Source organism: Paenibacillus protaetiae (assembly GCF_004135365.1).
Taxonomy (GTDB): Bacteria; Bacillota; Bacilli; order Paenibacillales; family Paenibacillaceae; genus Paenibacillus_AP; species Paenibacillus_AP protaetiae.
Genome location: NZ_CP035492.1, coordinates 3,122,501 through 3,180,171 on the forward strand (window position 1 = coordinate 3,122,501; position 57,671 = coordinate 3,180,171).

55 protein-coding genes and 1 pseudogene (2 of these 56 running past the window's edge) are annotated in these 57,671 nt (G+C 54.2%); 2 read left to right on the forward strand and 54 right to left on the reverse strand.

Going from position 1 to position 57,671, the window contains the following annotated elements:
* From ET464_RS14440 to yabN, 39 genes and pseudogenes are all read right to left on the reverse strand, one after another.
* Positions 1–721: the 5' portion of a glycosyltransferase family 2 protein gene (locus ET464_RS14440; protein ID WP_129444425.1), read on the reverse strand. It extends 269 nt beyond the left edge of the window; 721 of the gene's 990 nt are visible here — the first part of the coding sequence; it begins with the start codon at positions 719–721; its stop codon lies beyond the left edge, outside the window.
* 54 nt (positions 722–775) lie between these two features.
* Positions 776–1,291 (reverse strand): dolichyl-phosphate-mannose--protein mannosyltransferase, encoded by a 516-nt coding sequence (locus ET464_RS14445; RefSeq protein ID WP_129442024.1) that lies wholly within the window; start codon positions 1,289–1,291, stop codon positions 776–778.
* Between the two features lie 14 nt (positions 1,292–1,305).
* Positions 1,306–4,167 (reverse strand): phospholipid carrier-dependent glycosyltransferase, encoded by a 2,862-nt coding sequence (locus ET464_RS14450; RefSeq protein ID WP_129442026.1) that lies wholly within the window; start codon positions 4,165–4,167, stop codon positions 1,306–1,308.
* Positions 4,168–4,478: 311 nt separating this feature from the next.
* Positions 4,479–6,011, reverse strand: a complete 1,533-nt coding sequence (lysS, locus tag ET464_RS14455) for a lysine--tRNA ligase (RefSeq protein ID WP_129442028.1) — start codon at positions 6,009–6,011, stop codon at positions 4,479–4,481.
* Between the two features lie 189 nt (positions 6,012–6,200).
* On the reverse strand, positions 6,201–6,677 hold the full coding sequence (greA, locus tag ET464_RS14460; protein WP_129442030.1) for a transcription elongation factor GreA: 477 nt from the start codon (positions 6,675–6,677) through the stop codon (positions 6,201–6,203).
* A gap of 239 nt (positions 6,678–6,916) precedes the next feature.
* The gene (gene dusB, locus ET464_RS14465; protein WP_129442032.1) at positions 6,917–7,930 is read right to left on the reverse strand and encodes a tRNA dihydrouridine synthase DusB; all 1,014 of its coding nucleotides are present in this window, start codon (positions 7,928–7,930) and stop codon (positions 6,917–6,919) included.
* Positions 7,931–8,025: 95 nt separating this feature from the next.
* Positions 8,026–8,241 carry a helix-turn-helix domain-containing protein gene (locus ET464_RS14470; protein ID WP_129442034.1) on the reverse strand — a complete coding sequence of 72 codons (216 nt, stop codon included), beginning with the start codon at positions 8,239–8,241 and terminating at the stop codon, positions 8,026–8,028.
* Complete coding sequence (gene folK / locus ET464_RS14475) at positions 8,193–8,747, reverse strand: 2-amino-4-hydroxy-6-hydroxymethyldihydropteridine diphosphokinase (protein ID WP_129442036.1); 555 nt, start codon at positions 8,745–8,747, stop codon at positions 8,193–8,195. The genes ET464_RS14470 and folK overlap by 49 nt, the downstream gene beginning before the upstream one ends.
* A complete protein-coding gene (folB, locus tag ET464_RS14480; protein WP_129442038.1) occupies positions 8,725–9,111 on the reverse strand; it encodes a dihydroneopterin aldolase in 387 nt (128 codons plus the stop codon). The genes folK and folB overlap by 23 nt, the downstream gene beginning before the upstream one ends.
* Positions 9,104–9,979 carry a dihydropteroate synthase gene (folP, locus tag ET464_RS14485; protein ID WP_129442040.1) on the reverse strand — a complete coding sequence of 292 codons (876 nt, stop codon included), beginning with the start codon at positions 9,977–9,979 and terminating at the stop codon, positions 9,104–9,106. Before folP ends, folB begins: the two co-directional genes overlap by 8 nt.
* A 45-nt stretch (positions 9,980–10,024) precedes the next feature.
* A complete protein-coding gene (gene pabC / locus ET464_RS14490) occupies positions 10,025–10,906 on the reverse strand; it encodes an aminodeoxychorismate lyase (protein WP_129442042.1) in 882 nt (293 codons plus the stop codon).
* A complete protein-coding gene (gene pabA / locus ET464_RS14495) occupies positions 10,903–11,484 on the reverse strand; it encodes an aminodeoxychorismate/anthranilate synthase component II (protein ID WP_129442044.1) in 582 nt (193 codons plus the stop codon). Before pabA ends, pabC begins: the two co-directional genes overlap by 4 nt.
* Positions 11,485–11,568: 84 nt before the next feature.
* Complete coding sequence (locus tag ET464_RS14500; RefSeq protein ID WP_129444426.1) at positions 11,569–13,224, reverse strand: anthranilate synthase component I family protein; 1,656 nt, start codon at positions 13,222–13,224, stop codon at positions 11,569–11,571.
* 125 nt (positions 13,225–13,349) lie between these two features.
* Entirely contained in the window at positions 13,350–14,288 is a 939-nt protein-coding gene (gene cysK, locus ET464_RS14505; protein WP_129442046.1) for a cysteine synthase A, read from the reverse strand.
* A gap of 119 nt (positions 14,289–14,407) precedes the next feature.
* On the reverse strand, positions 14,408–15,352 hold the full coding sequence (locus tag ET464_RS14510) for a peptidylprolyl isomerase (RefSeq protein WP_129442049.1): 945 nt from the start codon (positions 15,350–15,352) through the stop codon (positions 14,408–14,410).
* Between the two features lie 16 nt (positions 15,353–15,368).
* Positions 15,369–16,268, reverse strand: coding sequence for an Hsp33 family molecular chaperone HslO (hslO, locus tag ET464_RS14515; RefSeq protein ID WP_129442051.1), 900 nt, complete (start codon positions 16,266–16,268; stop codon positions 15,369–15,371).
* A gap of 2 nt (positions 16,269–16,270) precedes the next feature.
* Positions 16,271–17,040 (reverse strand): annotated as a pseudogene (locus tag ET464_RS14520) (type III pantothenate kinase).
* Positions 17,037–17,924 carry a carboxylating nicotinate-nucleotide diphosphorylase gene (nadC, locus tag ET464_RS14525; protein WP_129442053.1) on the reverse strand — a complete coding sequence of 296 codons (888 nt, stop codon included), beginning with the start codon at positions 17,922–17,924 and terminating at the stop codon, positions 17,037–17,039. The pseudogene ET464_RS14520 and the gene nadC overlap by 4 nt, the downstream one beginning before the upstream one ends.
* A complete protein-coding gene (gene nadB, locus ET464_RS14530) occupies positions 17,917–19,533 on the reverse strand; it encodes an L-aspartate oxidase (protein WP_129442055.1) in 1,617 nt (538 codons plus the stop codon). The genes nadC and nadB overlap by 8 nt, the downstream gene beginning before the upstream one ends.
* Before the next feature lie 33 nt (positions 19,534–19,566).
* Positions 19,567–20,505: a quinolinate synthase NadA gene (gene nadA / locus ET464_RS14535; protein ID WP_129442057.1), complete on the reverse strand. Its 939-nt coding sequence runs from the start codon at positions 20,503–20,505 to the stop codon at positions 19,567–19,569.
* A 289-nt stretch (positions 20,506–20,794) separates the two neighbouring features.
* Positions 20,795–21,757, reverse strand: a complete 963-nt coding sequence (locus tag ET464_RS14540; protein WP_129442059.1) for an ABC transporter permease — start codon at positions 21,755–21,757, stop codon at positions 20,795–20,797.
* Position 21,758: 1 nt separating this feature from the next.
* The gene (locus ET464_RS14545; protein WP_129442061.1) at positions 21,759–22,862 is read right to left on the reverse strand and encodes an ABC transporter permease; all 1,104 of its coding nucleotides are present in this window, start codon (positions 22,860–22,862) and stop codon (positions 21,759–21,761) included.
* A 3-nt stretch (positions 22,863–22,865) separates the two neighbouring features.
* Positions 22,866–24,410, reverse strand: coding sequence for an ABC transporter ATP-binding protein (locus tag ET464_RS14550; RefSeq protein ID WP_129442064.1), 1,545 nt, complete (start codon positions 24,408–24,410; stop codon positions 22,866–22,868).
* A gap of 161 nt (positions 24,411–24,571) precedes the next feature.
* On the reverse strand, positions 24,572–25,651 hold the full coding sequence (locus ET464_RS14555) for a BMP family lipoprotein (protein WP_129442066.1): 1,080 nt from the start codon (positions 25,649–25,651) through the stop codon (positions 24,572–24,574).
* A gap of 358 nt (positions 25,652–26,009) precedes the next feature.
* Positions 26,010–28,007 carry an ATP-dependent zinc metalloprotease FtsH gene (ftsH, locus tag ET464_RS14560; RefSeq protein WP_129442068.1) on the reverse strand — a complete coding sequence of 666 codons (1,998 nt, stop codon included), beginning with the start codon at positions 28,005–28,007 and terminating at the stop codon, positions 26,010–26,012.
* A 150-nt stretch (positions 28,008–28,157) separates the two neighbouring features.
* Entirely contained in the window at positions 28,158–28,697 is a 540-nt protein-coding gene (hpt, locus tag ET464_RS14565; protein ID WP_129442070.1) for a hypoxanthine phosphoribosyltransferase, read from the reverse strand.
* Between the two features lie 49 nt (positions 28,698–28,746).
* Positions 28,747–30,171 (reverse strand): tRNA lysidine(34) synthetase TilS, encoded by a 1,425-nt coding sequence (tilS, locus tag ET464_RS14570; RefSeq protein ID WP_129442072.1) that lies wholly within the window; start codon positions 30,169–30,171, stop codon positions 28,747–28,749.
* An 82-nt stretch (positions 30,172–30,253) separates the two neighbouring features.
* A complete protein-coding gene (locus tag ET464_RS14575) occupies positions 30,254–31,177 on the reverse strand; it encodes a protein kinase domain-containing protein (RefSeq protein WP_129442074.1) in 924 nt (307 codons plus the stop codon).
* Positions 31,161–31,886: a vWA domain-containing protein gene (locus tag ET464_RS14580; RefSeq protein ID WP_129442076.1), complete on the reverse strand. Its 726-nt coding sequence runs from the start codon at positions 31,884–31,886 to the stop codon at positions 31,161–31,163. Before ET464_RS14580 ends, ET464_RS14575 begins: the two co-directional genes overlap by 17 nt.
* A 200-nt stretch (positions 31,887–32,086) precedes the next feature.
* Positions 32,087–32,419, reverse strand: coding sequence for a hypothetical protein (locus tag ET464_RS14585; protein WP_129442078.1), 333 nt, complete (start codon positions 32,417–32,419; stop codon positions 32,087–32,089).
* A gap of 145 nt (positions 32,420–32,564) precedes the next feature.
* The gene (gene spoIIE, locus ET464_RS14590) at positions 32,565–35,069 is read right to left on the reverse strand and encodes a stage II sporulation protein E (RefSeq protein ID WP_129442080.1); all 2,505 of its coding nucleotides are present in this window, start codon (positions 35,067–35,069) and stop codon (positions 32,565–32,567) included.
* A gap of 507 nt (positions 35,070–35,576) precedes the next feature.
* Positions 35,577–36,086, reverse strand: coding sequence for a S1 domain-containing RNA-binding protein (locus tag ET464_RS14595; protein WP_129442082.1), 510 nt, complete (start codon positions 36,084–36,086; stop codon positions 35,577–35,579).
* A gap of 106 nt (positions 36,087–36,192) precedes the next feature.
* Positions 36,193–36,513 carry an FtsB family cell division protein gene (locus ET464_RS14600; RefSeq protein WP_129442084.1) on the reverse strand — a complete coding sequence of 107 codons (321 nt, stop codon included), beginning with the start codon at positions 36,511–36,513 and terminating at the stop codon, positions 36,193–36,195.
* Between the two features lie 37 nt (positions 36,514–36,550).
* A complete protein-coding gene (gene yabQ / locus ET464_RS14605; protein WP_244226546.1) occupies positions 36,551–37,174 on the reverse strand; it encodes a spore cortex biosynthesis protein YabQ in 624 nt (207 codons plus the stop codon).
* Positions 37,171–37,455, reverse strand: a complete 285-nt coding sequence (gene yabP, locus ET464_RS14610; protein WP_129442086.1) for a sporulation protein YabP — start codon at positions 37,453–37,455, stop codon at positions 37,171–37,173. The genes yabQ and yabP overlap by 4 nt, the downstream gene beginning before the upstream one ends.
* Before the next feature lie 99 nt (positions 37,456–37,554).
* On the reverse strand, positions 37,555–38,331 hold the full coding sequence (locus ET464_RS14615) for a DUF817 domain-containing protein (RefSeq protein ID WP_129442088.1): 777 nt from the start codon (positions 38,329–38,331) through the stop codon (positions 37,555–37,557).
* A gap of 125 nt (positions 38,332–38,456) precedes the next feature.
* Entirely contained in the window at positions 38,457–38,732 is a 276-nt protein-coding gene (locus ET464_RS14620) for an RNA-binding S4 domain-containing protein (protein WP_129442091.1), read from the reverse strand.
* A gap of 3 nt (positions 38,733–38,735) precedes the next feature.
* Positions 38,736–39,008, reverse strand: a complete 273-nt coding sequence (locus ET464_RS14625) for an HU family DNA-binding protein (RefSeq protein ID WP_129442093.1) — start codon at positions 39,006–39,008, stop codon at positions 38,736–38,738.
* A 175-nt stretch (positions 39,009–39,183) separates the two neighbouring features.
* On the reverse strand, positions 39,184–40,662 hold the full coding sequence (gene yabN, locus ET464_RS14630; protein WP_129442095.1) for a bifunctional methyltransferase/pyrophosphohydrolase YabN: 1,479 nt from the start codon (positions 40,660–40,662) through the stop codon (positions 39,184–39,186).
* 261 nt (positions 40,663–40,923) lie between these two features.
* Between yabN and ET464_RS14635 the strand changes: the two genes are divergently transcribed.
* Entirely contained in the window at positions 40,924–42,060 is a 1,137-nt protein-coding gene (locus tag ET464_RS14635; RefSeq protein WP_129442097.1) for a glycerate kinase, read from the forward strand.
* Positions 42,061–42,191: 131 nt separating this feature from the next.
* Here the strand turns inward: ET464_RS14635 and ET464_RS14640 are convergent, their stop codons facing one another.
* The 3 genes from ET464_RS14640 to spoVT are packed head-to-tail and all read right to left on the reverse strand — an operon-like array spanning position 42,192 to position 44,116.
* Positions 42,192–43,343, reverse strand: coding sequence for a PdaC/SigV domain-containing protein (locus ET464_RS14640; protein WP_129442099.1), 1,152 nt, complete (start codon positions 43,341–43,343; stop codon positions 42,192–42,194).
* Between the two features lie 16 nt (positions 43,344–43,359).
* Positions 43,360–43,569, reverse strand: coding sequence for a hypothetical protein (locus ET464_RS14645; protein WP_165280012.1), 210 nt, complete (start codon positions 43,567–43,569; stop codon positions 43,360–43,362).
* Between the two features lie 4 nt (positions 43,570–43,573).
* On the reverse strand, positions 43,574–44,116 hold the full coding sequence (spoVT, locus tag ET464_RS14650; RefSeq protein WP_129442103.1) for a stage V sporulation protein T: 543 nt from the start codon (positions 44,114–44,116) through the stop codon (positions 43,574–43,576).
* Positions 44,117–44,603: 487 nt separating this feature from the next.
* Here spoVT and ET464_RS14655 point away from each other — a divergent pair, with 487 nt between their 5' ends.
* The gene (locus tag ET464_RS14655; protein WP_129442105.1) at positions 44,604–45,566 is read left to right on the forward strand and encodes a LysR family transcriptional regulator; all 963 of its coding nucleotides are present in this window, start codon (positions 44,604–44,606) and stop codon (positions 45,564–45,566) included.
* Between the two features lie 48 nt (positions 45,567–45,614).
* Here ET464_RS14655 and ET464_RS14660 read toward each other — a convergent pair whose 3' ends face one another.
* From ET464_RS14660 to ET464_RS14715, 12 genes are all read right to left on the reverse strand, one after another.
* Positions 45,615–46,391: an ABC transporter ATP-binding protein gene (locus tag ET464_RS14660; RefSeq protein WP_244226547.1), complete on the reverse strand. Its 777-nt coding sequence runs from the start codon at positions 46,389–46,391 to the stop codon at positions 45,615–45,617.
* Positions 46,388–48,253: an ATP-binding cassette domain-containing protein gene (locus ET464_RS20390; protein WP_244226548.1), complete on the reverse strand. Its 1,866-nt coding sequence runs from the start codon at positions 48,251–48,253 to the stop codon at positions 46,388–46,390. Before ET464_RS20390 ends, ET464_RS14660 begins: the two co-directional genes overlap by 4 nt.
* A complete protein-coding gene (locus tag ET464_RS14675; RefSeq protein WP_129442107.1) occupies positions 48,250–49,245 on the reverse strand; it encodes an ABC transporter permease in 996 nt (331 codons plus the stop codon). Before ET464_RS14675 ends, ET464_RS20390 begins: the two co-directional genes overlap by 4 nt.
* Positions 49,232–50,872, reverse strand: a complete 1,641-nt coding sequence (locus ET464_RS14680) for an ABC transporter substrate-binding protein (protein ID WP_129442109.1) — start codon at positions 50,870–50,872, stop codon at positions 49,232–49,234. The genes ET464_RS14675 and ET464_RS14680 overlap by 14 nt, the downstream gene beginning before the upstream one ends.
* A gap of 34 nt (positions 50,873–50,906) precedes the next feature.
* Positions 50,907–51,515, reverse strand: a complete 609-nt coding sequence (locus ET464_RS14685) for a hypothetical protein (protein WP_129442111.1) — start codon at positions 51,513–51,515, stop codon at positions 50,907–50,909.
* On the reverse strand, positions 51,512–52,159 hold the full coding sequence (locus ET464_RS14690) for a phosphate starvation-inducible protein PhoH (protein ID WP_129442113.1): 648 nt from the start codon (positions 52,157–52,159) through the stop codon (positions 51,512–51,514). The genes ET464_RS14685 and ET464_RS14690 overlap by 4 nt, the downstream gene beginning before the upstream one ends.
* The gene (locus ET464_RS14695) at positions 52,156–52,680 is read right to left on the reverse strand and encodes a hypothetical protein (RefSeq protein WP_129442115.1); all 525 of its coding nucleotides are present in this window, start codon (positions 52,678–52,680) and stop codon (positions 52,156–52,158) included. Before ET464_RS14695 ends, ET464_RS14690 begins: the two co-directional genes overlap by 4 nt.
* 320 nt (positions 52,681–53,000) lie before the next feature.
* Positions 53,001–54,176 (reverse strand): MFS transporter, encoded by a 1,176-nt coding sequence (locus tag ET464_RS14700; protein ID WP_129444430.1) that lies wholly within the window; start codon positions 54,174–54,176, stop codon positions 53,001–53,003.
* A gap of 125 nt (positions 54,177–54,301) precedes the next feature.
* Entirely contained in the window at positions 54,302–54,478 is a 177-nt protein-coding gene (locus tag ET464_RS19875) for a type II toxin-antitoxin system antitoxin (RefSeq protein WP_165280013.1), read from the reverse strand.
* 11 nt (positions 54,479–54,489) lie between these two features.
* Positions 54,490–55,377 (reverse strand): SPFH domain-containing protein, encoded by an 888-nt coding sequence (locus tag ET464_RS14705; protein ID WP_129442117.1) that lies wholly within the window; start codon positions 55,375–55,377, stop codon positions 54,490–54,492.
* Positions 55,378–55,479: 102 nt separating this feature from the next.
* On the reverse strand, positions 55,480–56,496 hold the full coding sequence (gene mglC / locus ET464_RS14710; protein WP_129442119.1) for a galactose/methyl galactoside ABC transporter permease MglC: 1,017 nt from the start codon (positions 56,494–56,496) through the stop codon (positions 55,480–55,482).
* A 33-nt stretch (positions 56,497–56,529) separates the two neighbouring features.
* Positions 56,530–57,671, reverse strand: the 3' portion of a protein-coding gene (locus ET464_RS14715; RefSeq protein WP_129444431.1) for a sugar ABC transporter ATP-binding protein. It continues 373 nt past the right edge of the window; only the last 1,142 of its 1,515 coding nucleotides appear in the window; its start codon lies beyond the right edge, outside the window; it ends in the stop codon at positions 56,530–56,532.

A 57,671-nucleotide genomic window follows, 5' to 3' on the forward strand; every position in this document is an offset into this window, starting at 1 on the left:
CAGACAGAATAAATCCTAAATAAGAAGCCAGCTTCAATGGCTTATAGGAGAAAGACGTGATGCCGTCGAGCGCAAAGCTGATCATTTTACGGAGCGGATATTTCGTTTCCCCGGCAAAACGCTCCTCGCGCACGTATTCAACCGACGTTTGGCGGAAGCCGACCCAGCTGACCAAGCCGCGGACAAAACGGTTTTTCTCCTTCAGCCGGCTGAGCACGTCGTTGACCTTGCGGTCGATCAACCGGAAATCGCCGGTATCCACCGGGATTTCCACATTGGTCATGCTGCGCAGCAGCCGGTAAAACATACTTGCCGTCGTTTTCTTGAACCATGTCTCGCCTTTGCGCTGCAGACGCTTCCCGTATACGACATCGTAGCCTTCCTTCCACTTGGCGATCATGGCCAGCATGACCTCCGGCGGGTCCTGCAGATCGGCGTCGATAATGATGATGGCATCGCCCCCGGCGTAGTCCATTCCCGCAGTAATGGCCAGCTGATGCCCGAAGTTGCGGGAGAAGTCGATCAGCTTTACCCGGCTGTCCTGCAGGCAAATGCCGCGGATTAGATCAGCAGACTGATCCCGGCTCCCATCATTAATGAAAATCAGCTCGTACGGCTCCTTCAAGCTGTCCATTACCTCGATCAGTTTAGCGCAGGTGTGGGTAATGACCGCCTCCTCATTAAACATCGGAACGATAATGCTGTATTTGACTCTCGTCATCACAACTCGTAATCTCCTTCAAAGCGCAATGCGCAGCTTTTTTGCTATTTATGATCAAAACACCCATGTATCAAACCAGCGCAGCACATAGGTCACATAGTTCTGGCTCACCGTCATGCCGGATAATACCGGATAAAACAGGATAAACATAACGACGGCGGCCGCGATATAAAGGTTGCGTACCGGCTTCCACTGCGGCCATTTTTCATCCAGCAGCTTCATCATATAGACGATGGAAATAATCATAAACGGCACCATCGCAAAATAGTGGTACAGGAACGTTACGCGCGGCACAAGCATCCAAGGCACATATTGCGATAAATAAGCGATCCAGACGATGTACATCCGGCTGTCTTTCCGTTTCAGGCTGAAATAAATCGCCCCGATGACGGCAAAAATTCCACCCCACCATAATACAGGATTGCCAAATGCGCTAATGGTCGAAACCTCTCCGGCCGGCATAATGCTCCGCCCGCTGAAGTACCATACCGGACGCTTCATAAACGGCCACTCCCACCACCAGGAGGCGTACGGATGCGTTGCTGTTAGTCCGCTGTGGTATTGGTACATATGAATCTGTTCGTCTACAAGACCTTTAAGCGTATAGCCGGCCGGCTTGGCGTCAAGCAGCGGGATAAACGACGCCGCATAGATCGCTGCCGGAATAACCAGGAAAAACAGGACGCAGCAAGCCAGCGTCCAAACGGTGCGACGGGGAATTCCCGGACAACGTGCCGCAGCAAGCCTTCTTCCCCCTCGATCCGTTCCACGAACATGCCGCCTGACGCGGCGAGCGTTTTTTTGGCGGCGGCATATTGCCTGTAACGGCTGTAGAGCGTCATAAACAGGACAACAGCAAGTCCTGCTCCGCCGTACAGCACGATCCACTTCGAAGCAGCCCCGATGCCAAAAAACAGCCCCGACCAAAAGAGCGGCCAAATCGCCGAGCGAAGCGGCAGCTTGTAAAAGTCGGTATCGCGGTAACGATGCATAAAATAAAACATGAGCATGATGAAAAATACGCCGTAAACGTCGATTGTTGCAATCCGGGTTTGCGTGAAGTGCATAAAATCAACAGCGAACAAGCCCGTTGCAATGGCTGCATACCCGGTCCTGCGGAACAGGCGCAGCGCAAAAACATACATGATCGGCAACATGCCGATGCCAAATACGGTGCCGACCACACGCCAGCCAAACGTATTCAGGCCAAATATTTTGATCCCGACCGCAATCAGCAGCTTGCCGAGCGGGGGATGGGTATTCTCATACGCATTCATGCCGTGCAAAAACTCGTAAGCAGTGCGCGCGTGGTAAATTTCGTCGAAATAAGCGCCGTTCATAAAGCTTGGCTTATTGGTCGCGAGGTTCTGCTCGTCAAATAACGCCTGCACACTTCCCCGTTCCGCTGATGCGGCATCGTCTGCGTTAATGGTTACAATAGGCAGCGGCGTGTCGCTCCCTGATGCGTAGAAAGCAAGCTCATGCAGCGTAAAGCCTGCGCTTTCGACGGTCAGCTTCGCATAACGCGCATCTACGTCGACAAGCTTCTGCTTGTTCCATTTGAAAACACTGCTTGAAGTGTGATCCACCTCGACCGGATGGCCCCACTGATCAGGGGAATCGCTGAACTCCAGCTTATACTTGCCGCTTCCGACGCCGCCGAAGGCAACAAACGAATCGAGCGGCTCCGATTCGCCAAAGTCGACATAAAAGCTTTGGCCGCTCATTTCCGGTTTCCAGTCGGTAACCGGTCCCTGATGCGAGCCCAGCTGAATGAAGGCAACAATGGCGTAGACGGCCGTAATGCCTCCCATCCAAAGCCAGTCGCGCCGCTTCAGGCGGTTCGTTTTTTTGACGGCGGCCGCTTCACCCGGCGAAGCGTATAGCTCGGCAAGGCGCATTTCCTCCGCACGGCTGGCGTCCTCGTTCGTATATGGTTTGACCGGCTGCGTACGGCGGCGGATGTACAGCTCGAAGCCGACATACAGCAAATAAGCGAGCAGGCACAGGTTAGTAATCGAGCACAATATCGCAATGCCGTCCGCCGTCGGATGGCTGTTGATATGGCTGAAGGCCAGCACGTAGTTGATGTTGACGAATTGTGTAATGCTGAAGCCAAACAGCAGATACAGCATCCGCCGGTCCTTCGACTGGATAAACGCCGCAGCGCATAACAATATGACCGGGAATAAGTAACGTTCGTGCATTTTCGTGACAAGCACAAATACGGCTGCAATGAGCACTATTGCGATATATAAGCTTGGCGCGAGACCGTCTTCGCCGCTTTTTTTACGGCGCAAAGAATACATAGCGGCGAAGGCAACCGCCAACACGATGCCGATTTTGCCCCATGCCTCGTACGGCATATACAGCCAGCTGTCCGCCAGTTGAGCCCAGTTGCCGCCGGTAAGCATATACAGGTTAAACGCATTGAGCGTGGCATACGGATAAGACGATAAAGTGGATGTATACAAGTCAATCAGCCCGCGAACGCCTCCGTTTGACCAGAAAAACGGCGCTGCCAGCAGCAGAAAGGCCGCAAAGCCGGACAATACGGCGGCGGCTGCCCGTTTCCCGCTCCGGCTATGCCAGTAGGTCAGCAGTAAAACCGGCGTAAAAATAAAAGCCTGAGGTTTGACCAGCGCAGCAATTGCAAACCAAACCGTGCCTGCCGTCAAGCGGCCTCTCGCTATGCCGAATAATGAAAGGACGAGTACGAAAGCAAATACGCTGTCCACTTGTCCCCAAGCGGCGGAGTCTGCGATGACCGCAGGATTCCATATATAAAGCATGGCTAGTCCAAATGCGGCCGTCCGCCCAATCCGTCTGGCACCGAGGCGGTACAGCAATAAGCCGGAAATGAGATCGGCAAGTATCGCGGGAAACTTGTACAGCACCCTCGCTCCGATGGATGTGTCGGCAAGACCCAGCCAATGCTGGATCGTACCCAGCACATACAGCACATAGATGTAGCCGGGAGGGTAATCGGCGAACATGCCTTTTTCATAAAAATGGCTTAAGCCGCCGTCCGACGCCCGCTGCGCCCAGAACATAAACGTCTTCAAGTCATTGACGTATCCCGGGTTGGATGCGCCGATCCATAAACGGACCGCAAAAGCCAGTATAAAGCCGGCTGCCAGCGCATAAAGGGTATTCCGCCCGCCCCGCGCCTGTTCCGGCTGCAAGGAAAGCGGCGTCTGCCGCCTGATCAAGCGGTTATAGAAGTATAGAAAGATAAGACCGTAAAAAGCGGAGAATGCAAGATCCGGAAGCGCGGACACTTTCTCCGGTATATGTCCCTCCTGCGCAGCTGTCGCCGCAGCCGTCGCAGCGGTTATAAAAGGGGGAAACACCGTGGCGGCATGTGCAGTTAAGGGGAGCGCAAGCACGATAACAGCTATAAATATAAAAGCTGCTGCGCCGAAACGAATACTTTGCTTCAACATTTCCGCTTTTCACCTCAAAGGATGGATATTCAAACCAATATTTCATTCATTTTCACTCTAGCGGAAAAAGAGATGAGGGTCAATGTTTGCAGCCGACGTACTTGCGGGCTTTACCGATGGAGGCGGCCGCACAGGCCCATTAGCGGCAGCGCGCAAGCTGCGCGCTGCCATAGTCAAGGCAACACGGAAAGCTAAAAAGACGCGCCGGCTAACGGAATGCAATCGGCGGCGTTCCGGGCAATCCGGCCCTCTGCACTGCACGATCAAAAAAAAAGCCGTCCGGGAATCCCGGACGGCTTTGGTCAGCAATGTTATGATTGATGGCTGTCCCGCATATGAGGGAAGAGCAGCACATCGCGGATGGACGGAGCATCGGTCAGCAGCATAATGAGGCGGTCGATGCCGATCCCGAGACCGCCTGTCGGCGGCATGCCGAATTCCAGAGCGCGGATGAAATCATCATCCATTTCATGCGCTTCGTCATTGCCTTGCTCCTTCTCCGCCACTTGCGCTTCAAAACGCTCGCGCTGGTCGATCGGATCGTTCAGCTCGGTAAAGGCGTTCGCATGCTCGCGGCCAACGATAAACAGCTCGAAACGGTCAGTAAAGCGCGGATCTTCGGCATTTTTCTTCGCAAGCGGAGAAATTGCCACCGGATGGCCCGTCACAAACGTCGGCTCGATCAGCGTATGCTCAACAAACGTTTCGAAGAAAGCATTCAAAATATGGCCAAACGACATATGTGGTTCAACCTGTACTTTATGCTCCTTCGCCAGCGCATGCGCTTCTTCGTCAGTCATCTCTGCCGAGAAGTCAACGCCGGTCGCTTCCTTGACGAGATCGACCATCGACTGGCGGCGCCAAGGCTTGCCGAGGTTCACTTCCTGCCCTTGGTAGGTGATGTTCGTTGTACCAAGCACGTCTTGCGCCACGTGGACGATGACATTTTCCGTCAGTTCCATGATGTCTTTATAGTCAGCGTAAGCTTCATACAGCTCAAGCAGCGTAAATTCCGGGTTGTGGCGGGTGGAAATGCCTTCGTTCCGGTATACGCGGCCGATCTCGTATACTTTCTCCATGCCGCCGACAATCAGCCGTTTCAAATGAAGCTCGATGGCGATACGCATGTAGAGCGCCATATCAAGCGCATTGTGATGCGTAATAAACGGGCGTGCCGCAGCTCCTCCCGGAATCGTATGCAGCGTTGGCGTCTCGACTTCGAGGAAGCCAAGCGAATCCAGGTAACGGCGCATCGACTGGATAATGCGGGAACGGGTAATAAACGTCTCGCGCACTTCCGGGTTGACGATCAGATCCACGTAACGCTGGCGGTAACGCAGCTCCACATCCTTCAAGCCGTGGTACTTGTCCGGCAGCGGAAGGAGCGACTTCGTCAGTACGTCAATTTCGCTTACTTTGACCGAAAGCTCACCGGTATTCGTTTTGAACACGGTGCCTTTAACGCCAACGATATCGCCGATATCCAGCATGTTGAATGCGGCGTATTTGCTTTCTTCAACCGAATCTTTGCGGACGTAGATTTGAATTTTGCCGCTCAAATCTTGAATATGCGCAAACGAAGCTTTGCCCATTACCCGCTTTTGCATAATACGGCCGGCAATGGTCACTTGGACAGCTTTCTCTTCCAGCTCTTCTTTCTCGAGCCCTTCATACGCTTCAAAAATTTGTTTCGCCTGATGCGAACGGACGAACTTGCCTCCAAACGGGTCTACGCCAAGCGAGCGCAGCTCGTCCAGCTTGTTTCTGCGTATTTGCAGCAGCTCGCTAAGCTCTTGCTCCTGCACTTGTCCTTGCTCTTGATTTTGATGTTCCACTTTATCCATCTCCTCGAACCTTCCTCGCGTACGATTCCGTTTACCGGCACCGCAGGGGCCGGTTCGCTCACACAGGCAAAATCATCATGAAGAAAGTGTAAGCCCCGGAGCTGCGAGCTCCGAAACTTACACCTTCTTGCGCGGCGCATATCTTTCTGTGACGTTTAAATGGTTATGCGCGTGAAGCACGGGTACACCTTATTTTTTAATATCAACGATTTTATATTGAATAATGCCAGCAGGAACACTTACATCTACGACAGTACCCTTTTTCTTGCCTAAAATCGCCTTGCCAACAGGGCTTTCATTGGAAATCTTGTTTTGCAGCGGATCAGACTCCGCAGTCCCTACAATGGTATATTCCATTGTATCACCGAACTCCAAATCTTCAACTGTTACAATCGAACCGATGCTGACGGTGTCGATATCAATTTCATCATTATTAATAATACGAGCGTTGCGGAGCATCTTCTCAAGCGTAATGATACGCCCTTCAATAAAGGCCTGCTCGTTCTTCGCATCCTCGTATTCCGAGTTTTCGCTAATATCGCCATAGCCGATAGCGACTTTAATCCGTTCGGCTACTTCGCGGCGTTTGACCGACTTCAGATTCTCAAGTTCTTCCTCCAGCTTCTTCAAACCGTCTTGAGTGAGAATAATCTCTTTATCGCTCATAATCCGATTCTCCTGTCATTTGACATATTTTCATACTTGGTATGAAGGGTCTTACGTCTATATTACGCGCGGTCGCCATGCCAACATGCCCCGGCGGTAACCAAAAAAAGCGCTGGCTCTGATGTATATTGCAAGATTATATTGCAAATTCACCCCGAATGTCAATCAAAGCCAAATCAATTTTGAAAACGCTTCACTCAAAAAACAAGCGCACAGCAGGAGACTATGCGCTTGAATCATTAATGAACTGCTTTGCCGGCCGCTGCTCCGGGAGCAGTCGATTCTTCAAGCGAGCTGATGTACTGCTCCAGAATGGCGGCCAGCTTGTCGCGGCTGGTTTCCTCCATAATGACGTCCTTGACGCGCGCTGCGCCAGGCAGCCCCTTCAAGTACCAAGCCAAATGCTTGCGCATTTCGCGTACGGCAACCGATTCGCCGCGAAGCGCCGAAAGACGGTCCAGGTGCAAAAGCGCCACTTCCATCTTCTCTTGCGGCGTCGGATCCGGCAGCAGCTCGCCGCTCGTCAAATATTGAACGGTGCGGTACAGCATCCACGGGTTGCCCAATGCGCCGCGGCCGATCATAACGCCGTCGCAGCCGGTATGTTCCAGCAGCCGTTTCGCATCCTCCGGCGAAAACACGTCGCCGTTGCCGATAACGGGAATGGATACAGACTGCTTCACGTCGCGGATAATGTCCCAGTTCGCTTTGCCCGTATACAGCTGCTCTCTGGTGCGGCCATGAACACTGACCGCCTTGCCGCCCGCCCGTTCGACCGCTTGCGCGTTCTCCACGGCGTAAACATGCTCGTCATCCCAGCCGATGCGCATTTTGACCGTAACCGGTTTGTCTACGGCATCCACAACGGCAGAAACCATCTCATAAATTTTATTCGGATCAAGAAGCCAGCGGGCGCCTGCGTCACATTTTGTGACTTTAGGCACTGGACAGCCCATATTAATGTCGATAATGTCAGCATTTGTCTGCTTATCGACAATTTTTGCAGCTTCGACAAGCGACTCGCGGTCACCCCCGAAAATTTGCAAGCTGAGCGGTTTCTCCCTCTCATCTACATACAGCATTTCAATCGTGCGTTTATTGCCATGAAGAATCGCTTTGTCGCTGACCATCTCCGCGCAGACGAGCCCTGTGCCGAATTCCTTGGCGATCAGGCGGAATGCCGGATTGCATACGCCGGCCATCGGTGCAAGCACGACGTTGTTTTTCATCTCGATATTTCCGATTTTCAACATTTGTTATACCCCTTCTAACCATATGCCCTTCTATGGTGATCGCTTTTCTGCCAAAAGCGAGTTTGTCCTACTTTCCATAAGCAGCCGCTAGCCCGCTATGCTTCTCCGTTCTCCGCTACAAGCTCCTCGTAACTGATGCCCAGCGTGGCTGAAATGCGCATCAGCAGTTTCTTATCGGGCTTGCGGGTTCCCCGCTCCAAAGAGCCAAGAACGGCAACCGATACTCCTAGAAGCTTTGCCAGCTCTTGCTGCGTATATCCCTTCAGCTTTCGGAATGCGCGGACGCGCTGTGCCAATTGAACGTATTCCATAACGTGATGCCTTCCTTTCCATCCTGAAGCGCTGCTGCTGCAAGTGATGCAACCCGTTCTGACAAGGGATGCCCGGCGTCCAGCACATCGTGAAGCGGAACAAGCACAAATGCCCGCTCCATCATGCGCGGATGCGGCAATACCAGTTCCTCTGTCTCCATCTCTACGCTGTCGTATAGAAGCAAATCCAGATCTATCGTTCTTGGCCCCCAGCGGATATCTCTTGTCCGGCCAAGCTCTTTCTCTTCATGCAGAAGCGTCTTCAGCAGCTCTACAGGAGGCAGCTCCGACTGCACCGCTATAACCATATTCAGAAAAGACGGCTGATCGGTGTAACCAACCGGCTCCGTTTCATAAACGGACGAAATGCGGCTCACCCGGACGCCATCCTGGCCGTCCAGCCGGTCGATCGCCTGCCGAAGCAGCGATTCCCGGTCTCCTATATTGGAGCCAAGCGCGACATATGCTTGCGAAGCTTCTCGCTCAAACGGGGATGATGCTGCCATCTGTACCCCGTCCTCTCCGCAGCTCAATGGTTACGCCGTCAAAATGCACATCAAACGGCGGGTTAGGTTTCGTGACCCGGACGGTCACTTCATGTACCCTAGTATAAGCTTCCAAAACCATCGTGGCAATATGGCCGGCAAGCGCCTCAATCAATTTAAAAGGGCTGCCTTCCACAATGGATTTAATCAAACCGTGCACTTCCGCATAATTGACCGTATATTCAAGTTCATCGGTTTGCGACGCTTTTCCAAGATCTAACACCATTTCGAGATCGACGCCAAACCGCTGCCCCAGCTTGTTCTCCTCCGGAAAAACGCCATGGTAACCGTAAAACGACATTCCTTGCATGACCATCTTATCCATTCATTCCGCCTCCGTTTCCCCGGTACACAATGGCATCGGCCATCATCGCAACCCGCTTCATCGCTTTCACATCATGCACGCGTATCATATGGCAGCCTTGCGCAATGCCAAGCGCCACCGTGGCGCCGGTTCCTTCGAGCAGGTCATGGACCGGCAGATCCAGCGTCTCGCGGATAAACCGTTTGCGCGAAGTGGCAAGCAGCGTCGGGAAGCCAAGGGACGTAAGCTCGGACAGCCGCGCCAGCAGCTCCAAATTATGGCCGGTATGCTTGGCAAAGCCGGGACCGGGGTCCAGCCACATATGGCGGGTGGAAATGCCCGCCGCCCTGGCAATCGCTACGCTCTCCTGCAAATCTTCTATAATATCGGTAATGAGGTCGCCGTAGTTCATATCGTGGCGGTTATGGCATAAAATGACCGGGCAATTGTATTGCTCCGCAACCGCGGCCATGTCCGGGTCCGCCTTCAGCGCCCAAATATCATTAATAATATGGGCGCCCGCTTCCAGCGCCTGTCTGGCGGTCTCCGCCTTATAGGTATCAATCGACAGCGGCATGCCAGGCAGCGCTTCCCGCACAGCCCGGATCACCGGAATGACGCGGCGCAGCTCCTCCTCGAGCGATACCGGGTCGCTGCCCGGCCGCGTCGATTCGCCGCCGATATCAATGAGGTCCGCGCCTTCGCCCGCCATGCGCAGCGCCTGCTGGACCGCCGCTTCCACGCTGTTGTATTGGCCCCCATCCGAAAAAGAGTCCGGCGTTGCGTTCAATATTCCCATAATAAGCGTCCGGCGCCCAAATTCCAGCTTGGCGCCGCCGCCAAAATCATATGTGCGCTGCACGTTGCTGCCGCTAATTAAAGTTCCCATCTTCGCCTGTTCCTTTCTATTGCCGCTAATTGTGTCCACAACGCATTAAGCCTTGACATTCCGCGCATCGTGCCGGTACGCCGCAAGCAGGGCGCTGGCTGCAGGGCCTGCCGTCCCCTGGCCCACTTGATAAGAAACGCCCTGCAGGTCCGTCAGCTTCGTAATCGGCATCAGCTCCTGCACAGAGCCCGTTGTCCATACTTCAGCCGCCTGCAGCAGATCATCCCAGCCGTACAGCCCTTCTTCCGTCTCATAGCCGGCTTCGCTCGCCAGTTCCAGCACCCGCTGCCTTGTAATGCCGGGCAGTATGCCCGTCTCCAGGCCTGGGGTGCACACTTTGCCGTCCCGCACAAAAAACAGATTGCTGACAATGCCTTCGGCAAGCCGGCCTTCACGGGTCAGCATCAGCCCTTCCGCACCTGCCGAAACTTTGGCCGCCAGCAGCTCCTGTTTTGCCAATATATTGTTCATATAATGGAGAGATTTTAGACGATAACCGCCTTCCGGCGTATTCCGCGCCGTCTTCAGCAGCCGCAGCTCCCGCCCCTGCCGGTAAACCTCCTCGCTTACATCCGGCAGCGGCTTAACGAGCAATACCACATTCGGCTGCTCATATTCGCCGGACGGCAGCCCAAGGCCGGCATCGCCCGCCGATACGGTCAGGCGCACATACGCTTCTCCCAGCCCGTTCGCCGCCAGCAGCCGGCTGAGCCATTCCCGCACCTCCGCACCGGTAATCGGGATGCGGATGCCCAGCTCGCGGCAGCCAGCCGCCAGCCGCTGCATATGGCGGTCCAGCAAATAAGGTTTACCCCCGTAAGTCCGGAACGTTTCAAACAACCCCATTCCGTACAAAAAGCCGTGATCAAATACTGAGATCACAGCTTCTTTGGCATCTACGACATCCCCGTTGTACCCGACCTTCATTGGATGGCTCCGGCACGCCGCTTCAAGAAATTGCGCAGCATCGTGAGGCCATGCTCCGTAATGATCGATTCCGGATGGAACTGAACGCCTTCAACCGGATATGCCTTATGGCGCAAGCCCATAATTTCGCCTTCCGCCGTCTCTGCCGTAATTTCGAGGCAGTCCGGCAGCGTCTCGCGGCGGACAATAAGCGAATGGTACCGCGTAGCCGTAAACGGCGAAGGCATTCCTTCAAATACGGAAGTGCCGTTATGATAAATTTGCGATGTTTTGCCATGCATCAGCCTTTCCGCGCGCACCACTTCACCGCCAAAAGCTTGGCCAATCGACTGATGGCCGAGGCAAACGCCAAAAATCGGAATCTCGCCTTTAAAATGCTCAATCAGCGCAAGGCTGATGCCCGCTTCATTCGGGGAACATGGCCCCGGCGAAATAAGAATATGATCGGGAGCAAGCTCCCGGATACCTTCCAGGCCGATTTCGTCATTTCGTTTGACGATAATGTCCTCGCCAAGCTGTCCTAAATACTGCACCAGGTTATACGTAAACGAATCATAATTATCAATAACAAGAATCATCGTTCCAGCGCCTCCTCTAATCTCGTGCCGGCTAGGCGGCACTCTTCTATTCTCTTCTTCTGTCTAGTCTCTTCTGTTCACAGGCTAAGCCTGCTCATGAGCCGGAACGGTTGCCGCTTCGCTGTATTGAATCGCTTTCCACAGCGCCTTCGCCTTATTCATGCATTCAACGTACTCCCGCTCCGGATCTGAATCAATAACGATCCCGGCGCCGGTCTGAATATGGACAGTTCCAGCCTGCACAACCATTGTTCTTATTATAATATTAAATTCCATATCGCCGTTATAGTCAATCCATCCCATCGAGCCTGTATACGGCCCGCGGCGCACCGGCTCCAGCTCCTCGATAATCTCCATCGTCCGGATTTTGGGCGCTCCGGTAATCGTCCCTCCCGGAAACGTTGCCGCTATAACGTCATAACCGTCTTTTCCATCCGCCAGCTGCCCCTCCACCTGCGACACCAGATGCATCACATGCGAATAACGCTCGACAGCCATCAGCTCTTCCACCTTGACCGTACCGTAGGCAGCAATGCGTCCCAAATCGTTGCGCTCCAAATCCACCAGCATAATATGCTCGGCGATTTCTTTTTCGTTCGTGTGCAGCTCCTGCTCCATCAGCGCATCTTCCTCCGCCGTGCGCCCCCGGCGCCTGGTGCCGGCGATTGGCCGAGTCGCCAGCTGGCGGCCCCGCTTCCATACCAGCAGCTCCGGCGAAGCCGACACCAGCTGAAAATCGGGAAACCGCATAAAGCCCATATAAGGGGAAGGATTCAGCAGCCTTAACCATTCATACAGCTCTTCAGGCGGCGTGGCCAAGCTGCGCTGCTGGCGCAGCGACAAATTGGCCTGAAACACATCGCCTTGCGAAATATACTGCTGGATGCGGGTAACAGCCGCCTGGAACGCTTCTTTCGGAAAAGGCGATGCCGCGCCCGGCACTGGCAGCTGAATATCCGGCTGCCCTTCCGCCATCACCTTGCGCCGCTCCTCGCGTGCAGCATCAGCGGCAGTACGTTCCGCCGCTTCCGCTCCAAACCGACTTTCCCACAGCGCCGCCATTTGCTCCGCACGCCTGCATGCCTGCTCATAAGCCGCCCGCAGCTCCGATTCGGCCGCATCCGGCGCAACCGGCGTATGCACCGCGCAATAAAGCGCGCCTGCCGTATGGTCGAGTATCCACAGTTCATTCACGCGCAGAAAGACATAGTCCGGCAAATCCAAATCATCCGCCGCCAGTTCCGGAAGTTTCTCAATGCTGCGCGCTACATCATAACTAAGGTAACCTGCACATCCGCCGGTCCACAGCGGACCATCCTCCATACGCGGCGCCCGGAAGCCGGACATCCATTCCCGTATTACCGGAAGCGGCGCGCCGCTCCATGAGCGGACCCCGCCTCGGCCGGCCGCCTGCCCGGACTGCATGCCGCCTTGCGCCGCGCCGCCAAGGATAGGCAAGCCATCGGCCGCAGCAGCTTCAGGCTCCAAGCCAAAAGACTCGGCGCCGCCTCCTTTGCCGCGGATGACTTCGGAAGGCCGAAGGCCCAAATAGGTATAACGCCCGTCCTTGCCGCTCTCCAGTACAAACGCATAAGGATAAGCATCCCGCCATACCGCTTCCCAGGAAGGGATGGCTGCACGGTCTTTGATCAGCAGCGGCTGCTTCAGCAGCAGGGGCAGCATAGTGTAGCTTCCTTCAGCATGCCATAAGGACCATTGGTCCCAAGCGGTATAACTCATCATCGTTTCCTCCAATGAAAACCATCGTTCATTTGTTTCGCTAAGTATACAAAAACGCGTTCTAAAAGAAAAGCCTTCCGGACCGCATCGCTGCGGGCCGGAAGGCTTCTATCCCAATTAATAGATTAGTTCTCGAAGTTGAACAGCGGCGTGCTCAGGTAACGTTCGCCGTTGCTTGGAACAACCGCAACTACACGTTTGCCTTTGCCGAGTTCTTTCGCTACTTGCAGAGCTGCATAAATCGCAGCGCCGGAAGAAATGCCGCACAGGATGCCTTCTTCTTTCGCAGCGCGGCGTGCATATTCAAATGCATCGTCGTTTTCGATCGTAATGACTTGATCGTAAATTTCACGATTAAGGATGTCCGGTACGAAGTTAGCGCCGATCCCTTGAATTTTGTGCGGGCCGGGTTTGCCTCCCGACAACAGCGGGGAAGCCGATGGCTCAACCGCTACGATTTTAATGTCCGGGAAGTTTTTCTTCAGCACTTCGCCAGCGCCGGAAATCGTGCCGCCTGTACCGATGCCGGCAACAAACGCGTCCAATTTGCCGTCAAGCGAGTTGATCGCTTCTACAATTTCAGGGCCGGTCGTATCGCGGTGAACCTGCACGTTGGCAGGGTTCTTAAATTGCTGCGGAATGAAATAACCCGGGTTTTCCGCAACGATTTCTTCTGCTTTGCGGACTGCGCCGTTCATGCCTTCCGCCCCAGGCGTCAGCACCAGCTCAGCGCCGTAAGCGCGAAGCAGGTTGCGGCGCTCGATGCTCATCGACTCCGGCATAACGATAATCGCTTTATAACCTTTCGCCGCTGCTACAAGTGCAAGTCCGATCCCGGTATTGCCGCTTGTAGGCTCAACGATTGTATCACCAGGCTTGATCAGGCCTTCACGCTCGGCAGCCTCGATCATGCCGATTGCAATGCGGTCTTTTACGCTTGCGCCCGGATTCTGGTATTCCAGCTTCACATAGATTTCTGCGCTTCCTTCCGGAACAATACGGTTCAAACGAACGAGTGGAGTATCACCGATAAGCTCTGTTACGCTTTGCACAATTTTAGCCATAGTAAAATAATCCTCCTTATTCCGACTAATTCCGTTGGTTTTAAACTACTTCCATAGTAACAATCTATGATAGCTATTGTCAATAGAGACACGCAGCCAACTGGAAAATAATATTAGATTCAAGGAAAATTTACCGCACCGTATTTGCGCAGCAAATCATCTTCCACATCATGAAGCGGCTTTGCTTTCGCCAAGGCGAGCTGCTGCTCCACCTGCTTGCGCACTTCGGCCATATCCTGCCCTTTCGTCAGCCGCCGCTCAACGAGCTGAACAACCGCATACCCGGCATCCACTTCAAAAGGCCCGGCGTATTCTCCGGTCTGCAGGCGGCTTGCCGCATCCAGAATATCCGGCTGATAGAAAGGATCCTTGGCGTCTATGAGACCAAGGTCGCCGCCGCTTGCCGCCGTAAACGAATCGATAGACTGCTCCTCCGCCAGCTGCGCAAAGTCTTCTCCGCCGGCAAGCCGGTCCAATACCGAATTGGCAGCCTGCTCGGTCGAGGTTACAATCCACCGGAGGTGCAGCTGCAGTTTATCACTGTAGCTGTCTGCATGCGCATCAATGTAATCGTCGATCTCCTGCTTCGATACCGTAACGGATTGCGTTGCGATTTTTTCCAGCAGCAGACGGTAACGCATATCATCGAGCACCTCCTGCTTGGTCATGCCAAGCTGGTCCTGCATCATCTGAAAATATTCGCTTTCGCTGGAGTAGCCCTCGGTTAAGGAGGAAAGCTCCGCTTCCTGCTCTTCGCTCGTGAGCGTAATGCCTTCCTTCTTCACTTCGAGGTCGATCGCTTTATGGACGAGAATCGTCCGCAGCACCTCTTCGCCGTATTTGTCGTAAAGCGCTTGCCCCAGTTCCTTTTCCGTAACGGTCTCGCCTCCAATGGAAGCAACGGCCTTTGAGCCTTCTGCAAGCCCGCCTTCACGGAATTTCGTATCGGAATCGTCCGAGCCGTCCTGGCCGGGAAGCAGCTTCACTACTACAACCGCGGCCAATACGACCATACATATGGCCTGAAGGATTACGACTGCCCTCAGCACCTCATATTTCCTCATTTCCTACACCCTCCGCCTACTCCTTCGATCTGGAGGAAGCTTGCTCCAGCAGCCTCTCTAAATGGCCGCGTTCAAACGTGTAGGCCTCGTTGCAAAAATGGCATACGACTTCCGCTTTGCCGTCATCTTCAATAATTTGCCGAAGCTCCGATTCGCCCAAGCTGATTAAGGTTTGTTCCACACGCTCCTCTGAGCATTGGCATTTGAAAGCAATATCCATCGAGCTGTGAATGTGCAGATCGTCGCCTACAACCCAGCGCAGCAGCTGCTCCGGCGTTTCCCCTTGATCCAGCAGCTTCGTGACATGCGGCATTTGGCCAATCGCCTTTTCAAGCTGCGAAATTTCGTCTTCGGTGAGGCCCGGCAGCAGCTGCACGACAAAACCGCCGGCATGCAGGACGGAACCGTCCGTATCCACAAGCACGCCAAGCCCGACTGCCGAAGGCGTCTGCTCCGATACGGCAAAGTAATACGTAAAATCTTCCGCCAGCTCGCCCGAAATAATCGGAACACTGCCCCGGTACGGCTCTTTGAGCCCCAAATCCTTAATGACATGCAGGTAACCGGTTTGCCCTACAACGCCTGCGACATCCAGCTTCCCTTCGCTGTTGCTGGGCAAATGCACTTCCGGATGGTCCGCATAACCGCGCACTTCGCCGTCGGCATTCGCGTCGACAACAATTTGCCCGATTGGCCCTTCGCCTTTGACCTGAATGGTCAACTTCTCCTGGCCCTTCAGCATTGCGCCCATGATCGCACCGGCCGTTGCCGTACGTCCAAGCGCCGCCGTTGCGGTCGGCATGGACTGGTGGCGGCGCTGCAGCTCGCTAACCAGCTGCGTTGTGCGTGCGGCAAACACGCGAATTTTGCCGCCCCATGCCGTACCGCGTACGAGCACGTCCTTCAGCTCTTCCATGATTAAGCCTCCTGATTCCGTTCATAAATTAAGCGCAAGCCTTCCAGCGTCAACAGCGGATCCACCAGCTCGATCGTTTCCGATTCCGAGGCGATCAGTTCCGCCAGCCCCCTGTTGCGACAACGCGGGGACTTACATTAAATTCGCTGCGGATTTTGCGCACAATGCCGTCTACTTGCCCGGCATAGCCGTAAATAATACCCGCCTGCATCGAGGCTACCGGATTGCGGCCGATCACGCTGCGCGGCTTCGCCAGTTCAATGCGCGGCAGCTTGGCGGCGCGCTGGTACAGCGCTTCGGTCGAAATGCCGATACCCGGCACAATCGCTCCGCCCAAATAATCGCCTGCGGCGTCTATGTAGTCAAACGTAGTCGCCGTGCCGAAATCAACCACAATAAGCGGCGCGCCGTATTTTACAATGCCGGCAACGGAATTGACGATCCGGTCCGCGCCGACTTCGCGCGGGTTTTCGTAACGAATATTCAGGCCCGTTTTGATGCCTGGCCCTACAACAAGCGGTGTCTTGCGCAAATATTTCGTGCAAAGCTGCTCCAATGTCCGCATCAGCGGCGGTACGACAGAGGAAATGATGACCCCTTCCATCTGATCGAGGCGCACGCCGGCGAATTGGAACAAGTTATGGATTTGAATGCCGTATTCATCCACCGTGCCCGTCCGGTTCGTGCTGAGCCGCCAATGATGCAGCAGCTCCTTTTTCTTATAAATGCCGAGCACGATATTGGTATTCCCAACATCAATCACCAAAATCACTTGACCGCTCCTCCTTTAGGGGCGTTAAGATCAAGGCTGATGTCCAGCGCGGCAAACGAATAAGTCAATTGGCCGACCGAAATGACATCAACGCCGGTTTCTGCGATACTGTGAATCGTATCTAGGCTGACGCCGCCGGATGCTTCCAGCATAACATGCGGCGCTGCCGATTTCACGCGCTGCACCGCTTCCTTCATAAGCGGCTGCGGCATATTGTCGAACATAATAATATCCGCGCCGCTGGCGAGCGCTTCTTCCATTTGCTCCAGCGATTCGACTTCCACCTCGATCTTCATCGTATGCGGAATTTGGGCGCGCGAAGCTGCTACCGCGGCGCGAATGCCGCCGGCGCCTTTAATGTGGTTGTCTTTGATCATCACCGCATCATACAGCCCGAAGCGATGATTGGCTCCGCCGCCGACGCGTACGGCATACTTTTCAAGCATGCGGTGGCCCGGCGTCGTTTTGCGCGTATCGACCAGGCGGGTCGGCAATCCTTTCAGCGCTTGGACAAATTGATCCGTTTTGGTCGCGATGCCGGACAAGCGCTGCATCAGGTTCAGCGCCAGCCTCTCGCCCGTCAGCAGGCTGTGCGTGCTGCCTTCCACTACTGCGATGACCGTGCCTTTCTCGACGCGGTCGCCGTCCTGCACCTTCGCTTCAAATACAAGCGAGCTGTCTACGACATCAAATACAAGCTTAGCGACCGGAATGCCGGCGATCATGCCGCTTTCCTTGACGTGAATAACCGCCCGCGACACGGCTCCCGCCGGAATGGTCGTTTCCGTTGTAATATCTCCGCTGCCGATATCTTCATCCAGCCATCCGCGGATTTTTTGGCGCAGCGCTTCATCATAAGCTCCGCCTTTCGTCCATTCAAACATGCTGTTCACGCTCCTTCATCATGCTGTCCGACTCCCGGTTCAGCACGGTGTGTTTATGCCATACGGCATCATTGCGCTCCGGATAATCTTCCCGGTAATGTGCGCCGCGGCTTTCTTCGCGCTGCAAAGCCGATTCCGCCATCAGCAGGGCGCAGGTAAGCAGGTTGGCAAATTCGTATTCCTCCCGCTTGGTGAGAATCGACTGGAAGATGGAAAGCTGCCGCTTCAGCTCTTCCTGGCCTTTCAGAAGCCCTTCGGCATTCCGAAGCAAGCCGATATACCGGACCATCACCTTTTGCAGCTTCAGCCGTCTCTCGACAACCGCCTGCATCGGAACATTTGTACGAACATGCTCATTTACAATTTGCGGCTGCTCCGTCAGCGGCGCAAGCGTCCGGATGCGTTCTACAATCCGTTTACCGAACACAACGGCTTCCGACAAGGAGTTGCTCGCCAGCCGGTTTGCGCCGTGTACGCCTGTAGAGGATACTTCGCCGCACGCAAACAGCCGCTTAATATTGGTTTCCCCGTTCAAATCGGTTTTTACGCCGCCCATCATATAATGGGCCGCTGGCGCAACCGGAATCCAGTCGCTTGTCAAATCAAGGCCGTACCGCAAGCAATATTCATAAATATTCGGAAAACGGTGCATAACCATTTCCGCTGATTCATGCGTAATATCAATGTAAACAAACGTGGACTTCGTTTCTTCTATTTCATTCAGAATGGCCCGGGCTACTACGTCGCGCGGCGCCAGCTCCAGCTGCTCGTGGTAACGCTCCATAAACCGCTCGCCGCGAATGTTGCGCAAAACCGCGCCTTCGCCGCGGACAGCCTCCGAAATCAGAAACCGCGGCGCCCCCGGATAACAAAGCGAAGTCGGGTGAAACTGGATAAATTCCATATCGCGTATATCGGCACCGGCGCGATAAGCCATCGCAATCCCGTCGCCGGTCGCAACATCCGGATTGGTCGTATAGCGGTACAATTGGCCGGTGCCGCCTGAGCACAGCACCGTCGCTTTGCCGCGGACGAATACTTTTTGCCCGTCAGGCTTCTGGACGATTGCGCCGCAGCACACTCCCTCTTCCGTCACCAGGTCGATTACAAAATGATCATCCCAAATCTCAATCCCCGGATTAGCGGTAGCCTTCTCCGACAATGCGCGTACAATTTCGTAGCCGGTCGCATCGCCATTGGCATGGAGAATGCGGCGCTGGCTGTGCGCGCCTTCCTTCGTCAGCGCATACTCCCCGTTTTCGGTATCGAAATGGGTGCCCATTTCAATCAGATGCTGGACGCCCTCCGGACCTTCATGCACGAGCACCTCCACCGCTTCGCGGTCGCAAAGGCCTGCGCCGGCAAACAAAGTATCCTGCAGATGGTATTCCGGCGAATCCTCATCCGACAGCACCGCCGCTATGCCGCCTTGGGCAAAGCGGGTATTGCTGTCCATCAGCGATTTTTTCGTAATCATCAGGACGGATTCGGTTTCGCTTGCTTTTATCGCGGTAAAAAGACCGGCAATGCCGGCCCCGATGACAATAACGTCTTTTTCTATAACCGGCAGCTCGGCCAGATCAAAATCAATTAAATATCTAGGAATCATGGCATTACGCCTCCAAAGAAGGAGTAGCGCATGCTACTTCACGAGTAACATGCGCTCCAGGGATAAACGGGCTTTGTCTGCAACATCGTTAGGGACATAAATTTGCGGCTGCATCGTTTCCAGTGCTTTCACGAGCTTTTTCAAATTGTTGACCTTCATGTTCGGGCAAACCAAATATTTAGATGCAAAATGGAACGTTTTATCCGGGCTGTCCAGGCGAAGCTGGTAGCCGGTTCCGTCTTCCGTCCCGACAATAAACTCTTTTTTATCCGATTCTTTGCAATATTTAATAATAGCGGTCGTACTGCCTACAAAATCGCCAAGCGCCACAACTTCCGGACGGCATTCCGGATGGACCACAAATTCAGCGTTTGGATATTTTGCTTTCATTTCTTCAACATCTTTTACGGTCAACATGTCGTGGGTATTGCAGTACCCTTCCCAAATGATCATCTTTTTGTCGGTATTTTGCTGAACGTAATGGCCCAGGTTTTTGTCCGGCACCCAAATGATTTCGTCGCTTTCCACCGAATTGACTACTCTGACTGCATTCGCCGAGGTGCAGCAAATATCGGTTTCCGCTTTAATTTCTGCAGAAGAGTTGATATAGGTGACAACCGTTGCGTTCGGATGCTGCGCTTTCAGCTTGCGAAGCCCGTCTACGTTCACCATGTCAGCCATCGGACAGCCGGCGCGCTCGTCGGGGATAATAACCGTTTTATTCGGAGCCAAAATTTTTGCGCTCTCGCCCATAAAATGCACGCCGCAAAACACGATAACGTCCGCATCGGTTTGCGCTGCTTTTTGAGCAAGCAGGAAAGAGTCTCCGCGAAAATCGGCAACCTCCTGAATTTCGTCACGCTGATAATAATGAGCTAAAATAATGGCATTGCGCTCTTTCTTCAACTGCAATAGCCTCTCGCGCAGCTCACGGTTCTGTTCCGCTTTGCGCTCCAGTGCCAATGCTTCCACGTTAATCCTCTCCTCTGAAAAGGGATGAGCCCGTTCAATATGCCCATTCCGAATATGGCATTTTTAGACTTTGTGAAATCATGCACATACTTGGAAAGTCTAATTGCCTCAAAAATTCAAATCTGTTGATTCAAATTTACTCCAGGCGGATGCGACTGTCAATGAAATCTACATAATTCCGTCACTTTTTACTCACAAGTAAATCGAAAGCCGCAGGCCGCTCAAAAAAAGGCCTCCTTGCCCTGACGGCAAGGAGACCTCTTGATGTGCAAACAGGTGAAGCGGCCAGCTAGCGCTTGGCCGGATCGTACGGCTCGCCCAGCGCGGCAGGCGCAAAGGAACGTTTCGTAAATACCGCCAGCACGAGCAGCGTTAATATATAAGGAAGCATGTAGAACACTTCCGAAGGAATGTCCCGCGCCCAGTCAAACAGCTGCATCCATGTGCGAAGCGCTTGAGCGAAGCCGAAGAAAATGGCCGCGCCGGCTACGCCAAGCGGATTCCATCTGCCGAAGATGACGGCGGCAATGGCTATAAAGCCTTGCCCCGATATCGTGTTGTGCGCAAAACCGCTTGTCGTGGTCAACGTAATCGTTGCGCCGCCAAGGCCGGCCATTGCGCCGCTCAGCATAACGCCGATGTAACGGTATTTCGTAACGCTGATGCCCACTGTGTCGGCCGAGCTTGGATGCTCGCCAACCGCCCGTAAACGAAGGCCAAAAGGTGTACGGAACAATACGAAGTAACCGATAATACATAACACAATGACGATGTAAGTCGTCGGGTACGCGGTAAAAATCGCATCTCCGAGGAACGGAATATCCGACAAGCCCGGAATCACCCATTTGTGAAACGGAATGTCCAGCGTAGGCGTCTGGCCAGAACCTTCATAAATCGACTTCGTCAAATAAATCGCGAGACCGGACGCCAATATGTTAATGACAACCCCAACGATCGTCTGGTCCGCTTTAAACGTTATCGTCGCTACGGCATGCAGCAGTGAGAACACTATGCCAAACACCATCGCAGCAAGCAACCCGACCCACGGCGACCCTTGCCCCATGCCGCCTTTTGTCGCGTAATCGGTAATGACGGCCGATGAAAAAGCCCCCACTACCATCAAGCCTTCCAGACCGATGTTGATGACGCCGGACCGCTCCGAGAACAAGCCGCCTAACGCCGTGAAAATCAATGCCGTCGAAAATACGAGCGTAATGTTGACGAGCTGGCCCAATATTTCAGCAACATTCACGTTAGACCGCCTCCTTCTGTCCTTGTTGATCGCCTTTGCCTTTGCCCGAACGTGTTCTGAAGAAAGGCTTCAGGAAAAACTTCACAATGCCGTGCGCTGCCACAAAGAAAATAATCGACCCGATTACAATCCGGGAAATTTCGTTAGGTACGCCGGCTTCAAAGCTCATGCCGTTCGCGCCGTAACCAAGGCCGCCGAACAGGATAGCGCCAAGCAGCACGCCGATTGGCGTATTGCCGCCGAGCAGGGCCACGGCGATACCGTCAAAACCGTAGCCCGGCGACGCCGGCATCACTACCTGATAACCAAAGACGCCGAGAATTTCAAATGCGCCGCCGAGACCGGCAAACAACCCGCTAATAAACATCGACTTTACAATCGTACGGTTAACATTCATGCCGGCATACAAAGCTGCGTCTTTATTAAACCCAACCGCCCGCAGCTCGTACCCAAGCTTCGTCCGCCACAAGATGACGTAGAACAAAATAACCGCAACCAGCGCCACTACAATCCCCCAGTGTACCCGGGCGTTATTCATATGGCTCGAAAGCCAGTCCATCGTCACCATCGCCGAATCTTTGACCGGACGTGATTTTTGCTGGCCTTGCGCAACCAGCCACCTCGAAACGATCAAGTTGGACAAATACAGCCCGATCCAGTTCAACATAATAGAAGAAATAACTTCGTTAATGCCGCGTTTCGCTTTCAAATAGCCGGCAATCGCCGCCCATAAGCCGCCGAATACCGCGCCTACGATAATCGCCAACGGCGCATGGATATACCAAGGCAGATCCAGCGTAACGCCAATGATGGTCGCCCCGGTCATCCCCATCACAAACTGGCCTTCGGCGCCGATATTAAACAAGCCGGTACGATAAGCGAAAGCAATCGCAAGCCCTGTAAAAATAAGCGGGCTAATCGCACGAATCGTTTCTCCGATATCATAAGGGGTGCCGAATACTTTCTGAACCAGGGACGAATAAGCGAGCAGCGGATTGAAGCCGCCCGCCAGCATCGCGATCGCCCCTACGATCAGCCCTAATATAATAGAAACAAACGGAACGAGGATCGACGATTTCGTAAATATTTTGTTAAGTATACTCATGCGTTATCCCCTCTCCGGCTCAGCAAGTAAACCGCTTGTATCGCCAGCCATCAGCAGACCGAGCTGTTCGTCATTCCGGACGGAAGCGTCCACTTCGCCCATCAGCTTGCCTTCATACATGACAACAATCCGGTCGGACAAAGCATACAGCTCGTCGAGTTCAAATGAAACCAGCAATACGGCTTTGCCTTGATTGCGCGCTTCCACCAGCCGCTTATGCACATATTCAATCGCCCCGATATCCAGCCCGCGTGTCGGCTGAACCGCAATCAGCAGATCAGGGTCTTTCCAAATCTCTCTTGCAATAATCGCCTTCTGCTGGTTGCCGCCGGATAACGAGCGGGCAGTGGCATGAATGCCGGAAGACCGTACGTCAAATTCCTCTACCAGCTTGGCAGACAGCTCATCCATCGCTTTATAATCAATAAAGCCGCCTTTACCGAACTGCTCATTGAAATAGGTGCTTAAAATCATATTCTCGCTAAGGGTAAAATCAAGCACCAGCCCGTGTTTGTGGCGATCCTCCGGTATATGGCTTACGCCGGCAACGGAAATGTTGCGCGGCGACTGATTCGTAATATTGCGCGAATTGAGTTTCACCTCGCCGCCATTCACTTTCAGCATCCCCGTTATCGCCTGAATCAGCTCGCTTTGGCCGTTGCCGTCAACGCCGGCAATGCCTAGAATCTCGCCTGAACGAACAGTGAAATCTACGCCGTTCAGCACCTGTTTGCCTTCGGTACCTTTCATCTGCAAGCCGCTGACGTCCAGAACGACATCGCCCGGCTTCGATTTTGTTTTTTCAACGACAAAGTTTACGTCCCGTCCGACCATAAGCTCAGCCAGCTGGCGTTCGTTCGTATCCGCCGTATTGACCGTGCGGATGACCTTGCCCCGGCGGATGACCGTTACCCGGTTGGCAAGCGCCATTACTTCCTTCAGCTTATGAGTGATGAGAATAATCGACTTGCCTTCCGCCGCCAAATGGCGCAAAATTTCGATCAGCTCTTCAATTTCCTGCACGGTCAAAACCGCCGTAGGCTCGTCAAAAATTAAAATATCGGCGCCCCGGTAGAGGGTCTTCAATATTTCCACACGCTGCTGCATGCCTACCGTTATATCTTGAATCCGCACTTTCGGATCAACTTTCAGCCCGTATTGTTCGGAGATCGCCCGAACTTTATCATTTGCATGTTTATAATTAATGCTAATTCCTTTGGTTGGCTCATTGCCCAAAACAATGTTTTCCGCTACCGTAAACGGCTGTACAAGCTTAAAATGCTGATGCACCATGCCGATGCCCAGTTCAATCGCTTTGCCCGCGCCATCAATAACCACTTTCTCGCCGTTAATGACAATCTCGCCTTCATCCGGCTGATAAAGCCCGAACAAAATATTCATAAGCGTCGATTTTCCAGCGCCGTTCTCACCAAGCAGCGCGTGGATCTCGCCTTTTTTTAACTCAAAGTTAATCGAATCGTTAGCAACCAGACCTGGAAAACGTTTCGTTATTCCTTTTAACTGAACGACCGGTGCGCCTTGCTCCATCTTTAATCAACTCCTTGGCGTCCAGCCCTGCGAAGGGCGGATCTTATCAAGCAACAACCGAAAGCCGATGCCGCTAATGCCTTGCCCGTATACACATAAAGACAAGACCGGCTCCGAGGCCGGTCTTGTCGGGACATGCATCGACAGAACATTCTCCGAAATTATTTCTTTTCTGGAACTGTCGGAACGGTAATTTCACCGCTGATGATTTTTTCTTTGTATTCGTTAACTTTATCCAATACGTCTTGCGGAACGTTTTTCTTCGAAGTTTCAGGCAAGCCTACGCCATTGTCTTTCAAGCCCAAGACAATCTCTTTGCCGCCCTGGAACGTGCCGTTGATCAGATCGTTGGATACTTTGTATACTGCTTCGTTAACGCCTTTCATCATCGATGTCAACGTAATGTCATCGCCAAACTCAAGCGATTGGTCTTTATCTACACCAATAACCCATACTTTTTTGCCGGAGTTGAAACGTTCTTTCGCTTCGTTAAATACGCCGGTGCCCGCTTGACCAGCAGCTGCAAAAATAATGTCTGCGCCTTTGTTGTATTCCGTTGCGGCAGCCGTTTTGCCCAGGTCAGGCTTGTTGAAGTCGCCTGTATAGGAAACCAGAATTTCCGCATTCGGGTTCACTGCTTTAATACCTGCTGTGAAACCAGCTTCAAACTTTTGAATAACCGGCAGCTCCATGCCGCCTACAAAACCGATTTTATTTGTTTTCGTCATCAGGCCGGCTACAACGCCTACCAGGTAAGAACCTTCGTTCTCCGCAAACGTTACCGATTCAACGTTTGGTTCATTCACAACCGTATCAATCAGGGCAAACTTCGAATCCGGGTTTTGTTTAGCTACCGTAGCCATCGCATCGGAGAACAGGAAACCAATACCCCAGATCAGGTCATACTTCTGCTGTACGAATGTGTTCAGGTTCGGCTCCATATCAGCGTCGCCTTTACTTTCGAGGTATTTCGTTTGTGCACTTGTGTCCGTATGTAGCTTTTGAAGAGCTTCCCATGCGCTTTGGTTAAACGATTTGTCGTTTACGCCGCCTACGTCAGTTACCATGCCGATTTTAAATTTCGATCCGTCTGCGGAACCAGCGGAACCTGTGTCAGCCGAAGCAGATGCATCCGGCGAAGCCGAAGGCGTATTGTTCGTATTGTTGTTTTTCGAACCGCATGCCGACAAAATCAGAGTCAGTGACAAAATCAAAGCAAGCATTAAACCAGATTTCTTCATAGTTCTCTCCCCTTAGCCTTTTTATTATTGTTTGTTGGGCAACCAGCTTTATTATCGCCTTTATGTGTAGGATGTCCTACCAGTCGCTATTATTTCATTATATGACCAAAAAAATAAACGTCAATAATTTTATGTTAGAATTTATGACATAAAGATCAGGTTTATTCCCTTATTTGTGACACAAATGTAACATAAAAACGTGATAGTCCCTTTTTTCAGGCGAAATAACATGAACAAGCTTTAAGTCCTAATCGATTATAGCTTAAATCCGAACATTAAGGAAGTGTATACACAAAAAAGAACAGACGTTCATAACGGATCAAATATCCGTGAACGTCTGTTCAAACCTGCGTTTTATCTACTTATTTTCATCCGGATTGCTGGATGGATCCACATCGGAAGGAGCATCCAGGTCCCCTGGCTCACGCGTCTGAATCCGAACTTTAACTCCGCCAACCGTGTCAATGATCGGATCTACGGAAGTTGTCTCTGCTGGAACCGTGTCCCCTTCAGGCAAACCTTCGCCTGTCAGTGTACCCGATTCAATCAGATTTTTAATTTGTTCAAGCTCCAGCGTTTCTACTTTCAGCAAAGTTTCGGCGATAATATGCACTTCTTTGCTTTTCGCAGTAAGCAGTTCTTTGGCTCTTGTGTAACACTCGTTCATAATGCGCTGCATTTCTTGGTCGATTTCATATGCAATCGTATCGGAATAGTTCTGTTCATGGCCGAAGTCACGGCCAAGGAATACTTGGCCTTGCGATTGGCCGAATTGCATCGGACCAAGCTTCTCGCTCATGCCGTATTCCATAATCATGCTGCGGGCAATGCTCGTCGCTTGTTTGAAGTCGCTGTAAGCGCCGGTGCCGATTTCGCCGATAAACAGCTCTTCCGCCACACGTCCGCCAAGCAGACCCGTAATTTTGTCGAGAAGCTCTTGCTTCGTAACAAGCATACGGTCTTCCTTCGGCAACATGATGACATATCCGCCAGCACGGCCGCGAGGAATAATCGTTACTTTATGCACCATGTCGGCATGCTCCAGGAAGTAGCCGATAATGGTATGGCCGGCTTCGTGGAACGCCACGATCTTCTTCTCGCGGTCGCTGATGACACGGCTTTTCTTCTCTGTGCCGACGATCACGCGGTCGATCGCTTCGTCCACTTCCACCATCGCAATATCCCGTTTGTTGCGGCGTGCCGCAAGAAGCGCCGCTTCGTTCAGCAGGTTCTCGAGATCTGCGCCAGTAAAACCGGTAGTGCGTTTCGCGATGACATCCAGCTTCACGTCTTTCGACAGCGGCTTGTTGCGGGCATGAACTTTCAGCACCGCTTCGCGGCCTTTTACGTCTGGGCGGTCAACCGTAATTTGGCGGTCAAAACGTCCCGGGCGGAGGAGTGCCGGGTCCAAAATATCCGGACGGTTCGTTGCAGCCACGATAATAATGCCTTCGTTGGCGCCAAAGCCGTCCATCTCTACGAGCAATTGGTTCAGCGTCTGCTCGCGCTCGTCGTGCCCGCCGCCGAGGCCAGCGCCCCGCTGACGTCCGACAGCATCAATTTCATCAATAAAAATAATGCATGGCGCATTCTTTTTAGCATTTTCAAACAAATCGCGTACGCGGGATGCGCCGACGCCAACAAACATCTCTACGAAGTCGGAACCGGAGATGCTGAAGAACGGCACGCCCGCTTCGCCGGCAACCGCCCGCGCAAGCAGCGTTTTACCGGTACCCGGAGGGCCTACCAGCAGGACGCCTTTCGGTATGCGTGCGCCAACCAGATTGAATTTGCGCGGATCTTTGAGGAAGTCCACGACTTCGACAAGCTCCTGCTTCTCTTCATCTGCCCCCGCAACATCTTCAAACGTAACCCGTTTCTTCTCTTCGTTATAAAGCTTCGCACGGCTTTTGCCAAAGTTCATCACTTTGCCGCCGCCGCCCTGGGCTTGATTCATCAAAAAGAAGAATAAAATGAATATAATCACAAATGGTACAATCGAGGATAGGAACGTCAGCCATATGCTCGGCTGATCCATTTGTTTGTACTCCAGAGGGATCCCCTTCTCATCGGACCAGGCTTCAACCTTCTGGGCTGAGTCGACACCGATGCGCCCCACAAACTTGTTGGAGCTTGCTCCCTCCGGCGCTTGCTTATAACTTCCTGTAACATAATAAGTATTGTCGTCGAACTTCAAGGTCAGCTTCTCTACATTGTCCGATTCGATGGCTTGGCGAAGCTGATCGTATCTTAGTCCGACGGTAGTATCGTTCTGGCTGCTGATAAACTGGATGATCCCGACGGTGACCAAAAAGATGATTAAATAAAATCCAGTGTTACGGATGATCCGATTCATCCCCTACCTCCTCTCAGACGCTTTAAACATTTTACCATAGCATGACTTTCCATCTCAATAGAACGGGAATGGAGCAGAAGGCATGTACGGTTCATCCTTGCCGCGTCAGGCGGACGGCTGCCGCCCCCCGCGCGTCACCCCAAAAGCATCTTATTTCTCATAAACCTCCGGCTTCAAAATGCCGATGAAAGGCAGGTTGCGGTATTTTTCTGCAAAATCAAGACCGTAACCGACGACAAACTCGTCCGGGAGGGTGAAGCCTGTGTAATCAGCCTGCAGATCAACCGTTCTGCGGGCAGGCTTGTCGAACAGCGTAGCTACCGTAACACTCTTGGCATTGCGGCGCTCCAGCACATCAATCAAATAGCTGAGCGTAAGGCCGCTGTCGATAATATCTTCCACAATGAGAACATCTCTTCCTTCTACAGAAGTGTCAAGATCTTTAATGATTTTGACAACGCCGGACGATTTGGTCGACTGGCCGTAGCTCGATACCGCCATAAAATCGATTTCCAGCGGGATGGTCATTGTTTTCACAAGATCGGACATAAAAATAAACGCGCCTTTGAGGACGCAAATAACGAGCGGATTCCGCCCTTCGAAATCCCGGCTGAGCTGCTCGCCGAGCTCCTTAACTTTCGCTTGAAGCTTGCCTTCATCATATAGCACTTCCTGAATGTCGCTTAACAAAAGAAAATCCCCTACGTTATAACTATAATTATGAGTATACCGGCGTTTCTTATTCATGCTCCATGCGAACATGCAAAATGCTTTCTGTTTGGCCGGCCTGGGCCAGTGCATGCCCCGATCTCCGGATTCCCGGAACCCATAGCAAACGCCCCTCTGCATCGCACAAAATCGGATACCGTTCGCGGAGCGACGGAGCGACTTTGGCGTCAACGAACATATCTTGCACTTTTTTGGAGCCGTTTAATCCTAAAATGTTCATCCGGTCTCCCGGCTGCCGATTTCGGATCTTAAGCGGAAATGTCAGCTTGCTCATATCAAAGCAGGCTTCATGGCGCCCTTCAGGCATCCTGTTCGCTTCGGCTGGCAGCACCGTAAATGTAAAAATAGAAGCAAATTCGTTCACCGTTACGCTGCCTGCACCGTGCACTTCATATGGATAAGAGCCTTCGGCCGGAATTGGACGGGCTTCATCAAGCCGGACAAACCGAAGCTTGCCGTATTCTCTCAGAAACCGGATATTTCCGCCGGCATCCAGCTTCCATGTGCTTTTGGCACCTGTGCGGGCGGCTGCGCGCATACTCTCGATCTGCTCAAAAGACACGGAATCCGCGTCTTGAGAAAGATAATTTAATATTAGTTTAATCAATCTCCTTTGTAAAGCGACATGGAGTCCCGCTAACGACTCGGCGTCCAGCTCGGCGCCGGATGGAGTTACAGCCACCGTTTCACGAAAAATCTTCTCCGCTTCATGCTCCATCCAGTCGTCTTCCGCACCCGCTATATGGGCCAGCCTGCATAAAGACCCGGTAAAACCCGGGTTAAGCCGGGACAAGTAAGGCAAGACGTCCAGCCGGACGACATTGCGAAAGTAATCCCGCTTCTCGTTGCTGCTGTCTATACAATATGGGATATGGAAATCAGCGCAGTACTGCAGAAGCTCTGACTTTCTCATACGAAGCAAAGGCCGGATGAGTTCCACGTTTTTTTCGCTTCTTCTCATAGCAATTGCTGCCAGGCCGGTTGTGCCCGTTCCCCGCAGCAGCCGCATCATTACCGTCTCCGCCTGATCGTCGGCATGGTGCGCCAGGGCGATAATGCCCGCCCCATGCTTTTGCGCCGCTTCATGCAAAAAGGCGTACCGCTTTGTCCGCGACGCCTCCTGGCTGTTCATCCCTGTTTCTTCTATATAATCTGGCATATGGAGAGCCGCATGCTCGAAAGGAACGCCAAGCTGCGCCGCGTAATCGCGGACCATTACCGCTTCTTCCTCAGATTCCGCCCGGAAACCGTGATTGGCGTGCGCAGCCACAAGCGCGATCCCTTCTTCGGCACGAAGCCTGCTCAGCATATGCAGTAAAGCCATCGAGTCCGGTCCCCCCGACACCGCAACAACCACCCGGTCTCCTTTCCTCCATAGCTTTTCTTCTGCAGCCAGCCGCTTCAAAGCGCGGAGCCGGCCATCGTCTCCCATCATCCCCATTGCCTGCCTCTACTCCAATCTATGTTGTACCTTTACGTTTCAACCCGTTATGTATAAAATCACGGCCGGACTCCCGCTACAGCCCATTCCGCAGCAGCCAGTATACCGAACCGGCCAGCAGCAGCACCGATGCGGCAAAAAGCCCCTTCATCCATAGCGGCACGCCGTTATGGCGAGCAAGCTCGCGGCGGTGCATGAGCTGCCGCCACAGCTCGGACGCTTCCGCCGTTGATTGGAAGCCGCCGTGGAACGCCCGGCTCAGCCAGCCGGCGTACGGTTTTAACGCCGCGTGGCCTTCGGCAAGCTCCAGCAGCTCCTCCGCCGAACGGTTTTGCGGCAGCAGCTCCTTCGTCAGCTGCAGCAGCCGCTTGGGCTCATGGAGCTGAAGGCATAATACGCCGAAGGAAAACAGATCGTACCCGCTGTCCGCCGAACGGCTGCCCATATTCCAGTACCCGCGGTCGTATATTTCCGTAAACTGCCGGACGCTTTTGCCGGCTGCGGTTACCCCGCCGTAATCAATGAGCTCGACATGGCCGTAATCGAGCGCCATCACATTCTCCATCTTCAGATCGCCGAACACCCAGCCGGCCCGGTGCAGGTCCGACAGCCTGTTCAGCAGATGGAGGCCCAGCAGCGGAAACCATTCCGCTCCGTGGCGCTCCATGAACTGCGTCAGCGTAACGCCTCGCACATAACGCATGATATAGAAAGGATGCTCCCGGCCTCCGATCGACACAAAATCATCTACATCAATAAGGAAAGCTTCCCGGCCGCTGCGCCGCTGTCCCGCAATCGTCTGCAGCACGTTGATTTCCGACTGCAGGTCGACAGCGTCCATGCCAACCTTCATGGCATACCAGGCGCGTCCATGCTCCACCAAATACACTTTACCGTTGGCGCCTTCGCCAAGCAGCTTCTCCACACGGTATTGCCGTCTTTTCCATTTCCCCACAATAACCGTGCCTTTGCGAAGCTCCAGCTTATACGACGTAGTCACTCATCATCCCATCCGTTTCATCCCTGCTCCCTTTACCATAAGCTTCCGCGCGGTAAAAATCAATGACCTGCATAATCGCAGGGCCGGTAGGCGTTGTGCCGCTCATCGGCAGCTTCGTAAATATGGAATGGACGCCGGACAAATCGGAGGTCCAGCCGATGTCCATAATGCATTCATCCCCGTGCCTGCTTCCCGGAAAATGAAAAACGCACAGCTCGCTTTGCCCCTGCCTGGCCTGCAGGCTCAGCATCAGGTCGCGAATGGCTTCCTCGACCGCCTGCAGCTTCGGCTTCATGCTGGCGCTGGCGTCGATCAGCAGCGCGACCTGCAGCTTTTGCGTCTCGCCCAGCTCGTCGATAACGCGGACGACCTCGCTTCTTTTTTCCGGAGGCAGCGCTTCGATGGAGCCATTGCCGAATACTTGCTTCAGCTCCTTTTGCACCGCGATCTGCACCGTCTGCATAACCGTCTTGCGCGTCATCATCTGCACGGTTTGCGACAGCTGCCTCGTATTCACCATGCGGCTGAGGCCGCCTCCCGCTCTCGCAATCTCGTCAATCTCGGAAGCGCCCAGCTCGCCGACATCGCCATGATCCAATATGCCTATTACATTAACGGTAATGCCTTCTCCCTGCGCATGGGCGGCAGCCACAACAGGGCTCATCCCTACGTTGGAGCATCCGTCCGTCACAAGCAATATTTGTTTCATCGTCAAACCCCTCCTTCTGAATTGAACCGCTATTCTATCAGTTTTGCCGAATTTGAGAGGGTTAAACGAAAATAGCCCGAAAATAAAAAAATAGAGCTGACTCATAGAGTAGACGTCTCTACCTATGAGTCAGCCCCCAAAGGGACAGCCACAGCATCGAAAGCAGCAGCAGCGTCCCTTGCTCCTTCTCATCCGGCTTACTAATCCGGTTTGTCACCGATAGCGCAAATCTGTCGGTCTTTCCGTCTGGGCCGTGCCGCTCGTCCGGCCGCTGCGGAAAGCGGCTGCTTGCCGAACGCATGCCGCTGTCCTCGGCGCGCATAGACGCCGGATGCTCCCAGCATGCCTTTGCGCAGCGACCGCGCATTATAATAACGCCCGCCTGGGGTTCGCTTGCGCCTCACTCCCGCCATCTCCGCCGCCGAACCGCTTTCCTCACGCGGGATGATCAGCTTCAGCATCCCTTCCTTCCGCATGCCGGAACTGATCCGTTCACTGTACTTCACCCATTGCAAGCTTATTTTCAGATTCATCTATTATCCGCTCCTTTAAAAAATAGTGGTTGATATGAAATCCCTTTAACGGGTGGCGATACTTGCGAAAAGAGGGCTGCATGCCTGAATAATCCGGTCCGGCTGCCGCTCAGCATGCCGTCCTTATCCGTATGCCTGCGGCAAGTCAGCTCACCGTCCTCGGCCGCTCCAGCTTGTCCAGCCCCGGCCACCGGAAGGAAGCCCATTCGGGCAAATGCTTATCGACGCGCGCCACCAGCACGGTCATGTCGTCCACGATATCGCCTTCATGATGCCGCACGACCGTTTCCAGCAGCATATCCGCTATTTCCTGCGGATCATCCGCTTTCATCTCCTGGATGATCCGCTTCATCCACATATCTTTATTCACCGCATAGCCGGGGGCGTCATAGATGCCGTCGCTCATCATAATAAGCGTATCGCCCGGCTGCAGCTGCATAGAAACAAGATCAAAATCAATGTCCTGCAAAATGCCGATCGGCAAATTGTTAGCGGTAACCGGTATCACCTCTCCGCCTCTTTTAATGTAGCTTGGCGTTGAGCCAATTTTCATAAAGGTTGTCATAGCCGTATACAAATCAATAATGGCTAAATCTACGGTTGCAAACACTTCGTCCGGCGAGCGGAGCAGCAGAATCGAATTCACCGATTTGACCGCCAGCTTCTCGTCCATGCCGGATTGCAGCAGCTGCTGCAAAATGGTAAGCGCGGCGCTGCTTTCTTCGCGGGCGCGCTCGCCGTTGCCCATGCCGTCACTGATGGCGACGGCATATTTGCCGTTGCCCAGCTCGAGCATCGCAAAGCTGTCTCCCGACAGCAAATCTCCGCCTTTGGCGGCGCCGGCGATGCCGGTTTCAATTTCGTATTCCTTTGCCGAGCCGAACACGGCTAACGCCGGCTCGCCGCTTTTGGCCGGAGCGTTCTCCGACTTGACGGCGATATGCTCGCCCAGAATATCACTGAGCAGCGGCGCGATTAATTTGCGGCATTCATCGTATCCTTTATGGAACGTGTGGTATACGAGAATTTCTACATTCCCCTCCTCCAGGTTAATAACCTCGATTTCCTGAATCGATAATCCTAATCCCTCCAATGCTTCGCGGATTTGTTCTTCCTGCAGATGAAGCGTCATCCCCTCCCGTTTAATTTCTTTGGCGAGGTCCTCCATGACCTGGGACACGCCGGCTAATTGATCGGCAACAAGCTGCCTGGAATCGAATAATTGTTTCCGCCAGTGCATATCATTTTGATATAGCTCGTACTCCTGGCGGATAATGCCCAGCACCTGCGGAACTTTGGAGCAATGGGCATTCCAGTGGCGGGGGACGTCCTTGGGCAGCAACGTTTGCCCTTCCCGCACCGCCTCCATCATCTCCGTCATAATTTTGTTGGTCTGAAAATATTTGTTCTCCCAGCATACTTTCTGTTTATGGCAGCTGGCGCAGCTCTGCTCGCATACGGCCGTCATGAATTGGTTCAGCTCCCGATCCTTGCGGGCTGCAGACGTCTCGGCGGCAGATGAGCCCCCGAATTGTCCAAAGCTGCGGGAAAGCTGGCGGAATACTTCCGAATATTGAGAGACGCGGTCGGCCGTCACTTCGCGTACCCTTTTCGCATAATCATGCTGGCTTTGGGCATGTTCGCCCGTTCCCGGCACATAACGCGCAATAATGCGGATCATACTGCGCGGCGTAAGCAGAAGCAGCACTGCCGCCGCCACCGATTCCCAGGTCGAAGCCATCACATCGCTGCCGCTGCCGATATAGACCGATAAGATCGAAGTGCCCAGCAGCATCCCGAAAGCGGTCGCCATTTTGCCTCCTTCACGAAGCAGTCCGGCCAGCAGCCCTGCAAAAGCAAGCAAACTCATCTGCACAATCGCCTGCAAATCCGCAAGGCTCAGAATAAGCCCGGCAACGACGCCTACCGATGCGCCCAGCGGCGCCCCTCCGGCGAGGGCAAACAGCAGCAGCGTATACCGCGACATCACATGTTCGGCCGACAGCCCGTACACCGACCAGCCCACGAGGCCAGTCATAACCGAAGCAAGCATAATCATGAGGCAAATAATTTCCTCATTGCGCAAAGTAGCTGTCTTCTTGGACATCGTGAGCACCGGCAGCGCCTGAATGAACACAAGCGTCAGCACAAAGCTGAGCGATGCTTCAACGACAATCATCATAAAGTGGTACCAGCTCAGGGAATCTCCGATCAGCACCTGAAACAGCTTGACCACCAGCGTAGCGATAAACACCAGCAGCGGGGCCGACGTCAGCTCGGCTTTCTCGAACGTCTCCAGCCCCTTCAATAACAAGAATAAAGCGGCGATCTCCATCCCGATCCATAACGGCGCCGGCTCCATTGCAAACCAGCTGCCCGCCACAAGCGATAACGCCACCCACGGGTATACATCCTTTCTCATAAAATAGATAACGGCGAAATAAGCAGCGGCAAACGGCATCAGCGACTCCAGCAGCACCGCCCGTCCAAACAGGAAGCCAAGCGCTACAAGCAGCAGCGTCCATTTTTTTGCCGCAATCAACTGGACAGGTCTAAACCCGGAAACAGCATCATATGCTCTCTTCAACAGGGACCGGGCTTTGCCCGTCCTTTTCGTACCCGGAAACATGACGACGTTTTCTTTACTCATCCTTACGGACACCACCAATCAAAAGTAATGTGTTTCCAAGTATAGGGGCCAGTCCGTATGAAGTTTGTCATTATGCGGAAGCAGCCTGAATTTTTTTTCCGACAAAAAGAAATGCCGCTGCAGCGATTGTCAGCAGCGCCGCAACCGCTTGATTTGCAAGCGGTTTCACTGTTTTTGCTTCCGGTTACGGGGACATGCCTTCAACAAAATACGAGGTCGCCGATCGGCGTTTTGGCTGCAAATACAGCGCCAATCGTGTCGGGAATGCTTGAGAATCCGAGTAAATTTTATTTCGTGGCGAATTACAGGGAAGGCGGTTTGACAAAAAGAAGCATAAGCCTCCGTAAGCGGGCGGGCTGCCGACGTTCTTTGGCGGTATGCCGCGTTTTATTGCGGAAAGCGGCCGCCGGGGGAGTAGAGCGCGGTAATCGTGCCTGAAACAAAAAAGCCTGCCCGGGTATGCCGGGCAGGCTGCTGAAGTTTATAAACATTATGAGAGGTGACGTATTAAACCCTTTTGGCTCCGCGGCCGCCGCGTTTGCCTTCCGTGTTTTTCTTCAAGGAAGAAATCCGTTCTTCACTATCTTTCAGGAAGCGTGACATTTTATCCTCGAATGACGGTTTGCCGAACGATGGTTTACCATACGATGGTCTGCCAGTCGAAGGCTTGAATGGACGTCCACCTCGGTCCCCGCCGCCACTTGGGCCGCCGGCACCAGCGCGATTGAAGCTACCGCCGCCGCCTGTGCGCTCACGCTGCGGAGGTTGTTGACCTGCAGGCCGGTCAATTGCCTGTTTGATAGAAAGCCCGATCTTACCGTCTTTGTCCACGTTGATCACTTTCACCGTAACGATGTCATCAATCTTCAGGTGATCCTTCACGTCCTTGACGTAGTTATCGGCAATCTCCGAGATGTGAACGAGCCCTGTGACACCTCCCGACAAGTCGACAAATGCTCCGAAATGCGTAATGCCTGTCACTTTACCCTCTAACTTGGCGCCCACTTCAATTGCCATAAAATAAAATGTTCCTCCCTAAAATTTTTGCGAAATAGCTATACAACGTGATTATAACCGAACCGAAGAAGCAAGGTCAACAGACGTTCACCCGTTTTCGAAGCGGCTATTTGACCACTTGTATCACCTTTTCTCCTTCTTTTACCATACCTTGTTCTTTCGTTGCCAACTGCTCAATATATTCCGGATCGTTTAATTTATCAATCTGCTCGGAAAGGCTTTGTTTCTGCTGAATGGCTTCGTCCCGCTGCTGCTTCATGGTGGCATAACGGCTTGCCGTCTCCTGCTGCTGCTGCATCTGTCCAAAAAACGTATAAGCTGCCCATCCCATAAAAATGACCATGAATGCAAGCCAAATCTTCATTCTGCGCTTAGAGCCGGGTCTGGCTGCCGGTTTGTTCGAATTCGTTGCCGCGACAATCGCCATTAGCGAAATATACCTCCCTCGCTATTCTATTCAAAGTTTAATCGGACCCTTTGCTGCGCTTAAACCATCGGTTCCATAGCGATCCGGCTTTGGCGGCAAGCCCTTTGGCTCTTGATGCCAGCTGCAGCCTGCTTGCGTAAGGGCCGGCCCGCTTGATGAGCGGCCTGGCAATAGGACCAACTATCCATTTGGCCAGCAGCCAAAATGGACGAAGTAATTGTACCACAAGTTTTAACAGGAAAATAGTGATTGCAGTCGCAAATCCTAAAATTACCCTTGCCAATTTGTACAGCAGAAGCAACGGTTTTACAATCGTCCATTCCAGCGTCTTCAGCAGAAGGCGAATGAGCGTGCGAACCGCCTCAATCAGCCAGCGGACGATTGCGGAAACCGCTTTGCTAAGCAAAAAATAATAAACCAACACCCCGACAAACAGCCCCAGGAACACATATATGCGCACCTCGCCGTTATTGCTGGCATACAGCACCCGGAATACAATCAGAGCCGCCGCGATCCAATAGGCCAGGTCGAGGAATGGAAGCCACCACTTCGGAAACTTCAGCTCGGTAGATACTACCCGGTAGCTGTCGAACACAGCACCCATCCCAAGACCGGACAGCAGCATAAGCGCCATTGTCCACCATTGCATACTAAGCGTCACTTGAACAGCTTCCCGAACAATCCTTTAGATTTGCCGGTGTTATTGCCATCCAAATAGGCGAGTGAATGGATGAGCCCCTCTATGATGACAAGCCCCTGTTCCAAATTAAGATGCTTAATGTGCAAGTTCTGCCCTTTAATCGTCAAGAAACCAAGCTCGGTCTCCAGCAGAAATTCCTCGGTGTCGAAGCTGTCCACATTCCGCGCACCGGTAATTTCCAGCAGTTTCCGGTTCTGCAACCTCAATTCCTGATTTTTCTGCACCTTGCTTTGTTCCGCCATGAACCTGTCCCTCCCGCTCCAAGCGCAGCAGCGTATGCGGCCGGCGCATCCCGCGCGCATGCTTGTACTTAAAACTAGCTTATGGGACAGGATAACGGTTTAGAACCGGGCTTGCCGCTGCGCGCCTTTTACATGCTTCAGTTGGGCGACGATAATCACGCTGATAACGACAAGCAGAAACCAGGAGCTGATTTTGCCGAAGCCAACAATCGTCCAATGCTGCGCCTGCCCGGGATACGTCCAGGCGCCAAAAAAAGTCGATATATTTTCCGCGACCCAAATAAAAAAGCCAATCAGCAGAAACGACAGCACCATCGGCATGCTGTATCTGCGCCCCCGCACCGCAAAGCTGACCTTCGTCCGGTAAAAGACGATCACAAGCAGCACGGTCAGCACCCAGCGCAGATCGGGCACATAATGATGCGTAAAAAAATTCAAATAAATCGCCGCGCTGACAGAAGCGGCGTACAACGAGCGCGGCCAGCCGGCAATATCCAGCTGCAGCCTGCGCCAAGCCTGGCAAATATAACTCGCCACGCTTGCGTACATGAACCCGCTGTACAGCGGAACGCCTCCCACCTTCGTCCATGCTTCACCCGGGTACGACCAGGAGCCCATATGCACCTTGTACAGCTCAAGCATAAGCCCGATGATATGGAACATACAAATAACTTTCAGCTCGTCGAACGTTTCCAGCTTGAACGCCAGCATGCCGGCCTGAGCCAGCAAGCAGATGAGCAGCATCATATCGTAACGGTGAAAATAAGGCACTTCAACCGCCTTGGTCAGCGCCAGCGCCGCAAAAATGATGACCGGAAATATACAGCTCAAAGCCTGCTGCCAGCCAAATGCGACAAGCGACCGAATAAACCGCATCTTGTTCCCCTCTCCGCCCGTATAGGCTTTGCGATCCCGGCGGCAGCTTGCTTTGCCTGCTTGAAGAAACGGGCCAAAGCAAAAAAACCGCCTGCAAGCTTAACGCTTGCAAACGGCTTTATGTTTCACTGCCAGCCATCATCCGGCTTGCGCTGTTCTTCTTTAAGTAAGGTGTAAAGCTCGCCTGCTTCTTCTTTACGGGTCGTCTCCGCAATCCGCTCGACGCGGACGGTTACGATTTTCTGGCCGTACTGAATTTGCAGTTCATCCCCCGGCTTCACTGTGCTGCTCGCTTTCGCTTCGCGCCCGTTAATCCAAACCCGCCCTTGCTCGGACACGTCCTTGGCGACTGTGCGGCGTTTAATCAACCGGGAAACCTTCAGAAATTTATCAAGGCGCATGCCTTATTTGATTGCTTCTTTCAGCTTGTTGCCTGCTTTGAATGCAGGAACTTTGGATTCTGGAATCGTGATTTCTTTACCAGTTTGCGGGTTGCGGCCAACGCGGCCGGAGCGTTTGCGAGTTTCGAAAGTGCCGAAACCGATCAGTTGTACTTTATCGCCTTCTGCAAGAGCGTCTGTTACTTCACCCAAAAAGCCGTTCAGAACAGCTTCAACGTCGCGTTTAGTCAAGCCGCTTTTTGCTGCAATGTTGTTGATAAGGTCTGTTTTGTTCATAAATAATAATCCTCCCAAAATACCTAAATTTGTAAGTTGGCGTCATTACGCCTACTTTCATGGAATTTTCTATTGTACACGAAGATTATACATTCTGCCATTCCATAAAAAATTCCTGCTTGTCCCAAAAAAAAATTGAGTAATTTGGTGATTGCCGGCGAATTTTGACGAATAATTAAAGTTTCAAACGTTTCGCTTCTTCCCACCATCTGTCCATTTCTGTTAAATCAGTCTGGTCAAATTTTCTGCCGCTTATACGAAGCTGTTCCTCGATATAAGCAAACCGGGATTTGAACTTGGCGATTGTCCGGGACAGCGCTTCTTCCGGATCGGCGTCAATAAACCGGGAAACGTTGACGGCTGCAAACAGCAGATCGCCCAGCTCGCCGGCTTGTTCATCCGCGCCTTGCGTCCGGATCGCCTTGCGCAGCTCTGCCAGCTCCTCTTCCACCTTGGCCAGCACCGGTTCCAGCTCGCCCCAGTCAAATCCGACCTTGGACGCTTTCTTCTGCAGCTTGTAGGCCTTCATCAAAGCAGGAAGATCCGGCGGAATGCCGTCCAGCGCCGATTGCTTGGACGGGTCAAGCCCTTTGCGCCGCTTCTCCTCGGCTTTCATCTGCTCCCAATTGCCCAGCGCCTCTTCCGCGTTGCCGGCTCCCATGTCGCCAAACACATGCGGATGGCGGAAAATGAGCTTTTCATTAAGGGTTTGGATAACATCGTAGACTGAAAAAGCGCCAACTTCTTCTTCCATCTGGCTGTGCAGCATCACTTGCAGAATGACGTCGCCAAACTCCTCGCGCATCCCGTCGGGATCGTCTTGATCCAGCGCTTCAAGCGCTTCGTACAGCTCTTCGATGAAGTTTTTGCGGATCGACTGATGCGTCTGCTCGCGGTCCCACGGGCATCCTTCCGGACTGCGCAATATGGCGACAATTTCATGCAGGCGGTCGAATGAGCGGTTAAGCAGTGAAGGATCATCCGAACGCGGAACCCAGATCAGCGACAAATTGCCGAAGCCGGATACACGATCCAGCTCATACAGCGGCACGCGGATGATCTGCTCCTCGCCCGCAACGCCCAGCGCATGGGCCACAACGACTTCAAAATGGTCGGGATACCGCTCCATCAGCGCAAGCTTTACATCGGATGCGGTGAATGTATCGTACACTTGCCCGATAATGGTATGCATTTGCGGGCGGATTGCAGAAGGGGACAGCCCTGCCGCATCGAGCAGCGCAAAGCCGTCAATCGGATCAATGCCAAGCCGCAAAAACGCCTGATCCAGGAAGCTCTCGCCGCCCAATATAGCAAGCGTCCCTTCCGGGCACCGTTCCCGAAGCAGCTGCACCGTCCTCTCCGCAACCATCGGATGGCCCGGAACCGCATAAACGATCGGCTCCGCCGAACTTGCCGCCTCTTCCAGCAGTTTAGCTGCAATGGCTTCATACACATCCGGGAAGCTGTCCATTTGCTCATAAACGGAATCAAAGGAGACAAAAGAAATGCCCTGCTCCTTCAGCAGCGCCATCATCGGATGGTCCGCCGTCCGGACGAAAACACGCGCCGCCGACTGCAGCCTGCGCCATACGCCAAGCGTCAGCTGATCGGGGTCGCCCGAACCTAAGCCAACGACGGTAATTTGCTCGTTCACTCGTAATTCCTCCTTTGTGCAATGCGATGCACGGATGCCTACTGCCATATATGCTCAGAAAATCTGGATGGACATCAAACGTTAATAACCAAATGCGGCCGCACAGCCCGCCTCAATTGCCGCCATGCCAATTCACGTTTACCCGCTCTATAGTTTACCCTTCGGCACCCGCTTTCGCAAACCTGTCCGGCCGGCGTTGCTTGCCGTCCCGCCTTTAGATATATAATAATATTACGACAACCGCCATGGAGCGTGATTCCGATGAAAATTGTCATTGCCCCGGACAAATTTAAAGGGAGCCTGACGGCTGATGAAGCGGCCGCCGCTATCGAACGCGGCGTTCGGCGCGCCGTGCCGGATGCGGATACTATCCGCATCCCGGTGGCGGACGGCGGCGAAGGGACACTGGACAGCCTTGTCGCTGCGGCAGGCGGCTCGAAAACGCCGGTGGCCGTAACCGGCCCGCTTGGCGAACCGGTTACGGCCGAATATGGCGTCATCGGCGGCGGGCGGACCGCCGTTATTGAGATGGCGCTGGCCTCAGGGCTGCTGCTCGTGCCGGCGGAACAGCGCGATCCGCTGCGCGCCACTACATACGGCACCGGCGAGCTGATCCGGCATGCGCTGGACGCCGGATGCCGGGAGTTCATTATCGCGCTGGGCGGCAGCGCGACCAATGACGGCGGCGCCGGTATGCTGCAGGCGCTGGGCATGAAGCTGCTCGGCGCAGAAGGGCAATCCGTCCCGCCCGGAGGCGGGCAGCTTGGCCGCATCGCGAAAATAGATGCGGCGCAGTGGGATAAACGGATTGCGGAGTCGGCGTTTACGATTGCCGCCGACGTGCAAAACCCGTTTATCGGCGCCGAAGGCGCCACCCGCGTATTCGGCCCGCAAAAAGGGGCCGGGCCGGCCGTTATTGAGCAGCTGGAGCAGGCCATGTCCAGCTGGGCGGACCGCATCGCCGAGGCAACCGGCATGCGGCTGCATGACAAGCCCGGCGCCGGTGCAGCCGGCGGCTTGTCCGGCGCGTTCCTCGCGTTCTTCCCCGCCCGGATGCGGCGGGGCATCGACGTCGTGATGGAGCAGGCCGGCGTCAGCCGCCTTCTCCAAGGCGCTGATCTGGTGCTGACGGGCGAGGGGCGCATCGACGGGCAGACCGCCGGCGGTAAAGCGCCGCTTGGCATTGCGCAGGAAGCGAAGCGGCAAGGCGTGCCCGCCATCGCGCTGGCCGGCGCGGTTGGCGATGGCGTAGCGGCGCTACACGCCCATGGGCTGTGCAGCGTTCACAGCATCGCCAGCAGCCCGATGCCGGCCGAAGAAGCGATGGCTAGTGCGGCGCAGCTGCTCGAGCAGGCTGCCGAGCAAATTATGCGTGCATTTGCGTGCGGCCGCCGCTAGGCCGCGCTGCATGCCGCGGCGCACGCCGGCACAGCAACCGCCGGCTGCTTGACGCCGTCGCCCCTTCCAAAATTATCAACATAAAACAACCCGGCTTCCTCCATGGAAAGCCGGGTTGTTTGGATTGTGGCTTAACGGATCTCGCCAACGACAACGGTAAGGCCGTCCAGCTCGACGTCAAGCTTCAGCACATCACTGAACAACGAAACGGGCACATACGTAACCCCGCCGACGAGCACCGGCGCAGCGCCCAGCTGAACTGCGGCTTCGCCTTCGCGGGTGTAGCTGTCTTTGCCCGGCACAACGAATACTTGCGCCGCGTCTTTGCTGAGCACAGTGCCTGTCTTGCTCCACTGCACCTTATAGCCAAAATGCTCGGCTACGGCGCGCAGCGGCAGCAGCTTTACGCCTGCGTCATTTTGAACATAAGCCAGGGCGTCGGCTGCCGCACTTCCTTGCGGCTGAAGCCGGATCGCGTCAGCCGCAGCAGATGCCGCTGCCCCCGCATCCGGCAAATGTACCGGGATTTCGATAATTCCGGCTGCGTACGGGGCAATCTCATATTGCTGGAACACGATAAACACTTGATTGCCTTTCACATAAAAAACATGATCCGCTGTAATGCCTGTAAACGCGTCCGGGAAATACATATCCGGTTCTTCCGCAATTTTATCGTTAACCGCCTTGTTTACGATCGCTGCGTAACCTGTGCCGAACAGTTTCTCCAGCGTAAGCGCCGAGGCCGTCTGGTCGTTCTGCACATTGTAGGTGTCGATGCGGGTGCCGCCGTGAGCGCCGCCCGAGAACGAATAGGTCGACACCACAAGCGACAGCCTGCCGCCGGCTGCTTCGCCGCCGTCGGACTTTAGTTCATATGTAATGGTCAGATCATGCGGCCGGTATTCATAGCCGACTTCCTTGGCCGAAGCGGCATCCTCCGCTGCATCCTTTTGGAGCATTTCCAAATCCTGCGCCGCCTGCTTCTGAATACGGTCATTTAGCTGCTGTTCGTATTGCTTATCCGCCATGCCTGAAATAACCGGAACTTGCATATCTAACGTGTATAGGTCGTTTGTTTCTTTTTGCGTCTGCGCCGTTACCGTCACCGGAACCCGGACCGCTGCCGAAATCGGGACCGCTGCAACCGGAACTGCGCTGGAAATGTTCTCAAGCGTAGCTGCCGGAGCCGCCGCTTCGGCTGCCGATGCCATCGGTACAGCCGCAGCCAGCAAACATGCGCCGGCTACCGTGGCGGTTAACATTTTGAAAGGATGTGTACGCATCTTGATCCTCCTGCCGTTATGTCTTCGTTATTTTACCGTTATTTACTATATCGCAAGCGTACAGCCAAAAAGTTACAAAGCGGTAAAACAGGCTGCCGCAGCGGAACCGCAGCCGGCCCGGGCGCAGTCCTGCCATATTCGGCAGGACTGCGCCCAGAGCAATCGCAAAAAAACCAACCGGCATCGCTGCACGGTTGGTTTCAGCGCGCAAGCATCCGCTGCGCATTCGCTTATTGTTCCATTTGCTTCGCCAGAAAACCGGCTGCGGTCTCCGTCATTTTGGTCTCCAGCTGCCCCATTTTGACAGAATCGTCCTTGCTGAGCAGCACAACTGTGCCGATCGGATCCCCGCCAGCGACGATTGGAGCTGCGACGTAGGAACTGTAGGCGTCCTGGTTGTCTTTTACAATTTCGTAATTGCCGCCGGTAGTTTCCACCAGCGTTTTACGATTTTCCATGCAAGACTCCAGCGCAGGGCCAATCGGCTTGTCCAGCAGCTCTTTTTTGGAGGCGCCGGCTACAGCGATAATGCTGTCGCGGTCGGTTATAAGCGTAATATGATTCGTGCTTTCATACAGCGATTCCGCATACTCCTTGGCGAAGTCGCCAAGCTCGCCGATAGGCGAATATTTTTTCAAAATGACCTCGCCATCGCGGTCAACAAAAATTTCAAGCGGATCTCCTTCGCGAATGCGCAGCGTGCGGCGAATTTCCTTCGGAATCACCACACGTCCCAAATCATCAATACGACGCACAATTCCAGTTGCTTTCATTTCATGTTGCCCCACTTTCCTAGAGGATTTTGAATCGACTGGATGAACCGAAGCCTGCCTTACGGGCAAAGCTGCGTTTAGCGGCAGGCTTATTCGCCACGGGTGCCTTGCTCCGCTGCCGGCAGTTTCCCGCCATGCGCTGCAGCGATATGGGACATTCCTTCGTATGGGAAGAAAACCGCCTTGTAAAAGCAGAGGCCATTCCTTGCCGCTTAGGCGGCTGGCAGCAAACTCTGCATCGTAAGAATAAGCATCCCAGCGGGTACAGTCGCCGTGATTTGCTTGACTGGCTTCCACAATTGCCGGGCTTATACTTTCCTTGAGCGAATGTGAAACTGACCATAGTATTCATCCGCTCCCATTTTCTTATACGCTCCGGGATGGGTGCAAAGCATGAATTTGAATGCGCTTACTTCATTTACAATTGACAATGATAATTATTTTCATTATCATAAATCGGTAATCCATATCGTACGGGGTGAAGGCCGTGAAAGTGCTGGAAAAGCTTGAAACATTCCTTGTATTGGCCGAATGCGGTTCCTACACCGAGGCGGCGAAAAAAATGTACTGCTCTCAGCCGACCATCAGCAACCATATTCAACAGCTGGAGGAACATTATCAAACGAAGCTGATCGAGCGGAGAGGAAAAAAAGCCGAACTTACCGAACAAGGGGAAATTGTGCTGGAGTATGCCCGCAAATTGACTTGCCTGATCGCGGAATCGGAAACGATGGTGCGCAAATCGCAGCAAAAGCAGGAGCGCATCATGTCCCTTTATGTAAGCAACTATATATCGGAATATTTTTTCGGGCGGATTTTGTCCCATTATCATGGGGCGTATCCTTCTCAGCTGCTGGAGATTTATACGTATTGCTATAGCGATTTGCGTACGGCACTGCTGGAAGGCAAAGCCGACTTTGCGTTCTTGCCGTTGTATGACGATTCCTTGTTGGCCGCTGAATTCGATGCCGTTCCGCTGTTTGAGGAGGAGCTGGTTTTTGTCATCTCGCCGAGCCATCCGTGGAAATCCCGCAAAATGATCTACAAACGCGAATTCAGCCGGCAGACGATTCTTCTGCCAAGCAGCCCGTTTATATGCAGCACGATCAAGCAGGAGTTGCAGGAGCACGCGCAGGCTCGTTTTCTGCAAATGAGCAATTTCGGCACAATCAAGCAGTCGGTCCAGGCCGGAATCGGAACCGCGTTCCTCCCTTATGAAGCGGTGCGCAGCGAGCTGGAGACCGGACAGCTGCTTACGATTCCTATAGCCTCGCTGCAGCTGATCCGCTCCAATGGGCTGGTTGTCCGAAAAGGGAAGCGGCTGTCCGAAGCCGAGTACAATTTCTGCGGGCAGGTGCGGCAGTTTTTCTCCCAATATTACCAGCGTCCGGCACCGGTGCAAGCCGGCCGCACCCCTCATCAGAACGTTCCTGCACCCGGTGCATCCTGAATGGATGTGCCGGGCAAAAGGAGCGTTTTTTAGTCCGCTTTTATACTTCTATGTGTACTGGCATGCCGCGAGCAGCGCCTTCGCATAAGCGGTGGACGGCTGGCGGAGCAGCGATGCGGCTTCCCCCTCCTCCACGATCCGCCCTTGCCGCATGACCCCCATCCGGTCGGCGAAGCCGTGTACCGCATCCAGCCGGTGCGTAATAAACAAGATCGACATCCCGCTATCCCACTGCAAATCCATCAGCAGCTGCATCATATCCGCTTCGGTCGCGGGATCGAGCGCCGAAGTCATTTCGTCGGCGACAAGCAGCCGCGGCCGCAGCGCCAGCGCGCGCGCTACGGCGATGCGCTGTTTTTGCCCGCCGGAGCATTCGGACGGGCGCCGCAGCAGCAGCCCGCGCGGTAATCGGACCTGCTCCAGCAGCCCGCCGGCCAGCGCATATGCTTCGCGCCGGGCCATCCCTTGCAGGACAAGCGGTTCGGCAATAATATTCTGCACCCGCCAATACGGATTCAGAGAGCGGTCCGGGTTTTGGAATACCATTTGCACCGGCGAGGAGGGAACGCCGCCTTTGCCATGGCCATGGGCTGCAAAAGCTGAGCCCGGCTGCGGCGGAAACCACCGCACCTCGCCTTCGGAAGGCCGCTCCAGACCGACGAGAATACGGGCAAGCGTAGATTTGCCCGAGCCGCTTTCCCCTACAAGCACATACGTCTCCCGCTCCCGTATCGCTAGCGATACGCCGTCAACTGCCGCAGCGGCGGGCGGCTGGCCAAACCGTTTGACGATATGGGCCATCTCTACCATTAGCGGGTTCATCATACCGCATCCTCCTCTCCGGTTAACTGCCGGGCCGCAGATGCGGATGCAGCCGCCGTTCCGACTGTATCGCGGACGAGCGCTCCATCCTTCAGCTCCAGCACACGATCGGCCATATAATAAGCCGCTTTAATATCATGCGTAATCAGGATAAGGGCCATTTGATGCTCGCGCGTCTTGGCGGCAAGCAGCTCCAGCACCTCGCGTTTCACAATGGGATCAAGAGCAGCTGTCGGCTCATCGGCAATCAGCACGCGCGGATGGTTCAAAAGCGCGAGCGCGATCATGGCCCGGCTCAGCATGCCTCCGCTTAGTTCATGCGGGTAACGGTCCAGCACATGCTCCGCGAGCTGCACCTCGCTAAGCGCTTTAGCCGCAGCGGCGCGGTTGGCGGCGGCCGTCAGCTTAGGCGGCTGCACCTCCGCAAACTGTCTGCCAATCGTCATGAGCGGGTGAAAGCTGGCTTGCGGGTCTTGAAAAATAAACGCCGCGTCATGCCAGCGTACCGGCGCTTCCCCCGGCGCAGCCCCGTAGACGGGCTTGCCGTTCAGGCGCGCCGTACCGCTCGTCCGGCGCTCCGGCAGCAAGCCGTACAAGGCGCGGGCAAGCGTTGTTTTGCCCGAGCCGGACGGGCCGATCAGCGCGGTGATGCTGCCGGCGGCAGCGGTGAACGATACCGGCTTCAGCGCTTCGGTATCGCCGTAATAGGCCGCGAGGCGAATTGCCTCGACGGCGGGCGTCTCGCCGCTGGCGGGGTGCGGGGCATCCGCTTCGCCGTTTGGCGGCGATACACTCGCTGACGCATACGCGGACGCGGCGGTTTGCGGCGCTGCAACCGCTGACGCAGCCGCTTGCAGCGGCGCGCCTGGCGGTGCTGCTGCGGCGCCGCCACCGAATTGCGGCGGCAGCCCGCTCGGCGCCGAAGGCGCAGCTGCGCCTTCGGCGGCGGATTGCACCGCTGCGGCGGCACGCGGCGGCTTGCTGCGGCGCGCGGCTTGTGCCCGCCGCTTGGACTCGCCGCGCGCTTCCGTTCCGGAGCCGGCCGCTTCAGGGCGCTCGCCAAGCAGCGCGAGGCCAACCGTCACAAGCATGATCGCCACAACCGGCGGCAGCACGGTCCACTGCCATGCGTTCGTCATCCACGTATCGTTTTGGCTGAACGCCTGCTCCAGCATCCGGCCCCACGAAGCGCGGTTGGCGTCGCCGATGCCGAGGAAGGACAAGCCGGCCTCCATCATCACCGCCTGGCGGAACGTCAATATAAACTTGGTGCGCAGCAGCGGCCACAGAAACGGCAGCAGATGGGAGCGGATCATATACCAGGTGCCGCCGCCGAACATCCGGGACGCCAGCACAAATTCCCGCTCCTTGAGCGACAGCACCGAGGCGCGGATCAGCCGCATGTAACCGGGCCAGGTCAGCAGCCCCAGCGTCATAATGAGCTGCAGCGTGCCGCCGCCGGTAAAGGAAGCGACAAGCAATATAAGGAGCAGCGCAGGCAGGACAAGCAGCATATTCGCCACAGCATGCAGCACCGTATCCAGCTTGCGCGAATAACCGGCCAGCATGCCCAGAAGCCCGCTCAGCAGCGTGCTGATCAGCGCAACGGCTACGCCGGTTAGCAGCGTCGTCCTAGCGCCGTGCAGCAGCTGGCTGAGCATATCCTGGCCAAGCGAATTCGTCCCAAGCCAGTGCGCTGCCGAAGGCGGCAAGTAGCGGTCCGCGTCCATATACAAGCGGTCATAGGAGGTTACCAGCGGGCCAGCAAGCGCCGCCGCAATAAAGAACGCCATCAGCGCAAAGCCCGCCCACTGCGCACCGGACCAGCGCCTGCGGAAACGGCTGCCGGAAGATTCGCCGCTCATTGCATTTCCCCCTTTTTGGCCGTGCGGATACGCGGGTCAAGCCGCGGATATAACCAATCGGCCGCGATGTTAAAGAACAGCACAAACAGCGTCATGAGCAAAAACAAGCCGTGCAGCAGCGGATAGTCGCGGGCCAGAATCGCCTCCTGCAGCAGCTTGCCGATGCCCGGATACGAGAACACCGTCTCGGTCAGCACGGAGCCGGCCAGCATGCCGCCGATGCGCATCATGATCACCGTCACCAGCGGCAGCGACGCGCTGCGCGCCACATGGCGCAGCATCAGCGCTTTGTCGCCGATGCCTTTGGCTGCGGCAAACTCGACAAAAGGCTCGCGTCTCACGCGGATCGCTTCATTGCGCATGAGCAAATAGATCGACGCCAGATTGCCTGCCGCCAGCGTCACGATCGGCAGTGCCGCATGCCGCAGCACGTCGGCCGCCTGAGGCAGCCAGGAGCCGGGATGGTAAAATGCCGTCTTCGCCCCGCCCAGCGGCAGCCAGCCCCACTGTACTGCAAACAGGATCAGCACCAGCGTGCCGACCAGAAATTCCGGAACGGCGCTTACCGTAAGCATAGCGACGAACAGCCCTCTGTCGCTGCGCCCCGGATGCCGCCAGGCCGATAGGAGCCCGATGGCAAGACCGGCAACAATAGAGATCAAGGTCGCGCCGCCAACAACAAGCAGCGTCCACGGCAGCCGGGCAGCAATCACATCGGCTACAGGCGCCTTATATAGGAAGGACAACCCGAAGTCGAATGTAAACAAGCTTCGCAAATATTCCACGAACTGCATCCACAACGAATCGTTTAAATGGTAATACGACAGGAGCGCTGTCTTTTGCGCTTCCGACAAAAAGATGCCTCCATCGTTGCCGCTTCCGTTCAAATAATCAATCGGGCCCCCTCGCAATAAGCGGGGGAGCCAGAAATTCAGCAAAATGACAAACAGCAGGACGCCAACGTACGTGAATGTTTGTTTAGCTTTGGACATCGACAAACGCAGCCTTGTTATCCCACAGCGGAATACCGTCTGCTATGCCGCCGTACGTATTAAAGTAGCCGTCATACACATCTTTTTTATAAACAAAATAGAACGGGCGGTGGTACAGAACGAGCGTCGGAAGCTCCTCAGCCAGTACGTCCTGCATTTGGAATACGGTCTGTTTCCGCTTGTCCGGATCGAGCTCTTTCATTTGCGATTCCGCAAGCTGCTGGAACTGCTCGTTCGCAAACGCTTTGCCTCTTGCCGCCAGCGTGTTGCTTGCGTTGCCGAGGAACCATTGGCGCAGGTAATCCGGGTCGCCGCTCAGGCCGATATGCCCCGTAATCGCCATATCGTATTTATTTTCACCCATTGCCGCATTAAAGGTAGCCGAATCGACCTGCTGAATGTTCAGCTCGATGCCGACCTTCTTCAGCATTTCCTGCATCACTTGAGATTCCGGCGAATTGGACGATACCAGCACGCTCAGCTTCAGCCCGTCGCGCACGCCGTTTGCATTTTTCGTATAACCAAGCTCGTCCAGCATCGCCTCCGCTTTGGCCGGATCGTAGTTGTATTGCTTCACATCCGGGTTGTACCACGGCGAATCGGTTGGGATGACGCCTGCGTTGCCGACCATCGGGTCGCCGCCGGTCAGCTTCTGCGCCATCGACGCACGGTCCAGCGCATACGCTAGTGCCTGGCGCAGGCGTTTGTCCTTCAGCTGCGGATGGTCGAGATTAAACGTAATGCGCACGGCGCTGCCGGTCGGATTGCTTTTAATGACGTCAAACCCTTCCTTTTGCAGCTGCTGCACATCGCCGTAGTTGTATGTCATCGCACCGTCGACATTATTATTTTTTAATGCCATCGCATTGTTATCGACGCTCAAATATTGAATTTCCTTCACTTTGACATGGCCTTTGAAGTAGTGGTCGTTGGCAACAAACGAATATTGGCCGCCTGCTTCATCATATTCCTTCAGCTTGTAAGGGCCGGTGCCGACCAGCGCATCTTCGCCGCGGTATTCGATCGGATTATCGACGGATTCCCATACATGCTTCGGAATAATCGGCACAATGCCAACAAGGTCGCTCAGGAACGGCGCATAAGCTTCATTCAGCTTGAACTGTACTTGGTTATCGCCCGATGCCGTAACGGATTCAATGCGGGAAATATCGCCAGTCCAGTTAAACGGATGCTCTTTGTAGTAGTTAAAGCTGAATACCACGTCCTCTGCCGTAAACGGCTGGCCGTCATGCCAGGTGACGCCCTGCTCCAGCTCAAACGTGTACGTCAAACCGTCATCCGACAAGGTCCATGACTTAGCCAGCCACGGAATGACGCCTTGATCGTCCTTCCATGTCAGCGTATCGAACAGGAACGAGTTGCGCAGGAAGCCGGCCGGGCCGGAAGCGCTGAACGCAAACGGCGACGGGTATCCGGCGTTCGCCCATGCGAACCGGATCAGCGGCACATCGCCGCCGGCAGCGGGGGCTGCAGCCGATGCGGACGGGGAAGGCTCGGCCGACGGCTTGCCGCTGCCGGAGCCGCTGCCCGAGGAGCAGGCCGACAGCACCGTCATGGCTATACATAATAACACGATAAAAGAATAAACCTTGTTTCGTTGAAACATCGCAATCGTACTCCCTTATTTAAGTTAAATTCAGTTATAGTTCGCCTTCCGCCAGCCACGGCAGGAATCCATCCAGAAACCGTTCGGTAGCAGGCATAAAATAGGAACCGTAATGAAATTCCGGATCAAGCGTCGTCATAATAAGCGTGCCTGGCGTGGATTGCCGGTCGACATACATAATCGCGCCGCCCGACTCGACGGAGATGATAATCTCGGCGCCGGCTGGCGGATGAAACACGCCATGATAATGCCAGGTGGCATCGGCTAATCCGTTAATATAGCGGAACAGCCCGTATTCCGGCTGATCCAGCACAAGGCCGCTTGCGGCGTTCCGGTCGAGCCACCACCAGAAGTTCGTCGGCCGGAATTCCCAGTTATGCGCCGGCAGCCAGCTTTCCGGCTGCGCGCCAAGCGCGGCCACGATTCCCCCGCGTTCCAGAAACGCGTGGACAGCCGGAAGCGCGCGCTCCATCAGCCTTACGTTAATTTGGGACGGAATGATCAGCACGTCGATGTCGTCCAGCCATTCCGCCTGAAACTCGGGCATATACATCACCCGGTGCAAATACCGGCTATATTTCGGCTCCTGGACGGTCCGGTGATGATGCGAGCTGCCGCTGTACAAAAAAGCGATTTTTCTCATCGCAGCGCCCTCCTTGCCTGCAGTTCCGCATGCTCTGCCTGAACCCAGCCTCGCAGCTGGCCGCCGATGCGGCCGGAGGTTGATCCTTGATGGTCGTAGCCCATCAGATTGTTGCCCGAATGGACAACGATGGTGCCGCGCGTGCTGTGCCGGTCGATATAGGTTACAGCTTCCCCGCCCGGCAGCCGGAGCAGCACTTCCGCTTGCAGCGGCGGCTCATGATGCCCTCTTGCAAAAAAACCGGCCACTCCTTTGTTAAAGGTCATATCATCCGGCTCCACACCTTCGAAGATCGGATGCGGATGGTCAATAGAAATCCGGTAATCGTCCACTGCTTGGAATGCCTTCGGCTGGAACAAGGACGCGCCGGGCAGCCAAGGACGGAACAAGTGGCCGCTGAACACGACGATGTTGCCCTCTTCCAGAAAAGCTTGAACGGCGCTGCGCTCCCGGTACAAAAACTCCTGATCCGCCAAATGGTCGATGACCATGCAGGCGTATTGCTGCGGATCAAGCCGCGGCAGATCATATAAATCAACGGTAACGCCGCCTGCCGGCACCGATGTACGCCCGGCACGGTAGCTGCTGAAATAACAACCCGTATCCATCAGCGCGATTTGCGCTTCCCGTATCCGGCTGCTCATCGGATCAGCCTCACGTCGAGCAGCTCTGCCTGCTCCGCCGCAAGCGCCTTCTCGCATAATGCCAGCTTCAGCCCGTCGAACGCTTCCGCATCGGCTTCCATAAGCCCGCCTTCCCGGCCTTTCTTCAAATATTCATAAAAAACGGCTGGCAGGAAGTTTGGCTTCAGCACCACTTCCGCCGCGCGGCCATCCGCCGTTTCAAAGACAAAAGCATATCCTTGCGGGCGGTAAGGGTCGTATTGGCCTTGCGGATAATGGACATCGACCTTGTAAGCGCCGCGGGTAACGGCCCGCGTCACATATTCAAATGCGTCCCGGAATCCCGGTCCGCCATGGCCGGACGTAATCTTCAGCGATTTGCGCTCCGGCGCTTCTTCTCCGAACAGCAGACCGAAAGCCGCCTGCAGGCTCCGATAGCCGACCGCCAGCGCCATAAGCGCGGAACCGCCGTGATAATTGCGAAGCTCCGGAAAGCCGATGTCCAGTACCGCTTTCCCGTCCCGAATTCGTATAGTTGACATGAATCATTGCTCCTGTCCTTATGGTCTTTATCTAATTTCATCGTACTTTAATTGATAATAATTATCAATATCACAAAGAACACCCGCCATAAGGATAGGCACATCTGCCAACGAGTTGGGCCTTACTATAAAATTATTAAATAATGTTTAAAAAAAAGGTGATAATGCCGCGTTAAGCGAGAAAAAAAGGGCGTATAGAAGCACAAAAAGCTTCAGGCGATCCGGCTGGCCGCCGGTGCCCAAAGCTTTATGCGAACGTGAAACCAGCCTATCCTGCACGGCCCGATTGTAAGGTTTATGCCGGGAAATTGACGGTATGCTTATACCGGCTTCTTCTGTCGGCGGAACCAAAAGCCGGATACCGCAAAAATGAAAAAGGCGGCGCCAAGGCACCAGAACACGCTGTACAGCGACACATACCGGATGCCGTAGCCGCCAAGCGCAGGACCCAGCACGCTGCCGATGCTGAAATGGATAGATGCTATCACATTGGCAGCAGGCAATATCGCTTTCGGCAAAAGATCTGCTGCATAAGCAAGTCCAAGCGAATAAAACGATCCGACCAGTCCTCCGGCAGCGGCAAACAGCAGAAACAGCGCCCAGAAGCCGCTTCCGGCGGCCGGCACGAGCAGGAACAGCGCAGCACCAAGCACGGCGCTGCCGGTTAATACCGGCTTGCGCCCGATTTGATCGCTCCATATGCCAAGCGGCAGCTGCAGCACAAGGCTACCGCAGCCAAACGCCAGCAGCAGCAGCGATATTTCATGCTGCGTCAAGCCAATCCTCAGCCCGTACAGCGGAAAACCGGTGTTCATCGACGCTTCCATTAAGCCGTACAGCAAGCCGGGGATAAGGACAAACCAAGCCATCCGGTACGTTTGCAAAAAACGGTTTTCCCCCGATGCCTGCTTGCGATGGCGTTCCGGCTTATCGTCCGGCATGTTCAGCATCAGCAGCCCTACCGCGGCACATAAAAGCGACACGGCCGCAAACGGGGCTATATCGCCGTAAGGCAGCAGATTAATGCCAAGCGGTCCGATGCTGAAGCCTATGCCGTATGCCATGCCGTACAGCGAAATATACCGCCCCCGCCGATCTGCCGGGCTCATGCTCACGATCCACAGCTGAGAGGCGTAATGAAGCGCGCTGTCGCCCGCGCCAACTATTAGCCGGAGCGCAAACCACACCGCAAGCGAGCTACTGAGCGGAAACAGCAGCAATGAAGCGGCGAGCAGCACAAGGCCGGCCATAATGACTTTCCGGTAGCCAAACCGCAGCACAGGGCGCTCAACGACAAACATTGTACAAAATACGCCGATATAAAGCGCTGTTGAATTCAGCCCGTTCATATCGGAAGATACGCCTGCACGGTCAAGCAATATGGCGAGCAGCGGCAGCAGCAGCCCCTGGCTCATTCCTGCAATCAGCACAACGGCAAGCAATAAAATAAAACGGTAACGGAAGGCCAAAGCGGAACTAGCCGCTTTGGAAATCATAGCTGCCAATCTGGGTGAATCCTCCTTCATCATCGAATTTGCCGTCTGGCGGCAAACAGGCATACACACGGGAAGACAGACCGGCCCTGTATGGACGGACCGGTCTGTCTTCCTCGGCATGCCTTTTATTTCTGATCGCTAGGCGGACGCTGCTTCAGCCTGCCGGCTTTGGCAAGCGCTTCGCGCAATAAATATTCAATATGACCATTTACGCTGCGGAATTCTTCTCCAGCCCACTGCTCCAGCATCCGGTATACATCCGGATCCAGTCGCAGCGGGAACGCTTTTTTTTCTTTTGCCATGGAATCATCCCTTAATTGTACAACGTGCCTGTATTAATGACCGGCGTAGCCGAGCGGTCGGATACGATCGCCACCATCAAATTGTTGACCATCGCCGCACGGCGCTCATCATCCAATTCAATGCCGTTCGCGATCAGCTGGCGCAGCGCGGCGTCCACCATGCCTACCGCGCCCTCCACGATTTTTTGGCGGGCGGCGACAATGGCGATCGCCTGCTGCCGCTGCAGCATGGCGCTGGCAATCTCGGGCGCATAAGCCAAATGCGTCAGCCGCGTCTCCAGCACCTTAACGCCGGCTACCGCCAGTCTTGCTTGCAGCTCGGTCATCAGCTCGCTGGCCACTTCCTCCGCATTGCCGCGCAGCGAATGCCGGCTTTGATCTTCATCATGCGTATCATAAGGGTATTGCGCCGCAATATGGCGCACCGCCGTTTCACTTTGAATCTCTACAAACGTCTCGTAATTGTCGACGTCGAATGCGGCGCTCGCCGTGTCGAGCACGCGGAATACGACAACCGCGCCGATCTCGATCGGATTGCCGTCGGCATCGTTTACTTTCAGCGTCTGGCTGTTGAAGTTGCGCACTTTCAGCGATATTTTCCGCTTGGACGTAAACGGCTTAACCATCCACAAACCGCTTTCTTGTACAGTGCCGATATAGTTCCCGAAGAACGTAATGACCTTCGCCTCATTCGGCTGGACGATGCTCAGCGAAGTGAATGCAACCAAACTAATGATCAAAAGGATAATCCCTAAAATAATAAACACCGACATAAACGCTGTGCTTGGATCTGCGGCATTGCCGGCAATAATAAAGCAGGCGATTCCCGCCGCAAACATGATGATCGTTACAAGCAATGCCAGAAATCCGTTCACATGCCATGCTACACGTTCCTTCATCCGCAAACACCCCTATATTGTTTTGATATATTTATGATATCAGTTTTTACAGAAAAATGGAACAAAAAAAAGACCGGCAAACAATGCCGGTCTTTCCAAAGCTTATTTTTTGGCTACATATTTGCGGATATCGAATGCAACCGCCACAACGATGATCAAACCTTTAATAATAAGCTGCCAGTTCGGGTTAATGCCGATGTAGGTAAGCCCGTAGTTAATCACCGTAAAGATCAGAACGCCTGCAATGATCCCTTTTACACGGCCAACGCCGCCTGTTGTCGACACGCCGCCGACTACGCACGCCGCGATCGCATCCAGCTCGTACATGTTGCCGTAGTTGTTTGTCGCGCCGCCCGTACGAGCTGCTTCCAGCACGCCGGCAAGGCCGTACAAAGCACCTGCAATGGCATACAGCCACATCAGGTTGCGGGCTACGTTAATGCCCGAGACATGCGCCGCTTGGATGTTGCCGCCGATAGCGTACATGTTTTTGCCGAGGCGGGTTTTGTTAAACACAACCCAGACAATAAAGGCTACGAAGATGGCGATCAGTACGATATACGGCATCGAGAAGTCGCCGCTGCCAATTGCGCCCGAGCCAAGCTTGCTGAAATCGTTGCGCAGACCGGCAATCGGCTGCGAGTTGTTTGGCGGCATATCGAAGTACAGCGAGTTTGCCCCGTATACGGCAACCATCGTGCCCAGCGTTGCGATAAACGGCGGAACATTAAATCTTGAAACGATAATACCGTTCACAAGGCCTACCAGAAGGCCTACCACAATAGCGATGATGATCGGAATAACCAGCCACATATGCGGCAAATTCGGGAAAAACTTATTGGCATAGTCTGCCTTTTGCAGCAGCGATGCGGATACGACCGCACTGAGTCCGACCACCCGGCCTGCAGACAAGTCCGTGCCTGCCGTAATAAGTACAAACCCTGCGCCAAGCGCGATAATGAGGCGTGTAGAAGATTGAATCAGCACGTCTCTAAACGTAGTTACCGATAAGAAACTGGAATCCATCATTGAAATGCCAAGTACAAGTATAACAAGCACTACCCATATCGCATTTTGCGAAAAGGCGTTTTTCACTTTTAATCCTCTGGATGCGTCCATCTGTCGCAAGCCCCCTTCAAATCCTCAATCTTTTTACTTCTGGGCCGCAAGCCGCATAATCGCTTGCTCCGAAGCATCCTTGCTGTCGAGGATGCCGGTTACTCTGCCTTCGGACATCACCATGACGCGGTCGGACATGCCGATCAGTTCCGGCATCTCGGACGAAATCATAATGATGCTTTTGCCCTGCTTCGCAAGTTCAATAATAATCGAATAAATTTCGTATTTGGCGCCGATGTCGATACCGCGGGTCGGCTCGTCCAGCAGCAAAATATCCGGATTCGTCAGCAACCAGCGCGCCAGCAGCACCTTCTGCTGATTGCCGCCTGACAAGTTGCGGATCAGCTGGTTAACCGAAGGCGTTTTCGTTTTAAATTTCTCGACGCCTCTTTCCGCCTCGGTCTTCATCTTGCGCTCGTTCAAAAATCCGAGCTGATTTTGGTACAGGCCCAAATTCGCAATAGCGGTATTTGCCGTAATCGACAACACCGGGAAAATCCCCGTTACGCGGCGTTCTTCCGTCAGCATCGCGATTTTATTCTTTTTCGCATCAATCGGCGATTTGATCGTAATGGCTTTGCCGTCTTTGTATATAGCCCCGGACTTTACGGACCTGAGCCCGAACAGCGCTTCCACCAGCTCGGTGCGCTGTGCGCCGACCAAGCCGCCGATGCCGAGAATTTCGCCTTTGCGAAGCTCAAACGATACATCCTTGAACGAGTGCGGCAGCGTCGACGTCAAGTTCTCCACCCGCAGCATCACTTCGCCCGGCGTGTTGGTGCGTTCCGGGAAACGATCGGACAGGTCGCGCCCGACCATTCGGGTAATGATCGTGTCGATCGTCAGCTCTTGGGCCGGCCAGGTGCCGATATATTTGCCGTCGCGCATAATCGTTACATCGTCGGAAATACGCAAAATCTCTTCCATTTTGTGCGAGATGTAAATAATCGAAACGCCGCGGGCGCGCAGCTTGTTAATGATCGTAAAGAGCGCTTCCACTTCGTTGCCCGTCAGCGACGAGGTAGGTTCGTCCATCACGATGACCTTCGAATTAAACGAAACGGCTTTCGCGATTTCAAGCGACTGGATTTTCGAAACGGACAGTTCTTTAACAAGCTGCTTCGGATCAATGTTCATGTTCAAATCGTCAAACAGCTTGACGGTGTCGTTGTACA

Coding starts and splice junctions, on each gene's coding strand:
- ET464_RS14645 (WP_165280012.1), bottom strand. CDS start 43,569: ATGCGCAGCGGATGCTTGCGCGCTGAAACCAACCGTGCAGCGATGCCG.
- greA (WP_129442030.1), bottom strand. CDS start 6,677: ATGAGCGATAAAGAGATTATTCTCACTCAAGACGGTTTGAAGAAGCTG.
- cysK (WP_129442046.1), bottom strand. CDS start 14,288: ATGGCTAAAATTGTGCAAAGCGTAACAGAGCTTATCGGTGATACTCCA.
- ET464_RS14580 (WP_129442076.1), bottom strand. CDS start 31,886: ATGAAACAAATATTGCTTGTGACGGACGGATGCTCCAACGTAGGGATG.
- ET464_RS14470 (WP_129442034.1), bottom strand. CDS start 8,241: ATGGAATACGTTCAATTGGCACAGCGCGTCCGCGCATTCCGAAAGCTG.
- ET464_RS14635 (WP_129442097.1), top strand. CDS start 40,924: ATGAAAATTGTCATTGCCCCGGACAAATTTAAAGGGAGCCTGACGGCT.
- yabP (WP_129442086.1), bottom strand. CDS start 37,455: ATGGCGGAACAAAGCAAGGTGCAGAAAAATCAGGAATTGAGGTTGCAG.
- ET464_RS14640 (WP_129442099.1), bottom strand. CDS start 43,343: ATGCGTACACATCCTTTCAAAATGTTAACCGCCACGGTAGCCGGCGCA.
- ET464_RS14620 (WP_129442091.1), bottom strand. CDS start 38,732: ATGCGCCTTGATAAATTTCTGAAGGTTTCCCGGTTGATTAAACGCCGC.
- dusB (WP_129442032.1), bottom strand. CDS start 7,930: ATGTTGAAAATCGGAAATATCGAGATGAAAAACAACGTCGTGCTTGCA.
- ftsH (WP_129442068.1), bottom strand. CDS start 28,007: ATGAATCGGATCATCCGTAACACTGGATTTTATTTAATCATCTTTTTG.
- folP (WP_129442040.1), bottom strand. CDS start 9,979: ATGGGAACTTTAATTAGCGGCAGCAACGTGCAGCGCACATATGATTTT.
- ET464_RS14510 (WP_129442049.1), bottom strand. CDS start 15,352: ATGAGGAAATATGAGGTGCTGAGGGCAGTCGTAATCCTTCAGGCCATA.
- ET464_RS14595 (WP_129442082.1), bottom strand. CDS start 36,086: ATGGCAATTGAAGTGGGCGCCAAGTTAGAGGGTAAAGTGACAGGCATT.
- ET464_RS14690 (WP_129442113.1), bottom strand. CDS start 52,159: ATGAGCAGCCGGATACGGGAAGCGCAAATCGCGCTGATGGATACGGGT.
- ET464_RS14660 (WP_244226547.1), bottom strand. CDS start 46,391: ATGATGAACCCGCTAATGGTAGAGATGGCCCATATCGTCAAACGGTTT.
- spoIIE (WP_129442080.1), bottom strand. CDS start 35,069: ATGAGTAAAGAAAACGTCGTCATGTTTCCGGGTACGAAAAGGACGGGC.
- lysS (WP_129442028.1), bottom strand. CDS start 6,011: ATGGATAAAGTGGAACATCAAAATCAAGAGCAAGGACAAGTGCAGGAG.
- pabA (WP_129442044.1), bottom strand. CDS start 11,484: ATGATTCTTGTTATTGATAATTATGATTCGTTTACGTATAACCTGGTG.
- ET464_RS14445 (WP_129442024.1), bottom strand. CDS start 1,291: ATGTACCAATACCACAGCGGACTAACAGCAACGCATCCGTACGCCTCC.
- ET464_RS14585 (WP_129442078.1), bottom strand. CDS start 32,419: ATGAATCTGAAAATAAGCTTGCAATGGGTGAAGTACAGTGAACGGATC.
- ET464_RS14545 (WP_129442061.1), bottom strand. CDS start 22,862: ATGAGTATACTTAACAAAATATTTACGAAATCGTCGATCCTCGTTCCG.
- ET464_RS14680 (WP_129442109.1), bottom strand. CDS start 50,872: ATGTTTCAACGAAACAAGGTTTATTCTTTTATCGTGTTATTATGTATA.
- ET464_RS14615 (WP_129442088.1), bottom strand. CDS start 38,331: ATGCGGTTTATTCGGTCGCTTGTCGCATTTGGCTGGCAGCAGGCTTTG.
- ET464_RS14695 (WP_129442115.1), bottom strand. CDS start 52,680: ATGTCAACTATACGAATTCGGGACGGGAAAGCGGTACTGGACATCGGC.
- spoVT (WP_129442103.1), bottom strand. CDS start 44,116: ATGAAAGCAACTGGAATTGTGCGTCGTATTGATGATTTGGGACGTGTG.
- mglC (WP_129442119.1), bottom strand. CDS start 56,496: ATGGACGCATCCAGAGGATTAAAAGTGAAAAACGCCTTTTCGCAAAAT.
- tilS (WP_129442072.1), bottom strand. CDS start 30,171: ATGATGGGAGACGATGGCCGGCTCCGCGCTTTGAAGCGGCTGGCTGCA.
- folK (WP_129442036.1), bottom strand. CDS start 8,747: ATGGCAGCATCATCCCCGTTTGAGCGAGAAGCTTCGCAAGCATATGTC.
- ET464_RS20390 (WP_244226548.1), bottom strand. CDS start 48,253: ATGAGCGGCGAATCTTCCGGCAGCCGTTTCCGCAGGCGCTGGTCCGGT.
- ET464_RS14685 (WP_129442111.1), bottom strand. CDS start 51,515: ATGAGAAAAATCGCTTTTTTGTACAGCGGCAGCTCGCATCATCACCGG.
- ET464_RS14625 (WP_129442093.1), bottom strand. CDS start 39,008: ATGAACAAAACAGACCTTATCAACAACATTGCAGCAAAAAGCGGCTTG.
- ET464_RS14555 (WP_129442066.1), bottom strand. CDS start 25,651: ATGAAGAAATCTGGTTTAATGCTTGCTTTGATTTTGTCACTGACTCTG.
- ET464_RS14550 (WP_129442064.1), bottom strand. CDS start 24,410: ATGGAGCAAGGCGCACCGGTCGTTCAGTTAAAAGGAATAACGAAACGT.
- ET464_RS19875 (WP_165280013.1), bottom strand. CDS start 54,478: ATGGCAAAAGAAAAAAAAGCGTTCCCGCTGCGACTGGATCCGGATGTA.
- pabC (WP_129442042.1), bottom strand. CDS start 10,906: ATGAAGGTCGGGTACAACGGGGATGTCGTAGATGCCAAAGAAGCTGTG.
- ET464_RS14500 (WP_129444426.1), bottom strand. CDS start 13,224: ATGAGTTATACCGCTTGGGACCAATGGTCCTTATGGCATGCTGAAGGA.
- hslO (WP_129442051.1), bottom strand. CDS start 16,268: ATGGAAGAGCTGAAGGACGTGCTCGTACGCGGTACGGCATGGGGCGGC.
- ET464_RS14705 (WP_129442117.1), bottom strand. CDS start 55,377: ATGAAGGAACGTGTAGCATGGCATGTGAACGGATTTCTGGCATTGCTT.
- ET464_RS14675 (WP_129442107.1), bottom strand. CDS start 49,245: ATGTCCAAAGCTAAACAAACATTCACGTACGTTGGCGTCCTGCTGTTT.
- nadC (WP_129442053.1), bottom strand. CDS start 17,924: ATGTTTGAATGGACGAAAGGCGGAGCTTATGATGAAGCGCTGCGCCAA.
- ET464_RS14450 (WP_129442026.1), bottom strand. CDS start 4,167: ATGTTGAAGCAAAGTATTCGTTTCGGCGCAGCAGCTTTTATATTTATA.
- ET464_RS14600 (WP_129442084.1), bottom strand. CDS start 36,513: ATGGCGATTGTCGCGGCAACGAATTCGAACAAACCGGCAGCCAGACCC.
- nadB (WP_129442055.1), bottom strand. CDS start 19,533: ATGATTCCTAGATATTTAATTGATTTTGATCTGGCCGAGCTGCCGGTT.
- ET464_RS14700 (WP_129444430.1), bottom strand. CDS start 54,176: ATGATTTCCAAAGCGGCTAGTTCCGCTTTGGCCTTCCGTTACCGTTTT.
- folB (WP_129442038.1), bottom strand. CDS start 9,111: ATGGATAAGATGGTCATGCAAGGAATGTCGTTTTACGGTTACCATGGC.